Origin of the sequence: Enterobacter sp. BIDMC 26, from assembly GCF_000534435.1 — a bacterium.
Taxonomy (GTDB): Bacteria; Pseudomonadota; Gammaproteobacteria; order Enterobacterales; family Enterobacteriaceae; genus Enterobacter; species Enterobacter ludwigii.
The window spans coordinates 1,020,410-1,076,426 of record NZ_KI973182.1; the positions used below are offsets into that span (position 1 = coordinate 1,020,410).

The 56,017-nt window shown below is 55.1% G+C and carries 60 protein-coding genes and 1 other annotated feature (1 of these 61 only partly in view); of the genes, 36 read left to right on the plus strand and 24 right to left on the minus strand.

What is annotated here, in order from left to right; all coding sequences use genetic code 11:
* Nucleotides 1-113 precede the first annotated feature (113 nt).
* Both msrB and L462_RS18435 read left to right on the plus strand, forming a co-directional pair.
* The gene (gene msrB, locus L462_RS18440) at nt 114-527 is read left to right on the plus strand and encodes a peptide-methionine (R)-S-oxide reductase MsrB (RefSeq protein ID WP_020884441.1); all 414 of its coding nucleotides are present in this window, start codon (nt 114-116) and stop codon (nt 525-527) included.
* A gap of 56 nt (nt 528-583) precedes the next feature.
* Nucleotides 584-847, plus strand: coding sequence for a YeaC family protein (locus tag L462_RS18435; protein WP_153852331.1), 264 nt, complete (start codon nt 584-586; stop codon nt 845-847).
* A 55-nt stretch (nt 848-902) separates the two neighbouring features.
* On the opposite strand, the gene L462_RS18430 is transcribed toward L462_RS18435, so the two are convergent.
* From L462_RS18430 to sppA, 4 genes are all read right to left on the minus strand, one after another.
* The gene (locus L462_RS18430) at nt 903-2,162 is read right to left on the minus strand and encodes a chitinase ChiD (RefSeq protein ID WP_032677952.1); all 1,260 of its coding nucleotides are present in this window, start codon (nt 2,160-2,162) and stop codon (nt 903-905) included.
* 170 nt (nt 2,163-2,332) lie between these two features.
* Nucleotides 2,333-2,974 carry a bifunctional nicotinamidase/pyrazinamidase gene (pncA, locus tag L462_RS18425; protein ID WP_032677954.1) on the minus strand — a complete coding sequence of 214 codons (642 nt, stop codon included), beginning with the start codon at nt 2,972-2,974 and terminating at the stop codon, nt 2,333-2,335.
* Between the two features lie 9 nt (nt 2,975-2,983).
* A complete protein-coding gene (gene ansA, locus L462_RS18420) occupies nt 2,984-4,000 on the minus strand; it encodes an asparaginase (protein WP_020884438.1) in 1,017 nt (338 codons plus the stop codon).
* Nucleotides 4,001-4,063: 63 nt separating this feature from the next.
* A complete protein-coding gene (gene sppA, locus L462_RS18415; RefSeq protein WP_014169647.1) occupies nt 4,064-5,920 on the minus strand; it encodes a signal peptide peptidase SppA in 1,857 nt (618 codons plus the stop codon).
* A 167-nt stretch (nt 5,921-6,087) separates the two neighbouring features.
* Between sppA and L462_RS18410 the strand changes: the two genes are divergently transcribed.
* From L462_RS18410 to L462_RS18400, 3 genes are all read left to right on the plus strand, one after another.
* A complete protein-coding gene (locus L462_RS18410; RefSeq protein ID WP_014169648.1) occupies nt 6,088-6,639 on the plus strand; it encodes an NAD(P)H nitroreductase in 552 nt (183 codons plus the stop codon).
* 116 nt (nt 6,640-6,755) lie between these two features.
* Nucleotides 6,756-7,799: a selenide, water dikinase SelD gene (gene selD / locus L462_RS18405; protein ID WP_020884436.1), complete on the plus strand. Its 1,044-nt coding sequence runs from the start codon at nt 6,756-6,758 to the stop codon at nt 7,797-7,799.
* Between the two features lie 4 nt (nt 7,800-7,803).
* On the plus strand, nt 7,804-9,711 hold the full coding sequence (locus L462_RS18400; protein ID WP_020884435.1) for a DNA topoisomerase III: 1,908 nt from the start codon (nt 7,804-7,806) through the stop codon (nt 9,709-9,711).
* A 49-nt stretch (nt 9,712-9,760) separates the two neighbouring features.
* Here L462_RS18400 and gdhA read toward each other — a convergent pair whose 3' ends face one another.
* Nucleotides 9,761-11,104 (minus strand): NADP-specific glutamate dehydrogenase, encoded by a 1,344-nt coding sequence (gene gdhA, locus L462_RS18395; protein WP_032677955.1) that lies wholly within the window; start codon nt 11,102-11,104, stop codon nt 9,761-9,763.
* A 228-nt stretch (nt 11,105-11,332) separates the two neighbouring features.
* On the opposite strand from gdhA, the gene L462_RS18390 reads away from it, so the two are divergent.
* Nucleotides 11,333-11,605: a YnjH family protein gene (locus L462_RS18390; protein ID WP_032677956.1), complete on the plus strand. Its 273-nt coding sequence runs from the start codon at nt 11,333-11,335 to the stop codon at nt 11,603-11,605.
* Here L462_RS18390 and L462_RS18385 read toward each other — a convergent pair.
* Nucleotides 11,565-11,981, minus strand: coding sequence for a pyrimidine (deoxy)nucleoside triphosphate diphosphatase (locus L462_RS18385; RefSeq protein ID WP_025204417.1), 417 nt, complete (start codon nt 11,979-11,981; stop codon nt 11,565-11,567). The two genes, L462_RS18390 and L462_RS18385, sit on opposite strands and share 41 nt — an antisense overlap.
* 75 nt (nt 11,982-12,056) lie before the next feature.
* On the opposite strand from L462_RS18385, the gene L462_RS18380 reads away from it, so the two are divergent.
* Both L462_RS18380 and L462_RS18375 read left to right on the plus strand, forming a co-directional pair.
* Complete coding sequence (locus L462_RS18380) at nt 12,057-12,626, plus strand: carboxymuconolactone decarboxylase family protein (RefSeq protein WP_032677957.1); 570 nt, start codon at nt 12,057-12,059, stop codon at nt 12,624-12,626.
* Complete coding sequence (locus L462_RS18375) at nt 12,619-13,236, plus strand: CDP-alcohol phosphatidyltransferase family protein (RefSeq protein ID WP_032677958.1); 618 nt, start codon at nt 12,619-12,621, stop codon at nt 13,234-13,236. The genes L462_RS18380 and L462_RS18375 overlap by 8 nt, the downstream gene beginning before the upstream one ends.
* Here the strand turns inward: L462_RS18375 and L462_RS18370 are convergent.
* From L462_RS18370 to xthA, 6 genes are all read right to left on the minus strand, one after another.
* Nucleotides 13,233-14,540 carry a sulfurtransferase gene (locus tag L462_RS18370; protein ID WP_032677959.1) on the minus strand — a complete coding sequence of 436 codons (1,308 nt, stop codon included), beginning with the start codon at nt 14,538-14,540 and terminating at the stop codon, nt 13,233-13,235. The two genes, L462_RS18375 and L462_RS18370, sit on opposite strands and share 4 nt — an antisense overlap.
* A gap of 73 nt (nt 14,541-14,613) precedes the next feature.
* The gene (locus L462_RS18365; protein ID WP_032677960.1) at nt 14,614-15,234 is read right to left on the minus strand and encodes an ATP-binding cassette domain-containing protein; all 621 of its coding nucleotides are present in this window, start codon (nt 15,232-15,234) and stop codon (nt 14,614-14,616) included.
* Nucleotides 15,234-16,763, minus strand: coding sequence for an ABC transporter permease family protein (locus tag L462_RS18360; RefSeq protein WP_032677961.1), 1,530 nt, complete (start codon nt 16,761-16,763; stop codon nt 15,234-15,236). Before L462_RS18360 ends, L462_RS18365 begins: the two co-directional genes overlap by 1 nt.
* Complete coding sequence (locus L462_RS18355) at nt 16,736-17,896, minus strand: ABC transporter substrate-binding protein (RefSeq protein WP_032679673.1); 1,161 nt, start codon at nt 17,894-17,896, stop codon at nt 16,736-16,738. The genes L462_RS18360 and L462_RS18355 overlap by 28 nt, the downstream gene beginning before the upstream one ends.
* Nucleotides 17,897-17,911: 15 nt before the next feature.
* Entirely contained in the window at nt 17,912-18,595 is a 684-nt protein-coding gene (locus L462_RS18350; RefSeq protein WP_032677962.1) for a TVP38/TMEM64 family protein, read from the minus strand.
* Between the two features lie 6 nt (nt 18,596-18,601).
* A complete protein-coding gene (xthA, locus tag L462_RS18345) occupies nt 18,602-19,408 on the minus strand; it encodes an exodeoxyribonuclease III (RefSeq protein WP_020884424.1) in 807 nt (268 codons plus the stop codon).
* A 433-nt stretch (nt 19,409-19,841) separates the two neighbouring features.
* Between xthA and L462_RS18340 the strand changes: the two genes are divergently transcribed.
* The 7 genes from L462_RS18340 to ves all read left to right on the plus strand — a co-directional run bounded on the left by L462_RS18340 (nt 19,842) and on the right by ves (nt 27,556).
* A complete protein-coding gene (locus L462_RS18340) occupies nt 19,842-21,062 on the plus strand; it encodes a succinylornithine/acetylornithine transaminase (protein WP_014169663.1) in 1,221 nt (406 codons plus the stop codon).
* Nucleotides 21,059-22,093: an arginine N-succinyltransferase gene (gene astA / locus L462_RS18335; protein ID WP_014169664.1), complete on the plus strand. Its 1,035-nt coding sequence runs from the start codon at nt 21,059-21,061 to the stop codon at nt 22,091-22,093. Before L462_RS18340 ends, astA begins: the two co-directional genes overlap by 4 nt.
* Complete coding sequence (gene astD, locus L462_RS18330; protein WP_020884423.1) at nt 22,090-23,577, plus strand: succinylglutamate-semialdehyde dehydrogenase; 1,488 nt, start codon at nt 22,090-22,092, stop codon at nt 23,575-23,577. Before astA ends, astD begins: the two co-directional genes overlap by 4 nt.
* Nucleotides 23,564-24,889, plus strand: a complete 1,326-nt coding sequence (gene astB / locus L462_RS18325; protein ID WP_032677963.1) for an N-succinylarginine dihydrolase — start codon at nt 23,564-23,566, stop codon at nt 24,887-24,889. Before astD ends, astB begins: the two co-directional genes overlap by 14 nt.
* Before the next feature lie 10 nt (nt 24,890-24,899).
* Nucleotides 24,900-25,865 carry a succinylglutamate desuccinylase gene (gene astE / locus L462_RS18320; protein ID WP_032677964.1) on the plus strand — a complete coding sequence of 322 codons (966 nt, stop codon included), beginning with the start codon at nt 24,900-24,902 and terminating at the stop codon, nt 25,863-25,865.
* Between the two features lie 338 nt (nt 25,866-26,203).
* Nucleotides 26,204-26,701, plus strand: a complete 498-nt coding sequence (gene spy / locus L462_RS18315; protein WP_020884420.1) for an ATP-independent periplasmic protein-refolding chaperone Spy — start codon at nt 26,204-26,206, stop codon at nt 26,699-26,701.
* 297 nt (nt 26,702-26,998) lie between these two features.
* On the plus strand, nt 26,999-27,556 hold the full coding sequence (gene ves, locus L462_RS18310; protein ID WP_020884419.1) for an environmental stress-induced protein Ves: 558 nt from the start codon (nt 26,999-27,001) through the stop codon (nt 27,554-27,556).
* Here the strand turns inward: ves and cho are convergent.
* Together cho and nadE are read right to left on the minus strand one after the other, a co-directional pair.
* Nucleotides 27,534-28,412, minus strand: a complete 879-nt coding sequence (cho, locus tag L462_RS18305; protein ID WP_014169671.1) for an excinuclease Cho — start codon at nt 28,410-28,412, stop codon at nt 27,534-27,536. The genes ves and cho overlap by 23 nt on opposite strands.
* Nucleotides 28,413-28,535: 123 nt before the next feature.
* Nucleotides 28,536-29,363 carry an ammonia-dependent NAD(+) synthetase gene (nadE, locus tag L462_RS18300; RefSeq protein ID WP_025204407.1) on the minus strand — a complete coding sequence of 276 codons (828 nt, stop codon included), beginning with the start codon at nt 29,361-29,363 and terminating at the stop codon, nt 28,536-28,538.
* Nucleotides 29,364-29,595: 232 nt separating this feature from the next.
* On the opposite strand from nadE, the gene osmE reads away from it, so the two are divergent.
* From osmE to chbG, 7 genes are all read left to right on the plus strand, one after another.
* On the plus strand, nt 29,596-29,940 hold the full coding sequence (osmE, locus tag L462_RS18295) for an osmotically-inducible lipoprotein OsmE (protein WP_014169673.1): 345 nt from the start codon (nt 29,596-29,598) through the stop codon (nt 29,938-29,940).
* 281 nt (nt 29,941-30,221) lie between these two features.
* Nucleotides 30,222-30,539 carry a PTS N,N'-diacetylchitobiose transporter subunit IIB gene (chbB, locus tag L462_RS18290; protein WP_032677965.1) on the plus strand — a complete coding sequence of 106 codons (318 nt, stop codon included), beginning with the start codon at nt 30,222-30,224 and terminating at the stop codon, nt 30,537-30,539.
* Nucleotides 30,540-30,618: 79 nt separating this feature from the next.
* Nucleotides 30,619-31,977, plus strand: a complete 1,359-nt coding sequence (gene chbC / locus L462_RS18285; protein ID WP_014169674.1) for a PTS N,N'-diacetylchitobiose transporter subunit IIC — start codon at nt 30,619-30,621, stop codon at nt 31,975-31,977.
* A 47-nt stretch (nt 31,978-32,024) separates the two neighbouring features.
* On the plus strand, nt 32,025-32,372 hold the full coding sequence (chbA, locus tag L462_RS18280) for a PTS N,N'-diacetylchitobiose transporter subunit IIA (protein WP_020884417.1): 348 nt from the start codon (nt 32,025-32,027) through the stop codon (nt 32,370-32,372).
* Between the two features lie 8 nt (nt 32,373-32,380).
* A complete protein-coding gene (chbR, locus tag L462_RS18275) occupies nt 32,381-33,220 on the plus strand; it encodes a transcriptional regulator ChbR (RefSeq protein ID WP_014169676.1) in 840 nt (279 codons plus the stop codon).
* A gap of 110 nt (nt 33,221-33,330) precedes the next feature.
* Nucleotides 33,331-34,686, plus strand: coding sequence for a 6-phospho-beta-glucosidase (locus L462_RS18270; protein ID WP_025204406.1), 1,356 nt, complete (start codon nt 33,331-33,333; stop codon nt 34,684-34,686).
* A gap of 11 nt (nt 34,687-34,697) precedes the next feature.
* Nucleotides 34,698-35,456 carry a chitin disaccharide deacetylase gene (gene chbG, locus L462_RS18265; RefSeq protein ID WP_032677967.1) on the plus strand — a complete coding sequence of 253 codons (759 nt, stop codon included), beginning with the start codon at nt 34,698-34,700 and terminating at the stop codon, nt 35,454-35,456.
* Between the two features lie 85 nt (nt 35,457-35,541).
* Here chbG and katE read toward each other — a convergent pair whose 3' ends face one another.
* The gene (gene katE / locus L462_RS18260; protein ID WP_032677968.1) at nt 35,542-37,791 is read right to left on the minus strand and encodes a catalase HPII; all 2,250 of its coding nucleotides are present in this window, start codon (nt 37,789-37,791) and stop codon (nt 35,542-35,544) included.
* Between the two features lie 187 nt (nt 37,792-37,978).
* On the opposite strand from katE, the gene cedA reads away from it, so the two are divergent.
* Complete coding sequence (cedA, locus tag L462_RS0123385; protein ID WP_071605472.1) at nt 37,979-38,233, plus strand: cell division activator CedA; 255 nt, start codon at nt 37,979-37,981, stop codon at nt 38,231-38,233.
* Between the two features lie 47 nt (nt 38,234-38,280).
* Here cedA and L462_RS18255 read toward each other — a convergent pair whose 3' ends face one another.
* From L462_RS18255 to hxpB, 4 genes are all read right to left on the minus strand, one after another.
* A complete protein-coding gene (locus tag L462_RS18255; protein WP_014169681.1) occupies nt 38,281-39,672 on the minus strand; it encodes an L-cystine transporter in 1,392 nt (463 codons plus the stop codon).
* Between the two features lie 127 nt (nt 39,673-39,799).
* Nucleotides 39,800-40,390: a metal-dependent hydrolase gene (locus L462_RS18250; protein WP_020884412.1), complete on the minus strand. Its 591-nt coding sequence runs from the start codon at nt 40,388-40,390 to the stop codon at nt 39,800-39,802.
* A 93-nt stretch (nt 40,391-40,483) separates the two neighbouring features.
* Nucleotides 40,484-41,245, minus strand: a complete 762-nt coding sequence (kduD, locus tag L462_RS18245; protein ID WP_032677969.1) for a 2-dehydro-3-deoxy-D-gluconate 5-dehydrogenase KduD — start codon at nt 41,243-41,245, stop codon at nt 40,484-40,486.
* 130 nt (nt 41,246-41,375) lie between these two features.
* Nucleotides 41,376-42,047 (minus strand): hexitol phosphatase HxpB, encoded by a 672-nt coding sequence (gene hxpB / locus L462_RS18240; protein WP_032677970.1) that lies wholly within the window; start codon nt 42,045-42,047, stop codon nt 41,376-41,378.
* A 148-nt stretch (nt 42,048-42,195) separates the two neighbouring features.
* Here hxpB and L462_RS18235 point away from each other — a divergent pair, with 148 nt between their 5' ends.
* A complete protein-coding gene (locus tag L462_RS18235) occupies nt 42,196-42,732 on the plus strand; it encodes a YniB family protein (RefSeq protein ID WP_014169686.1) in 537 nt (178 codons plus the stop codon).
* Between the two features lie 36 nt (nt 42,733-42,768).
* Here L462_RS18235 and L462_RS18230 read toward each other — a convergent pair whose 3' ends face one another.
* The 3 genes from L462_RS18230 to pfkB form a co-directional block, all read right to left on the minus strand.
* Nucleotides 42,769-43,629, minus strand: a complete 861-nt coding sequence (locus L462_RS18230; RefSeq protein ID WP_014169687.1) for a fructosamine kinase family protein — start codon at nt 43,627-43,629, stop codon at nt 42,769-42,771.
* 105 nt (nt 43,630-43,734) lie between these two features.
* A complete protein-coding gene (gene ghoS / locus L462_RS18225; protein ID WP_014169688.1) occupies nt 43,735-44,025 on the minus strand; it encodes a type V toxin-antitoxin system endoribonuclease antitoxin GhoS in 291 nt (96 codons plus the stop codon).
* 105 nt (nt 44,026-44,130) lie between these two features.
* Nucleotides 44,131-45,063, minus strand: coding sequence for a 6-phosphofructokinase II (gene pfkB / locus L462_RS18220; protein WP_032677972.1), 933 nt, complete (start codon nt 45,061-45,063; stop codon nt 44,131-44,133).
* A 295-nt stretch (nt 45,064-45,358) separates the two neighbouring features.
* Here pfkB and L462_RS18215 point away from each other — a divergent pair, with 295 nt between their 5' ends.
* Nucleotides 45,359-46,117: a DUF481 domain-containing protein gene (locus tag L462_RS18215; protein WP_025204400.1), complete on the plus strand. Its 759-nt coding sequence runs from the start codon at nt 45,359-45,361 to the stop codon at nt 46,115-46,117.
* Between the two features lie 272 nt (nt 46,118-46,389).
* The gene (locus tag L462_RS18210; RefSeq protein ID WP_032677973.1) at nt 46,390-46,623 is read left to right on the plus strand and encodes a YdgH/BhsA/McbA family protein; all 234 of its coding nucleotides are present in this window, start codon (nt 46,390-46,392) and stop codon (nt 46,621-46,623) included.
* A 198-nt stretch (nt 46,624-46,821) separates the two neighbouring features.
* Here the strand turns inward: L462_RS18210 and yniD are convergent, their stop codons facing one another.
* Nucleotides 46,822-46,929: a small membrane protein YniD gene (yniD, locus tag L462_RS25025; protein ID WP_008500658.1), complete on the minus strand. Its 108-nt coding sequence runs from the start codon at nt 46,927-46,929 to the stop codon at nt 46,822-46,824.
* A gap of 99 nt (nt 46,930-47,028) precedes the next feature.
* Nucleotides 47,029-47,301 carry a stress response membrane protein YncL gene (yncL, locus tag L462_RS25735; RefSeq protein ID WP_071605471.1) on the minus strand — a complete coding sequence of 91 codons (273 nt, stop codon included), beginning with the start codon at nt 47,299-47,301 and terminating at the stop codon, nt 47,029-47,031.
* A gap of 143 nt (nt 47,302-47,444) precedes the next feature.
* Between yncL and thrS the strand changes: the two genes are divergently transcribed.
* From thrS to L462_RS18165, 10 genes are all read left to right on the plus strand, one after another.
* Nucleotides 47,445-49,373 carry a threonine--tRNA ligase gene (gene thrS, locus L462_RS18205; RefSeq protein WP_014169692.1) on the plus strand — a complete coding sequence of 643 codons (1,929 nt, stop codon included), beginning with the start codon at nt 47,445-47,447 and terminating at the stop codon, nt 49,371-49,373.
* Nucleotides 49,374-49,376: 3 nt separating this feature from the next.
* Nucleotides 49,377-49,919 carry a translation initiation factor IF-3 gene (infC, locus tag L462_RS18200; protein WP_023616141.1) on the plus strand — a complete coding sequence of 181 codons (543 nt, stop codon included), beginning with the start codon at nt 49,377-49,379 and terminating at the stop codon, nt 49,917-49,919.
* 97 nt (nt 49,920-50,016) lie between these two features.
* Complete coding sequence (gene rpmI, locus L462_RS18195) at nt 50,017-50,214, plus strand: 50S ribosomal protein L35 (protein WP_003030583.1); 198 nt, start codon at nt 50,017-50,019, stop codon at nt 50,212-50,214.
* 50 nt (nt 50,215-50,264) lie between these two features.
* Nucleotides 50,265-50,621, plus strand: coding sequence for a 50S ribosomal protein L20 (gene rplT, locus L462_RS18190; protein ID WP_000124850.1), 357 nt, complete (start codon nt 50,265-50,267; stop codon nt 50,619-50,621).
* A gap of 118 nt (nt 50,622-50,739) precedes the next feature.
* Nucleotides 50,740-50,864 (plus strand) — a sequence feature (Phe leader region).
* Entirely contained in the window at nt 50,745-50,789 is a 45-nt protein-coding gene (gene pheM, locus L462_RS25035; protein WP_001386830.1) for a pheST operon leader peptide PheM, read from the plus strand. (Overlaps the previous feature by 45 nt.)
* Nucleotides 50,865-50,926: 62 nt before the next feature.
* Entirely contained in the window at nt 50,927-51,910 is a 984-nt protein-coding gene (gene pheS, locus L462_RS18185; RefSeq protein WP_020884406.1) for a phenylalanine--tRNA ligase subunit alpha, read from the plus strand.
* 15 nt (nt 51,911-51,925) lie between these two features.
* Nucleotides 51,926-54,313: a phenylalanine--tRNA ligase subunit beta gene (gene pheT / locus L462_RS18180; protein ID WP_032677974.1), complete on the plus strand. Its 2,388-nt coding sequence runs from the start codon at nt 51,926-51,928 to the stop codon at nt 54,311-54,313.
* 4 nt (nt 54,314-54,317) lie between these two features.
* Complete coding sequence (gene ihfA, locus L462_RS18175; RefSeq protein WP_003857805.1) at nt 54,318-54,617, plus strand: integration host factor subunit alpha; 300 nt, start codon at nt 54,318-54,320, stop codon at nt 54,615-54,617.
* 103 nt (nt 54,618-54,720) lie between these two features.
* Complete coding sequence (gene btuC, locus L462_RS18170) at nt 54,721-55,701, plus strand: vitamin B12 ABC transporter permease BtuC (RefSeq protein WP_032679674.1); 981 nt, start codon at nt 54,721-54,723, stop codon at nt 55,699-55,701.
* A 33-nt stretch (nt 55,702-55,734) separates the two neighbouring features.
* On the plus strand, nt 55,735-56,017 hold the 5' portion of the coding sequence (locus L462_RS18165) for a glutathione peroxidase (protein WP_014169696.1). It continues 269 nt past the right edge of the window; 283 of the gene's 552 nt are visible here — the first part of the coding sequence; it begins with the start codon at nt 55,735-55,737; its stop codon lies off the right edge, out of view.

Here is a 56,017-nt window from a genome sequence, read left to right on the forward strand (position 1 = left end):
CTGACCGCCTTTTCGCGACACATAAGTTTAGAACAAAAGTGCACGCAAGGGTGTTAATGTTTTGTTAGAATCCGGGTTAAAAGGTGTCTGTTTCTACAGCGAGATGTAAGCATATGTCGAACCAACGTAACCCTGACGATTTGAAAAAAAACCTCACCGAAATGCAGTTTTACGTGACGCAAAATCACGGAACCGAACCGCCTTTTACCGGCCGTTTACTGCACAACAAACGCGACGGTGTCTACCACTGTCTGGTATGTGACGCCCCGTTGTTCAATTCCCAAACGAAGTTCGATTCTGGCTGTGGCTGGCCAAGCTTTTATGAGCCGGTCAGCGACGATGCGATCCGCTACCTGAGCGACACGTCGCACGGCATGGTGCGAACTGAAATTCGTTGCGGAACCTGTGACGCCCACCTTGGACACGTCTTCCCGGATGGCCCTCAACCGACGGGTGAGCGTTTCTGTGTGAATTCAGCGTCGATGAGCTTCACCGATGATGAAAACGGTGACCAGATCAAAGGTTGAAAAAACGATTCAGCAAATTATTCCTTTGAAAGGGAGAGATCGTGAATATTGATGACATGATTAGCGGTATGACGCCGGAGGTGTATCAGCGCCTGGTGACTGCTGTTGAACTGGGAAAATGGCCGGACGGTGTCGCGCTCACGCCGGAGCAAAAAGAGAACAGTCTGCAACTGGTGATGCTCTGGCAGGCGCGTAACAATACCGACGCGCAACACATGACTATCGACACTCAAGGCCAGATGGTGATGAAGAGCAAGCGCGAGCTGAAAGAGGACTTTGGTATCACGCCAAAGCCGATCGCGACGATAAAAATGCAGTAACGGTGGGGCGGCAGTCCTGCCAGCGCCCTCTCTCTGGAGAGAGGGCGTGCTTGCCTTACTCTTTGGGTTTAATTCCCAGCGACTCCGCCAGCTGTTTCGCTAACTGGTTATTGTCATCCGCGCCGTACTCCCAGAACATCGCCCCGGCGAGACCTTTCTCCTTGATGTAATCCGCTTTGATGGCGACGGAACGCGGGTTCTCATAGGAAAGGGCAAACAGCGCCTTGCCGTCCGCCGCATTCACTGAAAGCCACGGCACTTGCGCCCGTTCGTCCCAGTGTTCGGTAAAACGCTTCTGCGGATCGTTTAAGAGCTTTTTCACAATATCGTTGTACTTCACATACGTATCTTTGGTCAGGTCGTAACCCAGTGACGCGAATAAGCCGGTTTCCTGAGGCCCAAAGTAGGGCTGGGTCACCGGATGGTTTTGCGCATCGGGTTTTGTCCAGTCAATACCGGGCTCCACGGCGCGTTTCGGCACGCGGCCGTAAAAACCAATCCCGAGGTTCATCTGCTGCGGCTTCAGCCCGGCCGCCAGATAATTGTTCACCACAAAATCCACGCTGTATTTGTCTGCGGCGGCCACCGTTGGCCAGTCGCTGGAGTCATACAGATTGGCGTTGAAATACTGCGTGCCATACGCCATGTCGTAGGTCATCAGGTTGATGTAGTCGAGCAGCGGGGCAATGGCCTTCACATCCACCCAGCTTTTCGGACTTTCTGCATTTGCTCCCACCGCGATGGTGACCAGCTTTTTATACCCGAAGGCGGCGCGCAATTCTTTCAGCAGTGCGGTGAAGTTATCGCGATCGGCTGGCGTGCTGGCCACCAGTCCCCATGCGCCATTTACCGGGTATTCCCAGTCAAGATCGATGCCGTCGAGTGCATATTTTTCGACAATCTCCTGAGCCGAGCGGATAAACACCGCACGGCTCTCTTGGGTCGCGGCTGCGCCGGAGAAGCCACGCGCACCCCATCCGCCCACGGACAGCAGCACTTTCAGGTTTGGATTTTGCTTACGCAGCGTCGGGATTAGCGCCAGATCGGCGGCGACTTTTGGCGACAGCCAGATCTGATGAAGTTTCGCCGGATCTTTCAGCGCAGTATGGGTTTCGTCTTTCTCATCGTTATAGACCAGACCAAATGAGTAGTTCAGGTGGGTAATCTGACGAACGTCGAGCGTATTGATATCACCACCGGGACCGGCGGTGACATCGCCACCGCCATTAAAATATCCCACAGACATCAGGGGCGTGGCGGAAGCAACTGACGCGCAAAGCAGGGGTAATGCTGCCAGCAAAGGCAAACGTTTCATACAAGTTCCTCTTTGACTTAACAAAAATAACCACGCCACGGAAAAGGCGTGGCGAAAAAACAGCCTGAAGAGAATAGCATTGCCGCTTCGCTGGTGATGCGAGGGAGTTCACTTTATGGGGAATGAGACGGGGCGTGCCGGGCAGCACTGGGGCTTGCCCGGCGAGAAGGTCAGGCGTGCGTTTCCAGCCAGTCTTCCAGGGTATACAGGGTGGCGCCTTCCGCGGCCATATCCATAAACGCCTGTGCGCTGTCATGCGCCTGAATGTTCACCCCACGACAGCCGTCGGTGATGACGCTGACGGTATAGCCTAGCTGGAGGGCGTCCAGCACGGTGAACTTCACGCAGTAATCCGTCGCCAGACCCAGCACAATCAGTTCGGTGATTTCGTGATGGCGTAACCACCCGTCCAGCGCCGTTTTCTGGCGATGTCCGTTATCAAAGAAGGCGCTGTAGCTGTCAATAGACGGGTTTTCCCCTTTATGAAACACCGCGTCGATGGCCTTCTGATTCAGCAGCGGATGCAGCTGCGCACCTTCCGTCTGTTGCACGCAGTGATCCGGCCAGAAGGTTTGTGCCAGGCCGTCAAGTTCACCCTGCGTGAAGGGCTCAACGCCGTGCTGGCTGGCAAAACTGCCGTGGTCAGCCGGGTGCCAGTCCTGGCTTGCGACAACCGCCTCACCCCGCGTTTTGCACCACTCAATCAGCGTATTCGCCACGTCTACGGTGCTGTCACCTTCAGCGACGGCCAGTGCGCCGCCCGCACAGAAATCATTTTGCAAATCGACCAGTAACAGGGCGCGTTGCGTCATGGTGTCTCCTTATTCGTCCGGCGTCAGTTCGCCGCGCAGGTTTTGCATCATCGCGCTGCGGATGGACTGAATGTCCAGATCCTGACTCAGTAAATAGTGAAGTTTAGTCAGCGTAGCTTCAACGGTCATATCGAATCCGCTGATAACGCCTGCATGCGCGAGGGCGTTACCGGTGGCGTAACCGCCCATGTTGACTTTACCGGACATGCATTGCGTCAGGTTAACCACCACGATCCCGCGCTCGCTCGCTTCCTGCAGCTCTTTCAGGAACTCGCCGTTCTGCGGGGCATTGCCCACGCCGTAAGAGCGCAGGATCAGCGCTTTCACCGGCTGGCGCAGGAAGTTACGCACCACATCTGCAGAGATACCCGGGTAAATCGTTACCACGCCAATCGGTTGCGGCGTGATCGGATGAACAATCAGTTCGCCCGCCGTGCTCGGCGCAGGCGGGGTGCCCAGACGACGAATATGGATGCCCGCCTCCAGCAGCGGCTGCAGGTTCGGTGAGGCGAAAGCGTCAAAGCCATCGGCGTGCGCCTTCGTGGTCCGGTTGCCGCGATACAGTCGGTTGTTGAAGAACAGCGACACTTCGTTAATCGGGTAATTCGCTGCCACATACAGGGAGTTGAGCAGGTTGATCTGCCCGTCAGAACGCAGCTCCGCCAGCGGAATTTGCGAGCCGGTGACGATGACGGGTTTGCCCAGATTCTCCAGCATGAAGGAGAGTGCCGAGGCGGTAAACGCCATCGTGTCGGTACCATGCAGGATCACAAAGCCGTCGTACTGGTCGTAATGGGCTTTAATGTCGTCCGCGATATGCTGCCAGTCTTCCGGCGTCATATCGGAGGAGTCCATCAGCGGCTCGTATTCGTGAATGGTGAAGTCAGGCATTTCAGGACGGTGGAATTCAGGCATCAGCGCGAGCTGGCGCTGAAGGTGGCCGGAGACCGGGATATAGCCGTTTTCAGAGCGCTGCATACCGATGGTACCGCCAGTGTAGGCTACATAAATCGATTTCTTCTGCATGGTAGTGAGTTCTTGTTCTTCAAAAGAAAAAAATCCCCTCTTCACGGGAAGAGGGGACGGTGTTTAACGGACGTTTGCACAGGTCAGACAAAACGCGTAACGGCTTTGTGGATCGTTAAAGGCCGCCAGTTTGTCGCTTTCCGCTTTCATCGCTTTAGCCGCCGTCGCGACTGGCGCAGGCAGATACGCCTGCAGCGCCTCAGGCAGCATGGCACGCACGGAGCCGGACATGCTGTTCATCACCAGGTCAAAGAACGACGGCTCGTCCTGGTAATACTCAACATGCCACTGCTTGAGCTTCGCCAGTTCGGCGGCTTTCTTCACCGCGTCATCAAAGTCGCCCAGGCTGTCTACCAGACCATTATTCTTCGCATCCTGGCCGGTCCAGACGTGGCCCTGCGCAATGTCGTCGATCTGTTGCGGTGTCTTTTTACGGGACTCTGCCACCAGCGTAATAAAGCGCTTGTAGCCGTTCTCGATACTGAGCTGCATCATCTCAGAGACTTCAGGCGGCAGCGATTTGGTGACCGACACATCCGCCAGCGGTGAAGTGGCAACGCCATCGGTATGGACGCCCAGATAATCCAGGCTGTTTTCCACGGTGTTAATCACCCCAAAGATGCCAATCGAGCCGGTCAGCGTGCTCGGGTTGGCGACGATGTAGTTAGCCGGGGTTGAAATCCAGTAACCGCCCGAGGCCGCCATTCCACCCATCGACACCACTACCGGCTTGCCGGCTGCACGTGCCGCGGCAAGTTCAGCGCGGATCACTTCAGAAGCGCTGACGCTGCCGCCAGGGCTGTTTACGCGCAGTACAATCGCCTTCACTTTCGGATCAAGGCGAGCATCGCGGATTTGCGATGCGGTGGTATCGCCGCCCACGTTACCCGGCGTTTCCTCGCCGTCCATGATGGCACCATTAGCAAAGACCACCGCGACGCTGTCACCGCTGTCATCCGGCTTTTTGGTCGCATAATCGTACATGCTGATGGCGCTGAAGTTTTTATCCTCTTTGCTCCAGCCAAACTGTTTGCTCAGTGATTTTTCGATATCCGCGCTGGTGCCCAGCGCATCGACCAGTTTGTTATCCAGCGCATATTTTGCGGTATCACCATCAACCTTGCGCAGGCCTTCCAGCACGCCCTGCGCGCCAGGGAACACCTGTTCAGCGGTTATCTGGCGGTTAGCGGCTACGGTGCTCAGATAGTTCTGCCACAGCTCACCAATCCAGCGGCTGTCCGCTTCACGGGCCGCAGGGGACATATCATCACGAATAAACGGCTCCACGGCGGATTTATAGGTTCCGACGCGGAAGACGTGGGTGGTGACTTTCAGTTTGTCGAGCAGCGATTTGTAATACAGACCGTTAGTGGCGAAGCCATGCAGATCGACCGTACCCTGCGGGGAGAGCCAGATTTTATTGGCGAAGCTGGCCAGATAATACTGCCCCTGGCTGTAGCTGTCCCCGACCGCAATCACCGGCTTGCCGCTGTCACGGAATTCGCGCAGCGCTTTACCAATGTATTGCATCGAAGGCTGGTCGCCGCCGGCAAAATCTTTCAGATCCAGCACGATGCCGGTAATGTTGCGGTCGTCTTTTGCCTGACGAATGGTGTCGACGATATCGAACAGGGAGTTTTCCTGAAGACGGTCTGATGTCGCGCCAAACAGCTGACGGCCAATAACGCCCAGACGATTGCTGGTGGACGGCTTATCGACGATGACGCCCGTGATATCAAGTAACAGCGCCCCGCGAGTCGAATGTTGCGCCTGATTTGCGTTGCTGATATGCATCCAGACGCCTGCGCAAACCAGAACCAGGAGGATGAAGAAGATATTCATCACCAGGTTGCGGACGAAGTTGAGCAGTCGCCACGTCCATTTAAAGAAACCGGCAATGATTCGCCAAAGGGTTCGCATGTATTCTCCCTAACCAGAAAATGACTGTTTCCGTCGCCACGGGACGGCAATGTGCGGTTATCGTAATGACCCAACCGTCACTTGTCAGCAGGAATCGCCTGCTACGCTGTAACAAAATCTGCCGCCGTGTTAATTTTGTGAGTAAATTTCAAGAAAGGAGTTAACCAATGGACGCACTTGAACTGCTTGTTAACCGCCGTAGCGCTTCACGTCTCACCGAGCCGGCGCCGGCAGGGGAGCAACTGGAGAATATTCTGCGTGCCGGCCTGCGTGCACCGGATCATGGTACGCTGCAGCCATGGCACTTCTTTGTGATTGAAGGTGAAGGCCGCGATCGTTTCAGTCAGATACTGGAGCAGGGGGCGGTTGCCGCAGGTCAGGATGAGAAGGGTATTGAGAAAGCCCGCAGTGCGCCATTCCGTGCGCCGATGATCATCGCTGTCGTGGCGAAATGTCAGGCCGACCACAAAGTGCCGGTCTGGGAGCAGGAAATGTCTGCCGGCTGTGCCGTCATGGCAATGCAAATGGCCGCCGTGGCGCAAGGGTTTAACGGTATCTGGCGCACAGGGCCGCTGACCAACAGCCAGCCGGTTCGCGACGGATTCGCTTGTGGTGAACATGATAAAATTGTCGGCTTCCTCTATCTCGGCACGCCTCAGCTTAAAGCCTCCGCCACCATTAATGTGCCGGACACCACGCCTTTCGTCAGCCGTTTCTGATAACGCGCGCTAAACTGTCTGGATTCTGAGCATCTGCCGCAGAATTCAGACAGTCATACTTACCTCTTTATGGAATGAGCGCTACCATAGCGCGATTGAGATGACAGGAGACGTCCATGAGCGAGCAAACCATTCGTTTAACGCAATACAGCCACGGAGCCGGTTGCGGTTGTAAAATTTCCCCGAAAGTGCTGGAGACCATTCTCCACAGTGAACAGGCGAAGTTTGTCGACCCGAACCTGCTTGTCGGTAACGAAACGCGTGACGATGCGGCAGTTTATGACCTGGGTAACGGCACCAGCATTATCAGTACCACCGACTTCTTTATGCCGATTGTCGACAACCCGTTCGATTTCGGGCGTATTGCGGCCACCAACGCCATCAGCGATATTTTCGCCATGGGGGGCAAACCGATTATGGCGATTGCCATTCTGGGCTGGCCGATTAACACCCTTGCCCCTGAAATTGCCCGTGAGGTGATTGAAGGGGGACGTTTTGCCTGCCAGCAGGCGGGGATCGCGCTGGCCGGGGGTCATTCTATCGATGCGCCGGAGCCAATCTTCGGTCTCGCGGTCACGGGCGTGGTGCCCACCGAGCGCGTGAAACGCAACAGCACCGCGCAGGCGGGCTGCAAGCTGTTCCTCACCAAACCGCTGGGCATTGGTGTCCTCACTACTGCGGAGAAAAAATCGCTGCTGAAGCCGGAACACCAGGGGCTGGCAACCGAGGTCATGTGCCAGATGAACCTCGCGGGTGCGGCCTTTGCGAATATCGACGGCGTGAAAGCCATGACCGACGTGACCGGTTTTGGCCTTCTCGGACACCTCTCCGAAGTGTGTCAGGGCGCGGGCGTACAGGCGCAGGTCTGGTATCAGGACGTGCCGAAGCTGCCGGGTGTGGAGGAGTACATTGCAGCGGGCGCCGTTCCGGGCGGTACCCAGCGTAACTTTGCCAGCTATGGTCATCTGATGGGCGAAATGCCTGAAGCGTGGCGCAATCTGCTGTGCGATCCACAAACGTCCGGTGGTTTGCTGCTGGCGGTCACGCCAGACGCTGAAGCCGACGTCCAGGCGACGGCCGCAGAGTTTGGTATTACCCTGACGGCGATCGGTGAACTGGTGACCGCGCGCGGTGGCCGACCGATGATTGAGATCCGTTAATTCAATGCGGTTGTTTATTGCCGAAAAGCCGAGCCTGGCCCGTGCCATTGCCGATGTGCTGCCGAAGCCGCATCGCAAGGGCGACGGCTTTATCGAATGCGGTAACGGGCAGGTGGTCACCTGGTGTATAGGTCACCTGCTTGAGCAGGCGCAGCCGGATGTCTACGACAGCCGCTATGCCCGCTGGAACCTCAATGACCTGCCCATCGTCCCTGAAAAATGGCGCCTGCAGCCACGGCCTTCCGTCACCAAACAGCTCAACGTGATTAAACGTTTTTTGCATGACGCGACGGAAGTCATCCACGCAGGTGACCCGGACAGGGAAGGGCAACTGCTGGTGGATGAGGTGCTGGACTATCTGGAGCTGGCGCCGGAAAAACGCCAGCAGGTCCAGCGCTGCCTGATTAACGACCTCAATCCGCAGGCCGTGGAGCGGGCCATTTCACGTCTGCGCGCGAACAGCGAGTTTATTCCGCTGTGCGTTTCCGCGCTGGCCCGCGCTCGAGCGGACTGGCTTTACGGGATCAACATGACCCGCGCCTACACCATCCTGGGGCGTAATGCCGGTTATCAGGGCGTCCTCTCCGTCGGGCGTGTGCAAACGCCGGTGCTGGGGCTGGTGGTGCGTCGTGACGAAGAGATTGAGAATTTCGTCGCCAAAGATTTCTTTGAGGTTAAAGCGCATATCGTCACGCCGAAAGACGAGCGCTTTACCGCCGTCTGGCAGCCAAGCGATGCCTGCGAATCGTATCAGGATGAAGAGGGGCGGTTGCTGCACCGTCCGCTGGCGGAGCACGTGGTCAACCGGATTACCGGTCAGCCTGCTATTGTCACCAGCTATAACGATAAACGGGAATCAGAACCCGCGCCGCTGCCGTTCTCGCTTTCCGCGCTGCAGATTGAAGCGGCGAAACGCTTCGGTCTGAGCGCGCAGAACGTCCTTGATATCTGCCAGAAGCTCTACGAAACCCACAAACTCATTACCTATCCGCGTTCTGACAGCCGGTATCTGCCGGAAGAGCACTTTGCCGGCCGTCACTCGGTGATGAACGCCATTGCCGTTCACGCGCCGGATCTGCTGCCGCAACCGGTTGTGAATCCGGACATTCATAACCGCTGCTGGGATGATAAAAAGGTGGATGCCCACCATGCGATTATCCCGACGGCGCGCGCCAGCAACGTTAACCTCACGGAAAACGAAGCGAAGGTGTATAACCTGGTGGCTCGTCAGTACCTGATGCAGTTCTGCCCGGACGCCGTGTTCCGCAAATGCGTGATTGAGCTGGAAATTGCCAAGGGGAAATTTATCGCCAAGGCGCGTTTCCTGGCGGAGGCTGGCTGGCGCACGCTGCTTGGCAACAAAGAGCGTGACGAAGAGAATGACGGCACGCCGCTGCCGGTGGTCGCCAAAGATGACGAACTGCTGTGTGAGAAAGGCGAAGTGGTTGAACGCCAGACCCAACCGCCGCGCCACTTCACCGATGCGACACTGCTCTCGGCAATGACCGGGATCGCCCGTTTTGTTCAGGATAAGGATCTGAAGAAGATCTTGCGTGCTACCGACGGACTGGGCACGGAAGCGACCCGTGCGGGCATTATCGAGCTGCTGTTTAAGCGCGGTTTTCTGGAGAAAAAAGGGCGCTATATCCACTCGACTGAACCGGGGCGCGCATTGATCCACTCGCTGCCTGAGCTGGCCGCAAGGCCGGACATGACGGCACACTGGGAATCTGTGCTGACGCAAATCAGTGAAAAGCAGTGTCGCTATCAGGATTTTATGCAGCCGCTGGTGGGGACCTTGTACGAGCTGATTAACCAGGCGCGTAATACGCCGGTGAAGCAGTTCCGGGGGATGGTTGCACCGGGTGGTGCGCCGAAGAAACCGTTCAAAAAGAAAAAAAGCGCAGCCTGATGTGCTTTCGGCTGTTGCCCTCTCCCGACGGGAAAGGGCGACAGCGTGCTTAGATAACCCCTTGCCCAATCATCGCATCCGCGACCTTCACGAACCCGGCGATATTTGCGCCACGCACGTAGTTGGTTTGCGATGCCTCACCGCCGTACTCGACGCAGGCGTGGTGAATATCCAGCATAATGTGGTGCAGACGCGCATCCACTTTCTCTGCCTTCCAGCCGAGGCGCGCGGCGTTTTGCGCCATCTCCAGGCCAGAGGTCGCCACGCCACCGGCGTTCGCGGCTTTGCCCGGCGCAAACAGCACGCCAGCCTCAAGGAACAGATCGGTCGCTTCGATGGTGGTTGGCATATTCGCCCCTTCGGCCACGGCCTTCACGCCGTTGGTAATCAGGGTGCGTGCGGCCTCGGTATCCAGTTCGTTCTGGGTCGCACATGGCAGGGCGATATCGACCGGCACGCCCCACGGCTGTTTGCCTTCGAGCCAGGTCAGACCAAATTCACGGGCATAATCCGCCAGACGGCCGTCGCGGCTGGCTTTAATGTCGCACAGGCGTGCCAGCTTCTCGGCCGTAAAACCGGCTTCATCCACCACGGTACCGCGTGAATCTGACGCGGTAACCACGCGGGCACCAAACTGCATTGCTTTCTCAATGGCGTACTGGGCCACGTTACCGGAGCCGGACACCGCCACGCGCATACCTTCAAACCCTAAGCCGTGGCGCTTCAGCATCGCCTCGGTAAAATAGACCAGCCCGTAGCCGGTGGCTTCCGGACGGATCAGGCTGCCGCCAAAGGAGAGCCCTTTGCCCGTAAAGACACAGGCGCTATTATTCGAAAGCTTTTTCATCATGCCGGCCATGAAGCCCACTTCACGCGCACCGACGCCGATATCGCCCGCCGGAACGTCAGTATCGGGACCAAGATGACGATAGAGTTCGGTCATCAGCGCCTGACAGAAACGCATCACTTCGCCTTCGCTTTTGCCTTTCGGATCGAAATCACTGCCGCCTTTCCCGCCGCCCATTGGCAGGGTCGTAAGGGCGTTTTTAAACGTCTGCTCAAAGCCGAGGAATTTTAAAATCGACAGATTCACGGAAGGATGGAAACGCATCCCGCCCTTAAACGGGCCGATGGCGGAATTAAACTGCACGCGCCACGCGCGGTTAACCTGGACCTGATTACGGTCATCTACCCAGGTCACGCGAAACTGGATCACGCGCTCCGGCTCCACGAGGCGCTCAAGCAGTGACATCTGGCGATAACGCGGGTTTTCTTCAAGGAACGGCCACAACGTGGTCATGACTTCACGTACGGCCTGCGCAAACTCACTTTGATGCGGGTCGCGCTGTTGAACATAAGAGAGGAAAGCTTCCAGAGAGCGTGTCTGATCCATAGATATAAGAACCCCTTATATTATTTTATGTATATTGCTTATACGAATTGTGTTGTTTTTTTGACTATACCATCCGTACCGCTTTGTGAAGCAAGCAGAAATGCATGCCGAAAGGGAAATTAATCAGCGGGGCTGCGTCATAACCAAAAGCGATGACGAGATAAATTAAAGGTTCTGCGCCGGATTACCGTTATAGTCTTTATCAGGGCACAACAGGAAGATAAGTCTATGAACCGTTACGTGATAACCGCGTTATGTTTGATGTTTACCGCAGGCGCGCAGGCAGACCGCATTCGCCCGGATGTGGACGTGAATGTGCCGCCGGAGGTGTTCAGCTCCAGCGGCCAGCGAGCGCAGCCGTGTAACCAGTGCTGCATCTATCAGGATCAGAACTATTCGGAAGGGGCAGTGGTAAAAGCGGACGGCATTCTGTTGCAGTGCCAGCGTGATGAACGCACCATTAGCACGAATCCGCTGGTCTGGCGTCGCGTAAAACAATAAACGCCTCCAGCAGCGGGATGTCCGCAGGCGCTAAGTTGAAACCAAATGCGTCTTCGGGCGTACACCACACCAGCGCACTGTGGTAATGCGCCGTCAGCGCGCCGCTGAACGCCGGAACGTGCCAGGCGTGAAGGTTGATTAACCGCTGTGACACCTCGCGCTGATGGCTTGCCACATACTCACCAGGCTGCGCGTGGATGCCGAGCTCTTCGTGCAACTCGCGGACAAGCGCCTCGGGCTGCGTCTCACCGGCTTCTACTTTTCCGCCTGCGAATTCCCACATGCCCGGCTGGTCGGCATGAGCCGGGCGCTGGGCCAGTAAAATTTTGTTGTCTTTTTCGATGATTGCCGCAACGACATCGACTGTTTTTAGCATGGTCGTCAATACTTGTTAGCGAAAAACACCATATTATCGTGCCCTTTCTAAGAGTCCAGCCATCAGGAGAATCAGGTGAAAGAGACGTCCACCTGGGTAGATCCCATCGCCACCCTTCCGGTCAGCATAAAACCGATTGCCGCCATGCAGAAAAAACACTTTGGTGCCGTGCTTAACCCCACGCGCTGGTGGGGAAGGATGCCACGTCTTTTCTGGCTGGTGGCATTGTTCGTCGGTTTTCTCGAACGTCGTCACGCGCGCCTGTCGCCGGTGCTTCGTTCGCTGTTAATGACCCGGGTATCGCAGCTTTGTCACTGCGCTTTTTGTATCGATGCCAACAGTTTGCGCCTGGCGGAGCGCTCGGGCGCATTGGATAAGGTTCAGGCCGTCAACGCGTGGCGTGATTCCGCTCTTTTTAGCGAAGAGGAGCGTGCGGCGCTGGCCTATGCCGAGGCTGTCACCGCGACGCCGCCCCGTGTGGATGACGAAATCAAAAGTGAGATCACACGCCATTTCAGCGAGGACGCGATCGCCGAAATGACGGCGCTGATTGCGTTTCAGAATCTCTCTGCACGCTTTAATGCCGCGCTGGACATCCCGGCGCAGGGGTTATGTGCCACGTTTAAAGAGGATCCCCATGCTTGATCGTCATCTGCACCCGCGGATTAAACCCACGCTCAACCGACTGGTGTCAGTACTGGATAAGCCGGGGATCACGCCTGACGGATTAACCCTGACCGGGTTTGCCATAGGCGTGCTGGCCTTACCGTTTCTGGCCCTCGGCTGGTATCCGGCGGCGCTCGTCGCCATCGTGCTGAATCGCCTGCTGGATGGTCTGGACGGTGCGCTGGCGCGCCGGCGCGGGCTGACGGATGCGGGAGGCTTTCTTGATATCGCCCTCGATTTTCTGTTTTACGCGCTGGTTCCCTTCGGATTCGCGCTGGCGGCCCCCGCAGAGAATGCGCTTGCCGCTGGCTGGCTGTTGTTTGCCTTTATCGGTACCGGGAGCAGTTTTCTGGCATTTGCCGCGCTGGCAGCGAAACACAACATCGACAACCCTGGCTACGCGCATAAGTCGTTTTACTATATTGGTGGGTTAACGGAGGGGACGGAGACGATCGCGCTGTTTGTGCTGTGCTGCCTCTTTCCGGCGCACTTCAGCGTGCTGGCGTGGATATTTGGCGCGTTGTGCTGGCTGACCACCACAACGCGCATCTGGAGCGGGTATGTGACGCTGAAGTCACTTACCCGTTAGCGTGAACTTTCTGGCCCACGTTTTCCGCTTGAGACGGGGTTCTGTGGATGACTGCTCCACTCGTACCAGCCGCCGTCATAGACGGCGACATTTTTCCAGCCCATCGCCCGTGCGTACATAAACGTCTCGGACGCACGCCAGCCGGTGCCGCAGTAAAACGCGACGTGCTGTTCCGGCAGGATGTTCCAGGTTTTCCACATGGCGGTGATGTCGTCAGCGCTGCGCATGGTGCCATCCGGATTATGGAAATCTTCCATATGGGTGGCGTCGCTACCGGCATGCCCCCAGCGGGCACCGGCAATCTCACCTTTTGGCTTGATGTAGCTGTAGCCGCTGGTTTCGCCGATGAACTCCGGCCAGGAACGAATGCTGACCAGCGACGCGTCCTGGCGATGCAGCATCCCGCGTGCTTGCGCCATATCCACCATCAACTGCGGCTGGCCGGGGATCGGTGCACCAAAATCGGGGGCGGGCTTCACGTCTTTGGGCATTCCCCGTTCAACCGGCAGACCCGCGTCAGACCAGGCTTTCCAGCCGCCATCAAGAATGCGGACGTCCTTCACGCCCGCATACAGCATGATCTGCGCCACGCGGGCGGCGGCATATACGTCACGGCCATACAAAATGACGGTCGTATCGTGACGGATCCCGTGCTTCGCCAGCATCGCTTTTAGCGTGTCGTCAGAAACTTTATTCCACAGCGGTTCGCTTTCCACTTCGTTGGTATCAATGTAGCCGGCACCGGGAATATGGTTCAGCAGATAAAACTTCGGCGCGCCCCATGCGGCTTCAATGACTTTCCAGTCGCCCGTCGGCGCGGCAGTGACGGGTTTACCCTGCTGAAGCTGGTGGATCCACTCCGGGTAGACGAGTTGTTCAAAGTGCGGCAAACGCTGCAGACGCTCAGGTACTTGCAGGGCATCGTTGAGCACGGAAATCTGGTGGTAACCGGCTTTTTCCAGCCGCGCTTTGACCGCCTGATTATCGGCGTCGCGACCGTAGAGCGCGATCGTCATGGCCGGCGTAAGCTGGTGCTGTCTGGCCCAGACGGCAATCTGGTCATCGCTCATCGCGCCAAGCCAGGTGGCGGAAAGGTTAAGTGCGGCGGGCTCATGCCCGGAGGGCGCGCTCAGCGTTTGCGGCCAGCCGTTGTAAAACGCGCTGGCGCGGGTGTCGATCACCGCGCCGTGTTGTGCCTGAAGTTGAGACAGCGTCATGGCGTGCGGCATATCAGCAGCCAGAGAGGAAAATGAAGCGAGGCCGCACAGCATGGCCAGCGCGGTCAGTTGAGAAACACGTTTCATCGAATAACCTGACGTCAGTAAAAGAGGGGGGCATTGTCGTCTCTCCTGAAAGGTAAAACATTGCGTTAGCACATTATTGCCAGCGAGAAATCCCAATCACTTCGCCGCCCGGGGGCACGTCTTCGTCGTCATGCGTGACCAGAACCACCGGAATATTGCGTGCGCGGGTAGTGTCAAATACCCATGCCCGAAACGAGGCGCGTAACGCATTATCGAGACGGCTGAACGGTTCATCCAGCAGTAACGCCTGCGGCTCTGCAAGCAGGGCACGCAGCAGACTGACCCGGGCACGTTCGCCGCCGGAAAGGGTCGCCGGATCGCTGGCGTAATGCCCGACAAGCCCGGCAGAACCGAGCGCCTGCTCGACCGCTTCCCGCCGTGCTCGTCCGACAATCCGTTCAGGTAATGCCAGCAGCAAATTTTGTCCGACGCTGAAATGGTCAAACAGCAGGGCATCCTGAAAGAGGATCCCCAACCCGCGGGCCTCCACGGGCAGTCCGTCGCAGCGACGTTCATCAAGCCACAGTTCGCCCTGAGCCTGAAAGTCGTCTGGCAGTGCGCCCACCATCCAGGCAAAAAGGGTTGATTTTCCGCTGCCGGAAGGCCCCATCAGCGTGACTATTTCGCCGCGTGGTACACAAAAATTGACCTCGCGGAAAAGCGGTTCAATGGTGAGATTGCTGACCTGTAGCATTAACGTAATCCTCGTCGGTAACGGCTTGCGAGCCGGGATAGCAGGGCGGCAAGGCCAAACACACTCCCCGTGACCAACAGCAACCCCAGCGCCCGGTTAGCCAGAAGCGGAATGCTGCCTCCACTGCTGAGCGCCACGGTTTCAGTGGTCAGCGTCGCAAAACGGCCTGCGCCCAGCCAGAGGGTTGGCATGTATTGCGCCATGCTGACGGAAAACCCGGTCGCGAAAGCCAGCAGCGCCGGGCGTACCAGCAAGGGGCATTTCAGCCAGCAGAAGATTTTTCCCCGCCGCCAGCCGAGCGTTCTGGCGGTAAGGATCAGCCGGGGATCGATCCTCTGCCAGGCTGGCTGGAGGACCAGCAACATCCACGGTAAAACCCACAGCAGATGGCTCCACAGCACGGCGGCATAGTGTCCGTCGATACCCAGTCGCAACGCGATAACGTATTGTCCGGTAACGAGGGGCAGCGCCGGCAGCGCCAGCGGCAACCACACCCACTGTGTGCCTCGCTGCGGTCCCCACTCAAGCCAGAGAACAATTACCCCCAGCGAAATCAGGCTGGCGAGCAGGCCAAAGGAGAGGCTGGCGCCAACCGCACCGATGTCGTCCCGCTGCGCCAGCATGAGCAGCACGACCGCGCAAAGCACCCCGCAGGCGGGCAGAAATCCGCTGAGCAGACGCGCTGGTGGCGCGATAAGCGACATTCGACGGCGTCCGCTCAGATCCGGCAGCGTGCGACGCCAGAGTCTCCATGCGCCGTAACCCAGTGCAGAAAGCGCGGCCAGCAGCAGAAGGAGAAGCAGGCACAGCAGCGTTCCCTTTGTCTGCTGCTGCGCATCGCCCTGACTGAGCCACTGCCACGCCAGTACGGCAAGCGTCGGGGGATTGCCAGGCCCGAGCATCATCGCCACGTCCACAACCGACAGGGACCAGGCCAGCACCGCCAGCATCACCGCGCCAAGAGCTGGCGCGATCGTTGGAAGGATGAGCCAGTTCAGCGCCTGAAAACGCCCGTAGCCGAAGGTATGCAGCACGACCTTTTGCTGCGCAAGGCGTTTTTCCGGCAGGACGGCGTAAAGGGCCCACAGCACAAACGCGCTCTCTTTTACCGCAAGCGTCAGCCCCAGCCCTGCACCGTATCGGTCAAGCGGTGGCGTACAGACGCTACACACCTGATACAGCAGGCCCCCTTCGGCAAACAATAGTAAAGCGCTGGTGGCAAAGGCCACATGAGGAACGGCGAGCAGCCACGGCAGTCGGCTGCTGAGCCGTCGCCAGCGCTCGCCCGGCCACAGGAGGGCCACGATCACCAGAGCGATAAACATCGACCCCAGCGACGCGATAAGCGTTGAGACCAGCGTGGCGACCGTAGCCTGTGGCAGTTGCGGGTCGTTAAGCATCAACTGCCAGTTGTTCAGCGAGAATGCCGGGGCAAACAGTATGGCGGCGGCGGGGAGCAGCGGCATATAGATGACCGCCATCGCCAGCCAGACGAGCCAGCTCAGCGGGTGCCGTAACGACGCAGCCATTCCTGCTCCAGCGCGTTAACCCAGGCAGCGTGCGGCTCGGGAAGTATTTTCGGCAGCCCTGCCGGCGTATGGGCAGCGAGCTGCTTCGCTTCTTTTTCGGGCAGTGTTTTCGCATCCAGTACGCTCGGGTCTCCCCAGATGGCCGGGTCGGCCTTGCGAATTTGCGCCTGCGGTGAAAGGAGGAAATTGGCGACCACCTTCGCGCCTGCGCTTGCGCTGGCATTCGACGGAATGGCCACAAAATGGACGTTGCCTATCATTCCGTTGTCAAAACCAACGCTGTAGCTGTCGGCAGGCAGTTCACCGCTGGCCACTTTTTGCTGCGCATGTGCCGGGTTAAAGGTCAGGGAGAGATTAAGACTACCGCTGGCAAGCAAGGTATCCATTCTGGCGGGCGAGGGAGGAAAGTCCTCTCCCTTTCGCCACAGCAGCGGGTGTAATTTGTCCAGGTAGTGCCACAGCGGAGCCGTCACCTGGGCAAAGGTGTTATCAGGGGCTTTTTGCAACGCCTCCGGGTGAGCGGTGAGGGTCAGGAGCAACTGTTCCAGAAATGCCGTACCGGTAAAATCGGGCGGGCGTGGGTAGCTGACTTTGCCCGGATGCTGCTGCGCATACGCCAGCAACGCCTGAGGATCGTTTGGGGGCGCAGGCAGGCTTGCGTGGCGGGCAATAAAGGTGAGTTGTGCACCGCCCCACGGGGATTCCGCGCCATCGGTGGGGACAGCAAAATCCTCCATAACCGGTTTACGGGTATCGACATAGCGCCAGTTGGGCAAGGTCTGCGCCCATCCGGTTTGCAGCAGGTTAGCGGCTTTAAGGGTACGGAAATTCTCACCGTTGACCCATAAGAGGTCGACTGACCCGTTCGTTTTCCGGCCTGCGGCGGCCTCTGTTTGAATACGTTTGACCGCATCGGCGGCATCCGCCAGTGGGACGATTTTAAGGGTTATGTCGTAATGCGTTTTCATCTCACCGCTTACCCACTCGAGGTAGCGGTTTACCGCCCGATCGCCGCCCCAGGCGTTAAACCAGACGGTCTGGCCTTTAGCTTGTTGTTGGATAGCCTGCCAGTTGTCCGCTGCAAACAGCGGGGCTGCCAGCAGCAGACCGCTCAGAAACGTGCAAAAACGCACACGGCGCATAATGCCTCACTTTTTTGATGATGGGGTAAAACGGGAAAACAGCCAGCGCGTCGCCAGCGGCAATAACCCCAGTAGTGTAAAGGCGAATATCAGTCCCGGCGATAAAATATCGCGAAGCGAATTCACTTTCCCCAGCGCGCGTCCGGCGTTCAGAAAGATAATGGTTGCAGGCAGCATGGCGACCTGGCTCACCCACCAGTAGCGACTGACCGCAATACGGGTCAGCCCCATGAGCAGATTCACCAGAAAAAACGGGAACAAGGGCATCAGACGCAGGGCAAAAAGATACCTTGCACCGTCTCGCGCCATACCGGCATTCACCGTATTCATCTGCGATGTGAATCGCCGCTGTACCCAGTCGCGCAGCAGATAACGGCTGGCAAGCATCGCCAGCGTGGCGCCGAGGGTAGAAGCAAACGAGACCAGCAGGGTACCTTCCCACAGCGTAAACAGCGCTCCCGCCAGCAGCGTCAGTATCGCCGCACCGGGTATCGACAGGGCGGAGACCAACACGTAGAGGGCGAAAAAGAAAAACGCGCTTTGCCACGGTGCCTGTTCCACATGCAAGAGAAGCGACTGCTGGTGCGTTTTGATGGTTTCCAGGGAGAGCGTCCCCGGCGGAAGAAAGACGAAGGTCAGAACAAATGCGCCCAGAAGGGCGCACATCAGGAGTATTTTTTGCGTGTTCACACGAGGTTACAGTTTGAATTTCGCCCAGACCGGCGCATGGTCAGACGGTTTTTCCATGCTGCGGATATCGTAATCGATGCCGGTTTCGATGCAGCGTTCCGCCAGCGGCGGGCTGGCCAGCAGCAGGTCTATACGCAGACCGCGGTTGTCATCAAAGCCTTTTGAGCGGTAGTCAAACCACGAGAAGCGATCCTGCGTTTCCGGGTTGGCGGTGCGGAAAGTATCAACCAGGCCCCAGCCGAGCAGGCGTTCCATCCACTCGCGTTCTTCCGGCAGGAAAGAACATTTACCGGTACGCAACCAGCGTTTGCGGTTCTCTTCTCCAATGCCGATATCGAGATCGGTCGGGCTGATATTCATGTCGCCCATGATCAGCACCGGATTCTCTTTTTTCAGTTCGGTGGTCAGGTAATCCTGCAGATCCTGATAAAACTTTGCTTTGGCCGGGAATTTTGTCTCATGGTCGCGGCTCTCACCCTGCGGGAAATACCCGTTAATCACCGTGATATTGCCAAGTGGTGAAGGAATTTCCGCCATGATGATGCGACGCTGCGCTTCGCCATCATCGCCCGGGAAGCCACGACGTACGGAAACCGGCGTCTCTTTGGTCAGCAGCGCCACGCCATAGTGACCTTTCTGTCCGTGATAGAAGACGTTGTAACCGAGCTTCGCCACCTCTTCGAGGGGGAACATATCGTCGTGAACTTTTGTCTCCTGCAGGCCGATCACATCTGGCTGATGTTGCTCAACAATTGCTTCAAGCTGGTGAGGGCGGGCACGCAGGCCGTTGATATTAAAAGAGACAAATTTCATAGTCGCTGCCAATGCAAGGTGAATAGTGCATGGATGGTAGCAGAATTTGCGTCAACTGTTACGGGGTTCGACCAATAACTGCGACAGATTATGCCAACGGTGCAATATTTGCACCATTCTGACGCGCATTGCCCCCCAACAGGGCGTAAAGAACCGATAAATTTCGCGAGCGATCACAATTCCAGAATTATATTTGGCTTCTGCATACTCTTTCTTATTTTCGTGCGGCAAAGCGCCGCTTGTCGTAAAAATATTCACTTTTTATGCAATAACAGTGAATAACTCCATATCGTAACTTATTGATATTCTGTAACCCTAACCCGTTTATGCATTTTTATCGCTGGCTGGCACGAAGGCTGCAATCTACATTCACAGTGCAAACACTCAATTATTTAACATCTAAATAACCTTTTATTTACCGGATGAGGTCGCTATGTCTCTGTCAATTACGCGTGAAAATTTCGATGAATGGATGATGCCGGTTTACGCTCCGGCGGCTTTTATTCCGGTACGGGGGGAAGGCTCACGCCTGTGGGATCAACAGGGCAAAGAGTATATCGACTTTGCAGGCGGGATTGCGGTAAACGCTCTGGGTCACGCGCACCCGGCACTGCGTCAGGCGTTAAACGACCAGGCGGCGAAGTTCTGGCATACCGGTAACGGTTTTACCAACGAGCCCGCTCTGCGACTGGCGAAAAAACTGATCGACGCAACGTTTGCCGAAAAAGTCTTTTTCTGTAACTCAGGTGCGGAAGCAAACGAAGCTGCCCTGAAGCTGGCGCGTAAATATGCACACGATAAATTCGGCGTTCATAAGAGCGGCATTGTGGCGTTTAAAAACGCGTTCCACGGCCGCACGCTCTTTACCGTCAGCGCCGGCGGTCAGCCGTCATACTCGCAGGATTTTGCGCCACTGCCGCCGGATATTCGTCACGGCGTGTATAACGATCTGCAGTCCGCCAGTGAGCTTATCAACGACACCACCTGTGCGGTGATCGTCGAACCTATGCAGGGTGAGGGCGGGGTCCTTCCGGCGCAAAAAGCGTTCCTGCAGGGGCTGCGTGAGCTGTGCGATCGTCATCACGCGGTGCTGATTTTCGATGAAGTCCAGACGGGTGTGGGGCGTACCGGTGAGCTGTATGCCTATATGCACTACGGCGTAACGCCGGACGTGCTCTCTACGGCGAAAGCGCTGGGCGGCGGCTTCCCGATTGGCGCCATGCTGACCACTGATAAATTCGCCAGCGTAATGACCGTGGGTACGCATGGTACAACGTACGGTGGTAACCCGCTGGCTACCGCCGTGGCCGGGCAGGTTCTCGACATCATTAACACGCCGGAAGTGCTCAAGGGCGTTAAACAACGTCATGACTGGTTTGTTGAGCGCCTGAACGCCATCAACAGCAAGACGGGACTGTTTAAAGAGATCCGCGGTCTGGGTCTGTTAATTGGCTGCGAACTCACACCTGAGTTTGCCGGAAAAGCTAAACTTATTTCACAGGAAGCGGCAAAAATGGGCGTGATGGTACTGATTGCCGGTGCCAACGTGGTGCGTTTTGCCCCTGCGCTGATTGTCAGCGAGGAAGAGGTGAGAACCGGTTTAGACCGTTTTGCACTGGCCTGTGAACATGTGAAGTCCGGGGTGTCATCATGATGGTCATCCGTCCCGTTGAGCGCGGCGATATCGCCGGGCTCATGCAGCTTGCCGGTAAGACGGGAGGCGGGCTGACCTCGCTTCCTGCCGATGAAAAAACGCTGTCGGCGCGCATTGAGCGCGCCCTGCAAACCTGGCAGGGGACGTTGCCAAAAAGCGAACAGGGTTATGTGTTCGTTCTCGAAGATACCGACACCGGTACCGTGGCCGGTATTTGCGCAATCGAAGTGGCCGTCGGGCTTAACGACCCGTGGTACAACTACCGTGTCGGTACGATGGTTCACGCCTCAAAAGAGCTGAACGTCTATAACGCGCTGCCCACGCTTTTTCTCTGTAATGACCACACGGGAGCCAGCGAGCTTTGCACGCTGTTCCTCGATCCTGCGTGGCGAAAAGAGGGCAACGGTTATCTGCTCTCCAAGTCGCGCTTCATGTTTATGGCCGCGTTCCGCGATCGTTTTAACGAAAAGGTCGTCGCCGAGATGCGCGGCGTAATCGACGACACCGGCTATTCACCTTTCTGGGAGAGCCTCGGCGAGCGCTTCTTCTCGATGGAGTTCAGCCGCGCGGACTATCTGTGCGGCACCGGGCAGAAAGCGTTTATCGCCGAACTGATGCCGAAACACCCCATCTATACCCATTTCTTAAGCCCCCAGGCGCAGGCGGTGATTGGCGAAGTGCACCCGCAAACCGCGCCGGCCCGGGCGGTGCTGGAAAAAGAGGGTTTCCGCTACCGTAACTATGTGGACATCTTTGACGGCGGACCTACCCTGGAGTGCGATATCGACCGCGTGCGTGCGATCCGTAAAAGCCGGCTGGTTGAGGTTTCCGAAGGCCAGCCTGCACCGGGTGAGTGGCCGGCATGTCTGGTGGCTAACGAGCAGTACAACAATTTCCGCGCCATGCTGGTGCGAACCAACCCGAAAAGTGAACGTCTGGTGCTGACGGCCGCGCAACTGGATGCCCTGAAATGTAACGCCGGCGACACGGTTCGCCTGGTGCGTCTCTGCCCTGAGGAGAAAACAGCATGACTTTATGGATCAACGGTGACTGGGTCACGGGCGAAGGCGAGCCGCGCATAAAGACCAATCCGGTCGGACAAGAAGTGCTCTGGAAGGGAAATGATGCCAGCGCCGGGCAGGTCGAACAGGCCTGTCACGCCGCCCGTCGCGCCTTCCCGGGATGGGCGAAACAACCGTTCTCCGTGCGTCAGGGAATTGTCGAGAAATTTGCATCACTGCTGGAGGCCAATAAAGCCGAATTGACGCGCGTTATCGCTCAGGAAACCAGCAAGCCGCGCTGGGAGGCGGCCACCGAAGTGACGGCGATGATCAATAAAATCGCCATTTCGGTGAAGGCGTACCATACCCGTACCGGCGAGCAACATACCGATATGCCTGACGGTGCGGCCACGCTGCGCCACCGTCCGCACGGCGTGCTGGCGGTATTTGGCCCCTATAACTTCCCGGGGCATCTGCCGAACGGGCATATCGTGCCCGCGCTGCTGGCGGGCAATAGCGTGATTTTCAAGCCGAGTGAGTTAACGCCACTGACCGGTGAGGTGGTGGTGAAGCTCTGGGAACAGGCTGGTCTGCCGCACGGGGTGCTCAACCTGGTGCAGGGGGGACGTGAAACCGGCCAGGCGCTGAGTGCGTTGAGTGATATCGACGGCCTGCTGTTTACCGGCAGCGCCGGAACGGGCTACCAACTGCATCGCCAGCTGGCGGGGCAGCCGGAAAAAATTCTCGCGCTGGAGATGGGCGGTAACAACCCGCTGATCGTTGAAGATCCCGATGATATCGACGCGGCGGTGCATTTGACCCTCCAGTCAGCGTTTATTACCGCCGGACAGCGCTGCACCTGCGCGCGTCGTCTGCTGGTGAAACGGGGTGCCCAGGGCGATGCCTTCCTCGCGCGGCTGGTGGAAATCAGCGCGCGTCTGGTGCCTGCGCAGTGGGATGCCGACCCACAGCCGTTTATTGGGGGGCTGATTTCCGAGCAGGCCGCGCTGAACGTGCTGAAAGCCTGGCAGGATCACGTGGCGCGCGGGGCGAAAACCCTGCTTGAGCCAAAGCAAATCAAGCCCGGAACATCGCTGCTGACGCCGGGCATTGTTGAGATGAGTGGCGCACGCAACGTGCCGGATGAAGAGGTCTTTGGCCCGCTGCTCTGTGTCTGGCGTTATGACGATTTTGACAGCGCCATTGAGATGGCCAATCACACCCGCTATGGACTGTCGAGCGGTCTGATTTCCCCGCATCGTGAGAAATTTGATCAGCTGCTGCTCGAAGCACGCGCCGGGATTGTGAACTGGAATAAACCGCTTACCGGTGCGGCGAGTACGGCACCGTTTGGCGGGGTAGGCGCTTCGGGTAACCACCGCGCCAGCGCATGGTATGCCGCAGATTACTGCGCGTGGCCGATGGCGAGTCTGGAAACGCCTGCGCTAACGCTGCCGGAAACGCTGAGTCCGGGGCTGGATTTTACTCAGGGGGATCGTCATGAAAGCGCGTGAAGTTAACTTTGACGGGCTGGTGGGGCTGACGCACCACTATGCCGGCCTCTCGTTTGGTAATGAAGCCTCGACGAAGCACCGTTTTCAGGTCTCCAACCCGAAACTGGCAGCGAAGCAGGGGCTGCTGAAAATGAAAGCCCTGTCGGATGCCGGTTTCCCGCAGGCGGTGATCCCGCCGCAGGAGCGCCCGAACGTGGCGGTGTTACGTCAGCTCGGCTTTAGCGGCAGCGATGAGCAGGTTATCGAAAAAGCGGGTACGCAGACGCCGCACCTGCTTTCAGCGGCGAGCTCTGCCTCGTCGATGTGGGTGGCAAACGCTGCTACCGTTGCACCGTCGGCTGATACGCTGGATGGCAAAGTGCATTTAACGGTGGCGAACCTGAATAACAAATTCCACCGTGCCACTGAAGCGGAGACGACCGAGCGCGTTCTGCGTGCGATTTTCCGTCATGAGGCTCACTTTGAGGTCCATCAGGCGTTGCCACAGGTGGCCATGTTCGGGGATGAAGGAGCGGCAAACCATAACCGTCTTGGGGGGGATTATGGCGATCCCGGCGTGCAACTGTTCATTTACGGGCGAGAAGAGGGCGGCCATTCGGCACCTGTCCGTTATCCCGCCCGCCAGACGCTGGCGGCAAGCCAGGCCGTCGCGCGGCTGAATCAGGTGAATCCCTCACAGGTGATTTTTGCTCAGCAGAACCCGCAGGTGATTGACCAGGGGGTTTTCCACAATGACGTCATTGCCGTCTCTAACCGCCAGGTGCTGTTCTGCCATGAGCAGGCGTTTGCCCATCAGGAGAAGCTGCTCGCTACGCTGCATGAGCGGGTGCCGGGATTTATGCCGATTCAGGTGCCGACCCAGGCGGTCAGCGTACAGGACGCGGTTGAAACTTACCTCTTTAATAGCCAGCTGTTGAGCCGTGAGGACGGCAGCATGATGCTGGTGCTGCCGCAAGAGTCGCAGGACCATAAAGGAGTGTGGCGTTATCTGTCTGAACTGGTGAAAGCCGATAACCCGATCGATGAACTGCGCGTCTTTGACCTGCGCGAAAGCATGGCCAACGGCGGCGGTCCGGCCTGTTTACGCCTGCGCGTAGTGCTGACGCAGAACGAAATGCAGGCTGTTAATCCAGCCGTGATGATGAATGAGACGCTGTTTAACTCCCTGAATGACTGGGTGGATCGTTACTATCGCGACAGATTAACGCAGGCCGATCTGGTCGACCCTCAGCTACTGCGTGAAGGGCGTGAGGCACTGGACGCGTTAACAACAATCCTGCAGTTGGGATCGGTTTATCCGTTCCAGCGCTAAAGGAGTGGCTATGGAAAATTTACTGGCGTTGACACTGGCCGATGACCCCCCCGAACAGCATGAGGGGGAGGGCCCCTCATTTCACTGGCGGTGGCTGGGTCGCGGCGTCCTTGAACTGACACCGGCCGCGAAGAGTGAGTTATCGCTGCTGCTTTCAACCGGCATCCATGGCAATGAAACCGCGCCGGTTGAAATTGTCGACCTGCTGCTGCGCGCGTTGTATCGGGGAGATATCACCCTGCAGTGCCGTCTGCTGGTGGTGCTTGGCAACCCGCCTGCGCTGGCGCAAAACAAACGTTATCTTGAGAGCGACCTTAACCGCATGTTTGGCGGCCGCTGGTCACAGTTTGTGCCGGGCGATGAGACGTCGCGGGCGCAGTGGCTTGAGCACGTGGTTGCCACATTTTTCGCCGCGGCCGGTCCCGTGCGCTGGCATCTCGACCTGCATACGGCAATTCGCGCCTCTTATCATGTGCGCTTTGGTGTTCTGCCCCAGCGTAACCAGCCGTGGGATGAGGCGTTTCTGAGCTGGCTGGGCGACGCCGGGCTGGAGGCTCTGGTGTTTCATCAGTCGCCGGGGGGCACATTTACCCATTTCACCTGTGAGCATTTCGGCGCGCTGGCCTGCACGCTGGAGCTGGGAAAAGCGCTACCGTTTGGCCAGAACGATCTCGCGCGCTTCGCGCCAACGCATCTTGCGCTTCGCGCGCTGCTCGGGGGATTGGCACCCGAGCCAACGCAACAGACTGTCGTGCGCTATCGGGTCGTACAGCAGATCACTCGCCGCAGCGAGGCCTTCCGGCTGCATATGGCCGCCCACACGCTGAACTTCACCCCTTTTCGCAAAGGCGTTCTGCTGGCGGAAGATGGCGACGAGCGCTACGAGGTGCAGAAAACCACTGAATATGTTCTGTTCCCTAATCCATCGGTAGCGTTTGGCCTGCGCGCCGGACTGATGCTGGAAAAAGTGTCCTGAACATTTCCCCTCTCATTGCCTGAGAGGGGAGCGTCAAAATATTTTTCTTAGCGATTAAAGCGCAATGACAACTATTGCAGAATATTCCTGGTGAATTGCTTTATTATTGGTCTTCACTTCGCTATACTTTTTTAAATTGCTTTGAAAATCATCATTTTGAATATTTTCGTTGCAACTCTCCATCCTTTATCCTTAATTCCTCCACATTTGGCGATAATTTGTTTTTTACACTTTCATTGTTTTACTGTTGCTCTGATTAATTGACGATAAACCCCGTAAAGTTAATCTCGTCAACACGGCATAGCGCCGAAGAATAACTGAAAGTAAGGAAATAAATTATGCGTAAGTTTACTGCACTGTTTGTTGCTTCTACCCTGGCTCTGGGCGCTACCAGCATGGCGTTCGCTGCAGATACCGCGACCACCACCACTGCCGCGCCTGTCGAAGGCAAAATGATGATGCATCATAAAGGCAAGCCGGGTATGCACCACGAGATGATGATGTTTAAAGATCTGAACCTGACGGATGCACAGAAACAGCAGGTCCGCGACATCATGAAAAGCCAGCGCGACCAGATGAAACGTCCGTCACTGGACGAACGCCGCGCGATGCATGACATCATCGCCAGCGACAGCTTCGATAAAGCAAAAGCCGAAGCGCAGATCGACAAAATGGCTGAGCAGCATAAAGCCCGCATGCTGGCGCATATGGAAACCCAGAACAAGATCTACAACATTCTGACGCCGGAACAGAAAAAACAATTTAATGCCAATTTTGAGAAGCGTCTGACAGAACGTCCAGCAATGGAAGGTAAAATGCCAGCACCAACCGAATAATCGGTTCAACATCTTAAGACCGCCGGGATCCTGTCCACAAAAGCGCTAACGCTGTGGACAGGACCGGCGGTTTTTCTTTCCTGCCCTCTTGTCTGCCGCCGCCAGAGCGGTATTCTCCTGTAGTCGCTTCAGAGAATGTTTGCAGAGTCATGGCGTTATAATTTTTATTAACGTTCCGCTAAGGCCTGCCCGCTCTGCTGCCGATACTGTGTCTGTGAAAACCCAACGATAACAAACAAGACAGCAACGATAGCGATATCCTTGCCCTGGCACAGGTTGTGCCTTTCAGGAGTGGTGATGGAGTTCTTTGATATCCGTAAGATGCCGGTCAGCCTCTGGCGCAATGGCGCAGGCGAGACGCGGGAAATTTGTTGTTTTCCGCCTGCAACGCGTGATTTTTACTGGCGTGCCAGTATCGCGACCATCGCCAGCAATGGCGAATTCTCCTCTTTTCCCGGTGTCGATCGGGTGATTACCTTGCTTGAAGGGGGTGAGGTAACGCTGGATGCCGGTCAGGCGTTCTGCCATACCCTAAAACATCATCAGCCATACCATTTTTCCGGCGATCAGCCGGTGAAAGCACTGCTTTCCGAAGGACGGATGTCGATGGATTTCAACATCATGACCCGGCGTGACCGTTGTCAGGCGAAAGTGCGTGTCGCTGACCGCACCTTTACCACGTTCGGCTCCCGCGGGGGCGTCGCGTTCGTGTTAAGCGGGGCGTGGCAGCTTGGCGATAAGTTGCTGACGGCCGATCAGGGCGCCAGCTGGGAGGAGGGCGTCCATACTCTCCGCCTGCTGGAGGCTCAGGGCACCTTATTATTCAGCGAAATTAACTGGCTGCCGGGGCACTAAGCTCAATGACCTCATACTTGCCGGTTAACACGGGCTTGCAGAGAATTTTGTAGCCATCGTGGTCGAAACCGGCGGGTGTGCGCAGCAAGGTTGCCGCATCGTTTACATCGTCAACAGCACCCAGCCAGAGCCAATTATTGATGATGTGATACTGGGTCATCGCGTCACCAACTTCTTTTAGCGCAACGGCACCCTCCCACGGCCAGCAGTTAACGCTAAGCGCCGCCAGCCCTGCGAGGAGCCGGGCGTGGTGTTCCTCAATGCTTTCTTTCCCACAGCAGGCCCCTGCGCAGCGCTTTAACGCTGAGCGGAAACAGGCCCGCCCGCGGGTGGTTGCTTCGAGGCCTAGCAGGCTGTAGCACAGCTGTAACTCATCGGCCAGCGTTTGCAGAGCCTGCAGAGCCGCCCGTTTGTTAGCGAACAGCCCGTAGAGATTGGGGGCGTGAGAAAAATCGACTTCGCGTGCGTAGACAACCTGCGGCTTACCGGCGTTTATCTGCAGGGAGCAGAGTTGCCGGTTGCGGCGCAGGCGCTTATTGAACAGCGGCTGTTGCTCTTTGATCAGCCGCGCTTCCAGTAAGAGCGCGCCCATCTCTCCGGCGGTACGAAACCAGGTGATACGTCGCGACTGGCGCAGCATTGCCGCCTCGTCTGGCGTGCGCAGATGAGACATGACCCGGCTGCGAATATTTACGCTTTTGCCAATGTAGAGCGGAAGGGTGTCACTCTCACCGTGAAAGATATACACGCCCGGCTGTTTAGGCAGTTCCTCAAGCCAGGGGCGAAGATGTTCGGGATATTCGTAGATAGCCGCCGCTTCAAACTCAAGACGCGGGGCGGATTGACGCCTGCTCACATACTACTCCATATACTGTTCAGGCATACAGTGTAGCAGAGCCGGTTTGGTTAAAAAAGAGCCGGATGGCGCAACGGACGGTGCGGGCGAACACCCCCTCCCCAGAGAGAGGGTGCCAGAGTGTTACTTTTTCCAGAAATCATCGAACACGGTGATCGGTGGGCGACGCTTGTGCTCGGTTTTCAGATACCAGCTTTCAATGATCTTCGCGGTACCTTCATCCAGTTTTTTGCCTTCCAGATAATCATCAATATTGTCATAGGTGACACCCAGGGCCGCTTCATCCGGCAGGGAGGGGCGATCGTCTTCCAGATCTGCCGTTGGCGCTTTCTTGTAAAGGTGCTCCGGGCAACCCAGCGCGGCAAGCAGCTGCTTACCCTGACGTTTGTTCAGACGGAAGAGCGGGTTAATATCGGTACCGCCGTCGCCATACTTGGTGAAGAAACCCGTGATGGCTTCTGCCGCATGGTCGGTACCGACCACAACGCCTTTGGTCATCCCGGCAATGCTGTATTGCGCTTTCATACGTTCACGGGCTTTTTCATTGCCGCGGACAAAATCGCTCAACTCAATGCCTGCTTCGCGAAGCGCCTGCTCGCTGGCCAGCACCGATCCTTTGATATTGACGGTGAGCACGCGATCGGGCTGGATGAAGGCGATGGCATCCTGGCAATCCTGCTCATCAGCCTGCACGCCATAGGGAAGACGCACGGCAATAAACTGCAGTGCGTCATCACCCGTCTCTTCGCGGAGCTCTGAAATTGCCATCTGGCAGAGTTTACCGGCCAGGGTAGAGTCCTGACCGCCGCTGATGCCCAGCACCAGGGATTTCAGGAACGAGTGAGTTTTTAAATAAGACTTTAAAAAATCCACGCTGCGGCGGATCTCTTCTTGTGCGTCTACCGTGGGCTTTGCGCCCAGCGCCTGAATAATCTCTTGTTGCAGAGCCATCACGCCCTCCATATGCAGAACATAAACAGATTGTGTTAACTGTTAAAACTAACCCTTTGAACGAGAAACGACAAGGATCACAGTTTCGAGTGCGCTAAATTGCGGCGATTTAGCAGGTTATCGTTGTTTTATTAGAATTTTCCGAAATTCGTCTGGCGGAATTCACAAAGTTGAACAATAGTACTTTTTATTCCATGCTTAGATAACACGCTGATAAACAAGAGGACGGAATATGAACAAGAACGTAGCAGGAATTCTTAGCGCAGCGGCGGTACTGACTATGCTGGCAGGGTGTACGGCCTACGACCGCACCAAAGATCAGTTTACACAGCCCGTAGTGAAAGATGTCAAAAAAGGCATGACCCGTTCGCAGGTGGCTGCGATTGCCGGCAAGCCTTCTTCTGAAGTGACAATGATTCATGCACGCGGTACCTGCCAGACCTATATCCTGGGTCAACGTGATGGTAAGGCAGAGACCTACTTCGTTGCGTTGGATGAGACCGGTCATGTGATCAACTCCGGTTACCAGACCTGTACTGAATACGATACCGATCCGCAGGCACCTAAGGCGCAGTAACCCTTCTTGCCTGAGTATGTTAACAAACCGGCCGTTTGGCCGGTTTTTTTATACATACGTAAATCTTATTTCTTCTCGCGAATTATTTGCCTGAAATGTGAAGGTAGTCAACACGCCAGGTCAATGAGAGACAATTTGCCCCTGTGCAGAATTATCTCCTGTCTGTACCATTGCGTATACTCACTCCAACGACAAACAACAGTAAGCAAACTACCTGTCTGCCAGGATAGCGAGTCGAGTGATAGCGCGATGGCAGGTAGTCATACGAGAGGGAAGTTACTATGGAAAAGAAACATATCTATCTGTTCTGCTCAGCAGGCATGTCAACCTCGCTTCTGGTGTCAAAGATGCGTGCTCAGGCTGAGAAGTATGAAGTCCCGGTGGTGATCGAAGCGTTTCCGGAGACGCTGGCGGGCGAAAAGGGCCAGACAGCCGATGTCGTTTTACTGGGGCCGCAAATTGCCTATATGTTGCCCGAAATTCAACGTCTGTTACCCAATAAACCGGTCGAAGTGATCGATTCGGCATTGTACGGCAAGATTGATGGTTTAGGTGTATTGAAAGCTGCTGTTGCAGCAATTAAAAAAGCTGCTAATTAATTTTTATTTTTCCCGTCAAAGAGTTATTTCACACACAATACGCCGTAACCTGCGTTGCGGCATTTAAGGGTATTTTCCTATGAGTAAAGTCATCGCTTCACTTGAAAAGGTACTCCTTCCTTTTGCTGTTAAAATAGGAAAGCAGCCTCACGTTAATGCCATCAAAAACGGTTTTATTAGATTAATGCCGTTGACGCTGGCTGGGGCAATGTTCGTTTTAATTAACAACGTTTTTCTGAGCTTTGGTGAAGGTTCCTTTTTTTATTCATTAGGAATTCGATTAGACGCTTCCACAATTGAAACCCTTAATGGTTTAAAAGCCATCGGCGGCAACGTATATAACGGTACGTTAGGTATTATGTCGCTGATGGCACCTTTCTTTATTGGCATGGCACTGGCGGAAGAGCGGAAAGTGGATCCGCTGGCCGCAGGTTTATTATCCATTGCCGCCTTTATGACCGTGACGCCATACAGCGTCGGTGAGGCCTATGCCGTAGGGGCCAACTGGCTGGGGGGCGCTAATATCATCTCCGGTATCGTTATCGGTCTGGTGGTTGCGGAGATGTTCACCTTTATTATTCGTCGCAACTGGGTTATCCGTTTACCGGATAGCGTGCCGGCGTCCGTTTCTCGTTCATTTTCCGCGTTGATTCCAGGCTTCATTATTCTCTCCATCATGGGGATTATCGCCTGGGCGCTCTCTCATTGGGGCACTAACTTCCACCAGATCATTATGGACTCTATCTCAACGCCGCTGGCGTCAATGGGTAGCGTGGTCGGTTGGGCGTATGTGATTTTCACCTCCCTGCTGTGGTTCTTTGGCGTGCATGGTTCACTGGCACTGGCGGCGCTGGACAGCGGTATCATGACCCCATGGGCACTGGAAAACGTTGCACTTTATCAGCAATACGGCTCCGTTGACGCGGCGCTGGCAGCCGGTAAAACCTTCCATGTGTGGGCGAAGCCGATGCTTGACTCTTATATCTTCCTGGGGGGTACCGGGGCGACGCTGGGTCTGATCATCGCGGTCTTTATTGTTTCTCGTCGCGCTGACCATCGTCAGGTTGCGAAGCTGGCGCTGCCGTCAGGCATCTTCCAGATTAACGAGCCGATTCTGTTTGGTCTGCCAATCATCATGAACCCGGTGATGTTCATTCCGTTCATTCTGGTTCAGCCACTGCTGGCGGCCATTACCCTGACGGCCTATTACCTGGGCATTATTCCGCCCGTCACCAACATTGCGCCGTGGACCATGCCGGCGGGTCTGGGGGCGTTCTTCAACACCAACGGTAGCGTGGCTGCCTTCCTGCTGGCGATATTCAACCTCGGGATTGCAACACTGCTCTATATGCCATTCGTGGCGATAGCAAACAAAGCTGCAACCGTTATCGATGAAGAAGAGAGCGAAGAGGATATCGCCCTTGCACTGAAATTCTAAAATTGCACGGCGCGGGGCAACCCGCGCCAGCCAAAAGGAGCTTAAAAATGTTAGATTTGGACAGTATTGTCGCAGAAGAAACCGCAGAGAACGATCTGGAAGAGGTGGTGATGGGGCTTATCATCAATTCCGGGCAGGCGCGTAGCCTGGCGTATGCCGCGCTCAAACAGGCCAAGCAGGGTGATTTCGCAGCCGCGAAAACCATGATGGAACAGTCCCGTACGGCGCTGAACGAAGCACACCTGGTGCAGACAAAGCTTATCGAAAGCGACCAGGGTGAAGGCAAGATGAAGGTCAGTCTGGTGCTGGTGCATGCGCAGGATCATCTGATGACGTCGATGCTGGCACGTGAACTGGTGGCCGAGTTGATTGAGCTTCACGAGAAGATGCAGTAAGGCAGAGTTTGCAGCAGGAGGTCAGCGCGATGGAAATAAAAACCGCACTTGAACAGCAACTGTTTAATGGCAAAAATTTTCACGTGATTATTTACAACAAGACGGAGAGCGCGAGCGGTCTGCATCAGCATGACTACTATGAGTTCACGATTGTTCTGACCGGTCGCTACTACCAGGAAATCAACGGCAAGCGCGTCCTGCTTGAGCGGGGAGATTTCGTCTTCCTGCCGATGGGGTCCCATCACCAGAGCTTTTATGAATTTGGTGCAACCCGCATTCTTAACGTAGGTGTCAGCAGACGCTTCTTTGAGAAACACTATCTGCCGCTGGTGCCGTTCTGCTTTGTGGCCTCGCAGGTCTATCGCATCAAAAACGAGTTCATGACCTGGATTGAAACGGTTATCGCCTCGCTTAACTTTCGCGAGAATGAATTTGATGAGTTTATTGAAACGGTGACGTTTTATGTGATGAACCGTCTGCGCCATCATCGTGAAGAGCAGCAGGTAAGCGATGATATTCCGCAGTGGCTGCGCAGTACGGTTGAACTGATGCACGATAAAGGACAATTCAGCGAAAATGCGCTGGAAAATATGGTCGCTTTGTCCGGTAAATCACAGGAATATCTGACCCGAGCAACTCAGCGTTATTATCGTAAAACGCCAGTGCAAATTATTAATGAAATCCGCATTAATTTTGCTAAAAAACAGCTGGAAATAACCAACTACTCGGTTACCGATATTGCTTATGAGTCAGGCTACAGTAGCCCCAGCTTGTTTATTAAGACCTTTAAGAAATTGACTTCGTTCACACCGAACAGTTACCGGAAGAACCTGACGGTAATTAATTAAATTTCGGCGGATTTACCCGCCACAAATATTGCCTTGATTGCTTGCCCACAGAGCGGGAAGAGTACGCTACACCTTGCAGGCGATTAACCTGATATGCTAAGGGAGATATTATGCAGAAGAAATTAAAAGTCGTAACCATTGGCGGCGGCAGCAGTTATACCCCGGAATTACTCGAAGGTTTCCTGAAACGTTATCATGAATTACCGGTCAGCGAATTATGGCTGGTGGACGTTGAGGAAGGTCAGGAGAAACTGAATATCATTTTTGAGCTCTGCAAGCGGATGGTCGCGAAAGCCGGTGTGCCATTGACCGTGCATAAAACCCTCGACCGTCGCCTGGCGCTGCAGGATGCCGACTTCGTGACGACCCAGCTGCGCGTCGGCCAGCTCAAAGCGCGTGAAATGGATGAACGTATTCCACTGAGCCACGGCTATCTGGGGCAGGAGACCAACGGCGCGGGCGGCCTGTTCAAGGGGCTGCGTACCATTCCGGTCATTTTTGACATCATCAACGATGTGGAAGCGATCTGCCCCAACGCGTGGGTGATTAACTTCACCAACCCGGCCGGGATGGTGACCGAGGCGGTTTATCGCCACACCGGTTTCAAACGCTTTATCGGCGTCTGTAATATTCCGATTGGCATGAAGATGTTCATCAGCGATGTGCTGGAGTTGACCGATACTGACGATCTTTCTATTGATCTCTTTGGCCTGAACCACATGGTGTTTATCAAAGATGTCATCGTGAATGGTCAGTCTCGCTTTAGCGAACTGCTTGACGGCGTAGCCTCCGGACGCCTGACCGCTGCGTCAGTAAAAAACATCTTTGACCTGCCGTTCAGCGAAGGGCTGATCCGCTCGCTTAATCTGCTGCCTTGCTCATACCTGCTTTACTACTTCAAACAGAAAGAGATGCTGGCCATCGAGATGGGTGAGTACTATAAGGGTGGCGCACGCGCTCAGGTGGTGCAGAAAGTTGAAAAGCAGCTGTTTGATTTGTATAAAGATCCGAACCTGAACGTGAAACCGAAAGAGCTTGAGCTGCGCGGCGGAGCGTATTATTCCGATGCGGCGTGTGAAGTGATCAACGCCATTTACAACGACAAGCAGGCCGAGCACTACGTCAATGTGCCGCATCACGGTCATATCGACAACATCCCGGCTGACTGGGCCGTTGAGATGACCTGCATTCTGGGACGTGATGGCGCCAGGCCGCATCCACGGATTACCCACTTTGACGACAAAGTGATGGGGTTGATCCACACCATCAAAGGGTTTGAAGTGGCAGCCAGCAATGCGGCGCTGAGCGGTGAACTCAATGACGTTCTTCTGGCGCTCAATCTCAGCCCACTGGTCCATTCCGATCGCGATGCCGAGCAACTGGCCAGCGAAATGATTCTGGCGCATGAAAAATGGTTGCCTAATTTTGCCGCCACGATTGAGAAGCTGAAATTCAAACAGCACTGAGAGGATGTGTGATGGAAAACCTGCTGATCGTCAATGCTGATGATTTTGGTCTCTCAAAAGGTCAAAACTACGGCATTATTGAAGCCTGCCGCCGGGGTGTGGTGACCTCAACAACAGCACTGGTTAATGGTGACGCGGTTGAACACGCGGCGCAGCTCAGCCGCGAGGTGCCAGCGCTGGGCGTCGGCATGCACTTTGTATTGACGCTCGGGATGCCGCTTTCACCGATGCCAGGACTGACGCGGGACGGACAGCTGGGCAAATGGATTTGGGAGCAGGCAGAGCAGGGCACGCTGCCGCTCGAGGAGATTACCCGCGAGCTGGACTGTCAGTTCAACCGTTTCGTCGATCTCTTTGGCCGTGAACCCACGCATATTGACAGCCATCATCACGTGCATATGATCCCGGCACTTTTCCCGTCAGTGGCGGAATTTGCACAGCGCAAAGGCGTGGCAATGCGCGTGGATCGTGAGGTGCAGGCGCTGCACGGGCTGTCATTGTCTTCTGTGCCCACAACGGACGGGTTCAGTAGCGCGTTCTACGGCGACGAGATTAGCGAAGCGCTGTTTCTGCAGGTGTTGGATGAGTCCGCCGCGCGCGGGGAACGGTCGCTGGAAGTGATGGCACACCCTGCATTTGTCGATAACATTGTGCGTAAAAGTGCCTACTGCTGGCCGCGACTGGCGGAACTGGATGTGCTGACGTCGGCATCGCTGAAATACGCCATTGCCGAGCGTGGGTACCGTCTGGGCACCTTTGAGGATGTATGAAAATAGCCCGGAGGCGCGGTGCCTGCCGGGCTGAGTAAACGATGTCAATCAACGCCGGGTCGGGCAAAGCCAGACCCGGCTTTTCTTATGCCGGTATACGATCAATCTTACTGCTGCGTGACCACACACGGTGCGCTGCGAGCAGATCGAACAGCTTCGTCATAAACGCATCATCGACGTTATCGCCTTCGACAATGCCATCTTCACCTTGCTCAGCCACCTTCAGGTGCGCTTTAAACTGTCGCGCATCGCCGGACAGGGCGATCGGCTTCAGGTGTTTATAGGCTTCCAGCAGATAATAAATCGCATCGCCATTGTTCAGCAGACTGTCGATGTCGCCGCACGGCACAATCACCGCATCAACGGTGAGCGATGGTGCTCCGGCAAAGGTGGCCGCAACCGGCAGCACTGAACCGTCGTCGGCGGTCACTTCCCCCATGCGGGAATAGAGCAGTTTGGCGTGAACGCCTTTGGTTTTCAGCGCCTGCATAATCCCCAGCACGTCGCTGGCACGGGTGTTGTCATTCAGCAGAATGGCCACTACCCGGCCTTTTATCGAGCCACCCGGCACCGCATACAGACTCAGGGACGGATCTTTCTTCAGTCCGTTAACGTCTTTCGGTGGGGCCGCATTGCGTTGCTCATCCGTCAGCGTAATGCCAAGGTTATCCGCCACGCTCTGGGCAAGCTGAATATCGATTTGGGCGAGCTGATCGACCACGCGCTCGCGGATGTAAGTCCGCACCACTTTGCTCAGTTCAAAGCTAAAGCCACCGATAATGTGCTGTTGCTCGATCGGCGTCTGGCTGTTCCAGAACAGGCGAGGTTGGGCATAATACTCGCCGAATGACGGGCTACGCTCGCGGATTTTATTGCCATCGATGCGCTCCTGGTACGACTCAAAACCACCGCGTTTCGGTCCAGGCGGCGTTTCGCGCGGCCAGTTATCGTTGATGGAGTTCGGCTCATAGTTAGCCGGATTGGTATCGATATCCTGGCGATGCATCCCGTCGCGCTGGAAATTGTGGTACGGGCAGGTTGGACGGTTAATCGGAATTTCGTGGAAGTTGGGCCCGCCAAGGCGACTGATCTGCGTATCGGTATAGGAGAACAACCGCCCCTGCAGGAGGGGATCGTTCGTGAAATCCAGCCCCGGAACGATATGCCCCGGGTGGAACGCGACCTGCTCATTTTCGGCAAAGAAATTGTCCGGGTTACGGTTGAGCACCATTTTACCCACCAGCTGAACCGGCACCAGCTCCTCTGGGATCAGCTTTGTCGGGTCGAGAAGATCGAAATCGAAGTTAAACTCATCCTCTTCCGGGATCAGCTGTAACCCCAGTTCATATTCCGGGAAGTCACCGGCTTCAATCGACTCCCACAGCTCACGACGGTGGAAGTCCGGATCGCGCCCGGTCAGCTTCTGGGCTTCATCCCACACCAGCGAGGCTTTGCCCGCCACAGGCTTCCAGTGGAAGCGTACGAATGTGGCTTTCCCGTCCGCGTTGATCATCCTGAAGGTATGAATACCAAACCCTTCCATCGTGCGGTAGCTGCGCGGAATGCCACGGTCTGACATCGCCCACATCACGTTGTGTAACGTTTCTGGCTGCAGTGAGACATAATCCCAGAAGGTGTCATGCGCACTTTGTCCCTGCGGTATGGCCCAGTGGGGCTCCGGTTTTACCGCATGGACAAAGTCAGGAAATTTATGCGCATCCTGAATGAAGAACACCGGGGTGTTATTGCCGACGAGATCGAAAATACCCTCTTCGGTATAAAATTTGGTGGCGAAGCCGCGGATATCACGCACGGTATCTGCCGAACCCGCGCCGCCCTGTACGGTTGAAAAGCGGACAAAGACCGGTGTGATTTTGTCCGGATCGGAAAGGAAATCCGCTTTGGTTATCTCTTTGAGGCTTTTGTAGGGCTGGAAGTAGCCGTGTGCCGCGGAGCCACGCGCGTGAACGATGCGCTCAGGTATACGTTCATGGTCAAAATGGGTGATTTTTTCCCGCAGAATAAAGTCTTCCAGCAGGGTCGGTCCGCGCGTTCCCGCACGCAGCGAGTTCTGATCGTCAGCAATGCGCACGCCCTGGTTGGTGGTAAGTGCAAAACCTTCGCCGCCTTTACGGTGGGACTCAAGGGATTTCAGCTTCTCGTTTCCGGTATCCGGGGATTTCATACTTCCCGGCGCGGTAGGCTGTTCGCCAGGTGCGGAAGGGCCGGGGGACGGGCGATGAGAGCCATCCGCTGGGGCCAGAGAGTCCATGCCTGGTTGAGATTCTTCAGTGCCATGAATGGGTGATTGATGTGTTTTATCTTTGTTCGACATTGCACGCTTCTCCTTTATCCATTGCTAAAAACCTTGTTAACTATAGAACAATGTGGCGAAAGGGCGGGCGAACTAAGAGTTTTCAGATGACCTGGTTAAGGAATGCGCTATCAGAGCGATGCAGGGCGCGACGCGTGGGGGGAGGATCGGCTATCATAGAATTTTCCTGCTTCCAGAATGTGCTTTAGTGAACCCGTCGCTTATGAAACCTTTTCGTCAACAAAACCGCCCTGTCATTAGCTACGTGCCCCGCGTCGAACCCGCGCCGCCCGAACACGCCCTGAAGGTGGATGGTTTTCGTGATGTCTGGCAACTGCGCGGTAAATACGTAGCGTTTGTTCTGATGGGAGAACACTTCCGCCGTTCGCCCGCGTTTTCGGGGCCGGAGTCGGCCCAGCGATGGGCGAACCAGGTCCGCCAGGATGAAGAGATTGAAGAATAACAGCCAAAAAAAAACCGCCATCAGGCGGTTTTTTTATTCATCCGTGATTAACGGTGCGCCAGTTCAGCGTCGTCTTCACTTTCCAGAATGGTTTTATCGGTCTGCTTCAGCCACTGGCTGGTCAACGTACCGGCGGTCATGGAACCGCTCACGTTCAGCGCAGTACGACCCATGTCGATCAGCGGCTCAACGGAGATCAGCAGGGCAACCAGCGTCACCGGCAGACCCAGGGCCGGCAGGACAATCAGCGCGGCGAAGGTTGCGCCACCGCCAACACCCGCAACGCCTGCGGAGCTGATGGTAACAATCCCGACAAGCGTGGCAATCCAAACGGGATCCAGTGGGTTAATACCCACGGTCGGAGCAACCATTACCGCCAGCATTGCAGGGTAGAGACCTGCGCAACCGTTCTGACCAATGGTGGCACCAAAGGAGGCAGAGAAGCTGGCAATAGATTCCGGTACGCCCAGACGACGGGTCTGCGCTTCAACGTTCAGCGGAATAGACGCGGCGCTGGAACGGCTGGTGAACGCAAAGGTCAGTACCGGCCACACTTTACGGAAGTATTTCAGCGGGCTAACGCCATTGACGCCCAGCAGGATACCGTGCACCACGAACATAATGCCCAGACCCAGATAAGAGGCGACGACGAAGCTACCCAGCTTAATGATGTCCTGCAGGTTAGAGCCGGCAACCACTTTGGTCATCAGCGCCAGAACACCGTAAGGGGTCAACTGCATCACCAGACGGACCAGCTTCATTACCCAGCTTTGCAGGGTATCGATAGCCACCAGCACGCGCTCGCCTTTCGGCGCGTCGTCTTTCAGCAGCTTCAGCGCCGCCACACCGAGGAAGGCCGCAAAGATCACCACGCTGATAATGGAGGTTGGGCTGGCACCGGTCAGGTCAGCAAACGGGTTCTTCGGCACGAAAGAGAGCACCATCTGTGGCACCGTCAGGTCAGCGACTTTACCCACGTAGTTGGTCTGAATCGCGGTAAGACGCGCCGTTTCAGCCGTACCCTGGACCAGACCTTCAGCGGTCAGCCCGAACAGGTTGGTGACCAGCACACCGACCAGAGCTGCAATCAGCGTGGTAAACAGCAGCGTACCGATGGTCAGGAAGCTGATTTTACCCAACTGGGTGGCGTTATGCAGACGGGCAACGGCGCTCAGAATAGAGGCAAACACCAGCGGCATAACGATCATCTGCAGCAGCTGGACATAGCCGTTACCGACGATGTTGAACCACTGAATAGAATCTTTCAGAACTGGATTATCGGAGCCGTAAATAGCCTGCAACGCCAGACCAAACACGACACCCATGGCCAGACCAACCAGCACTTTCTTCGCGAGGCTCCACTGTTTGTGGCGCGCCTGCGCGAGAAGCAATAGCAATACAACGAACACCACAATGTTCGCGATGAGTGGAAAATTCATCCCCGTTCTCCTGATTTATTATACGGTCGGTTTTTACCGATCCTGTTGGCGCAAGGTTATCAGAAGTGTGATGTGGCGCTTATATCCAAATGGAATGGGTTATGACAAATGGAAATAATTTGTGTGCTTAGTGTTCAATCTGGTGATTAATGAAACGATTGAACTGAAATTGCAGCGAATTGATCATCTGGGATGACCAGCGCACTGCACTGTTTTCGGGCAAGGTTTGCGGCATCCAGACGGCGTAGGCAAAGAGCGCCATACACAACACACGCTCAAGCTGATTACCTTTCTGCGGCGCAAGAATGGGCAAACGGAACCGCCAGCGGCATGGCCAGAGCAGCGGCACGCCCGCAGGTGTCAGCATATCGGCAAGGATATGGCTTAAATAACCCAGCACCATTCCCTGGATGGCATCGGCGGGCACTATCCAGCTCTCAGGGACTTTTAAATAGAAAAGGGTGAGCAGGCCGAATACAGCCAGCAGGCTGTGGGTAAACCCACGGTGACCAAACGCGCGGGCGATGGGTTTTGATATCCACTTTAGCCGCTGTCCCAGGAACGATTTTGGATGGTCGATATCGGGCAGCAGACAGGTCAACACGGCGGACGGGACAATATGCCACCAGTCCCCCTGTGCGAGCACAGGGGTAAGTTCAGCGTTTTTGGCAAAAACTGCGCACGCAATGGAAAAAAGCAGATGGCCTTCCGCCGTCATGATAAAACCCACAAAACTGTCAATTCATACAGTATAGGGTTTTTATACAGTAGACGAAAGAGGTGACGGTGTAACTGTATGTCACAAACGCGCCTAGCGCGCCAGCCAGCCCCCGTCGACGGCTAACGTATAACCGTTCACGTAATCCGAGGCGGCGGAGGCTAAAAAGACCACCGGTCCCTGCAGGTCTTCTGGTACTCCCCAGCGCCCGGCAGGTATCCGGTCGAGGATCTCCTGGCTGCGCTGCTGATCATCCCGCAGTTGCTGAGTGTTGTTGGTCGCCATGTAGCCTGGCGCGATGGCGTTAACATTGATGCCGTGTGTCGCCCATTCATTCGCCAGCAGACGCGTGATCCCTAACACGCCGCTTTTGGACGCGGTGTAAGAGGGCACGCGGATGCCACCCTGGAATGAGAGCATCGAGGCGATATTAATGATTTTCCCGCCCTGTCCCTGCGCAATAAACTGTTTAGCCACGGCCTGGGAGAGGAAAAAAAGCGATTTCAGATTCAGGTTGATGACGTCGTCCCAGTCCTTTTCGCTGAACGCGAGAGCATCTTCACGGCGTATGGTCCCGGCATTGTTCACCAGAATATCGACTCGCCCCATCTCAGCCACCGCGCTGTCAACAACGTTCTGAAGACTCTCCTGCTGACTGAGGTCGGCCCGAATCGCCCTGAACCGCCTTCCGAGTGCGCTAATGCAGGCAGCCGTTTCCTCCGGCGCTTTGCGGTTAACACCCACGATGTCGCATCCCGCCTGCGCCAGCGCAATGGCCATGGCTTGTCCCAGACCGGTATCGCATCCGGTGACGATGGCCACTTTTCCTGACAGAGTGAAGTTATCCAGTATCATACGCGCCTCAGAAGTAAGGTTATTGTCATTCTGACGCTAAGGATAGAAGCGGGGGATAAGAAAAGCAAACAAAATGAAACGATGTTTTGTTTTTAAAGCAGGCAGCCTGACGCTGCCTGAAAGGGGCGGGTTACTCGCCGCGCAGCTGCTGCGCCGTCAGCTCAACCAGTGAGTTCAGCTTTACGTCGGCAAGGGCAAAACGGGGATCGTGTCGGCCTTCCTCCGCGGGAACAACAATCGAGCGCATGCGCGCGGCCTTCGAGGCCACCATTCCGTTAACGGAATCTTCCAGCGCGACACAGCAGAGGGGATCAAGAACGAGCTTAGCGGCACAGTCGAGATAGACCTGCGGGTGCGGCTTGCTGTATGGCAACGTTTCCGCTGAGGCCAGCGCGTCGAAGCTGTCGCGCAGCTCAAACATGGTCAGCACTTTTTCCAGCATATGCAGCGGTGAAGCTGACGCCAGGCCAACTTTCAACCCCTGCGCTTTGCACAGCGCGACGGCTTCACGCACGCCGGGCAGCAGGGGCTTGCTCTCTTCCACCAGTGAGATGGCGCGGCTGATAATGCGCGCGGTCACTTCGTCGCGATCGGGTCCCACCCACGGCTGCTGGGCATACCACAGGTCCACCACCATATCGATGCGCAGACCAAGCGTATCCGGAAGTTCATTACGGCGGCTGATATCAACGCCCAGGCTGGCGATAACGTCCAGTTCGGCGCGATCCCACAACGGTTCGGAATCGATCAGTAATCCATCCATGTCAAAAATTGCGGCAAGAATCTGGCGCGGTGTCGACATCACAACGTCTCCTTATCCAGGGTGTACGACAGACGATAAATGCTAAGTGCACTCTGCAATTTAGCATATTGCCTTTAAAGAGCGGGCGAAAATGATGGTCAGCAGGTAGACTTAGGCAGAAATAACGCGTCTTTATGAAGGGGAACTGATGACGTATCAACAAGCTGGACGCATTGCTGTATTAAAACGTATTGCTGGCTGGGTAATTTTTATTCCAGCCGTCATTTCGACGCTGATCTCTGTGCTCAAATTTATGTACGATCACAGTGAAAAACAGCCAGGTATTAATGCGGTAATGCTTGATTTTGCTCATGTCATGATTGAAATGATGCGTTTTAACACGCCGTTTCTGAATGTCTTTTGGTTCAATTCGCCGACGCCGAATTTTCATCAGCAGTTGAATCTCGGGTTTTGGGTGATCTACGCGCTGATCTTTATTGGTATGGCGTTGCAGGCCTCTGGCGCACGCATGAGCCGTCAGACGCGCTTTTTACGCGAAGGTGTGGAAGACCAGATGATTCTGGAACAGGCGAAAGGCCCGGAAGGAATGAGCCGCGAGCAGATTGAGTCCCGCATTGTTGTGCCGCGTCACACCATTTTCCTGCAAATTTTCCCGCTGTATATCCTGCCAGTCATTATCATCGTGGCGGGTTACTTCTTCTTTTCGCTGTTGGGATTTCTGTAACCGATGAGGGTGGCGACATAGCCACCCGTCCCGCCATTACGCGGCAAGCACACGTTCAAGTGCCCTCTGGGCATTGACCAGATGCTCTCCGCCAAACAGAATGGCGCGGTTCATCAGTGTGTAGAGCTGATACACCGGCTGGCGCTCAAGAAAACCCTGCGGCAGAGGCAGAACGGACTGATACCCGTCGTAAATTTGCGGCGGTTGCTCAGGGTGCAGTGGCAGCATCGCCAGGTCACACTCCCTGTCGCCCCAGTAACAGGCCGGGTCGAAGATATAGGGGCCGTCAGGACCCAGCGCGCAGTTATCTGACCACAAATCACCGTGCAGCAGAGACGGCTGAGGCTGGTGGGATGCCAGACGCTGCTGAATATGTTCGACGATGGCATCGATATTGCCAAACTCCAGACCTTTCTCCGCAGCCAGTTCCAGCTGCCAGCCAATGCGTTGCTCAGCAAAGAATGTCGACCAGCGTCGTTGCCAGGCATTGGGTTGTGGGGTGGTGGAGAGGTCGTTGTCAAAATCGAGACCAAACTGCGGCTGGTCGCTCCATTGATGCAGTCGCGCTAACTGTTGGCCGAGAATGAAGGCGTTATGGGCGTCTAACGGGCGGGCAGGAAGAAATTCCATGACCAGAAAACTGTAGTCGCGGTCGCTGCCCACGGCCCAGACCTGCGGGACCGTCACCGTTTTACTGCGCGACAACAGTTCCAGCTGGTCGGCTTCGGCGGTGAAAATCGGAAGCAGCTCTCGCTCATCGCATTTAACAAAGAGATCGCGCCCGGCGTAGCGTAAGTGCCATGCGGCGTGGATTTCTCCGCCTGGCAGTTCGTTCCGCAGTTCAATTTCACCTTCACCCAGTTGCTCACTTAAAAGATGACTGATAGCCTGCCACATGTTGTCTCTCCCATGTTGTCTGCCAGATCATAAAGTTAGCGCATAATTGCGGTAAAAAAATACGAACTAACGCACACCTGAGCGGTTTAAATTCATGCAGGGCACTTATTGTTCTTTTTTCTGCCAGCTTTCCCAGGTATCAAGATCAATTTCTGCCGCTTTGTCGGTCACGCTTTCGACCAGACTGGCCGCCAGAGCGTGAACCTCTTCTTTACTCAGGGCGCTGATCAGGCCAAACGTCAGGGTGCCTAAATCATGGATATTGCCCTCGTCATCCGTGAGTGTGAGCAGGAAATTGGCCCGGGTAAAGGCGTTGTTGAGCTCATTAAGCTCGGTCAGCGACGCTTGATGAATGTTGATGGTAACGACGTAGCGGGTGATGTCACCACTGCTCATAATTCACCTCATTGTTATCTTGGAAGTTTTCTTAGCATAGTCGATAGGCTGCGTTTGGCGACTATGGCGCGTATTTCCCCTTCACAGAGAAGGGGAAAAGGGGGATTAATTTCGGGACAGGTAATCGACGATTTTTTGCGTGTCGCTAAGCGAACAGAGACGTGTGCCCTGGTTGATGGTGGCAGCGCTACCCGCTGCGACGCCGTAGCGTGTCATCTCCAGTAGCGAAGCACCCTGAGCCAGTTTCAGGGTCATCGCTCCAACCATGCTATCACCTGCGCCCACGGTACTCTGGCTTTTCATCGGCGGCGGGACAACCTGAACGGACCCCGTTTCGTCCACGGCCAGGGCACCCTGCGGGCCAAGGGAGACCACGACCCGTCGCGCTTTGCCGCTGTGAACCAATTCCTGCGCGGCGGTGAGGACATCGTCCGGCTGGTTCAGTTCGCGGTTCACCAGCGCGCTTAACTCTTTCTGATTGGGTTTAACCAGCTCAAGATTGCCCGGCGTCAGGGCTGCCTGCAGCGCCTCGCCGCTGCTGTCGACAATGCAGCGGATACCGCGTTGCTGCGCGGCCCGAATCAGCGCCGTCAGTTTTTCCGTGCTGACACCGGGCGGCAGGCTGCCGCTTATCACCAGCAGAGCACCGCTCTCAATGGCCAGCACCTTCTCTTCAAGCTGACGAAACTCATCTTCACTGAGTTTTGCACCCGGCATGACGAAACGGTATTGCTCGCCGCTGGACTCCACGTGCACATGCAGGTTTTGCCGCGTCCAGTCTTTGGACTCGACGGTCTGCGAGGCCACCTGTTCATCGGCCAGCAGAGAGACCAGGTGCTCACCGGTCGCGCCGCCTGCAGGGAAAATTGCTGTCGCCTTTCCACCGAGGTGCGTTATGGCTCGCGCCACATTGATACCGCCGCCGCCGGGCTCAAACACCGGGGCGCTGCAGCGCAATTTACCTTCCGGGTAAATCTGGGGCGTCAGGGTGGCGGAATCGAGGGAAGGGGAGAGCGTCAGGGTGTAGATAGAAACCATCATTACCTCCTTTTAGCGTGGGTTCCTTTTAGTCTGGCACCATTTGTCAGGAAGGCAATGTAAATAACAGTATGATTTTAAATATGAATACTGACATAAAGTCTGCGGCGGCTTATATAAAATAAAACGCTTTTTGAGATCGTTCTTATTCAAAAAATGAAATAAGAAATCATTGCTATGTTATTTGCGTCTTTTTATAATTTGTTACCTTTCTCTGGACGCCTTGTCATTGATCCTCAAGAAAGTTTCCGGGACCGTGTGGTCTCTTTTTTTGTTGTACGGACTCCTTAATAAAATGAAGCTTTTGAAGACAGTACCCGCTGCACTGATGCTGGCGGGTGGCGTGTTTGCTGCAATGAACGCGACCGCAGATGATTCCGTTTTTACTGTCATGGACGATCCAGCCACCGCGCAAAAACCGTTTGAAGGTAACCTGAACGCTGGCTATCTTGCACAATCCGGTAACACGAAAAGCTCCTCTCTCACGGCGGACAGTACGCTGACCTGGTACGGTAATACCACCGCCTGGTCTCTGTGGGGAAATGCCAGTAACACCTCCGCGAATGACGAACGCTCTTCCGAGAAATATGCGGTTGGCGGACGTAGCCGTTACAACATGACCGACTTTGACTACCTGTTTGGTCAGGCCAGCTGGTTAACTGACCGTTACAACGGCTATCGCCAGCGTGATGTGTTCACTGCCGGTTACGGTCGTCAGTTCCTGAACGGTCCGGTACACAGTTTACGTTTTGAATTCGGTCCAGGCGTGCGCTACGACGAGTACACCGACGGCGAAACCAAAACTCAACCGCTCGGTTACGCTTCCGGCACCTATGCCTGGCAGATGACTGACAACACCAAATTTACCCAGGGGGTGTCTGTGTTTGGTGCCGACGATACGACGCTGAACTCAGAAACAGCGCTGAACGTGGCCATCAACGAACACTTTGGCCTGAAAGTGGCCTACAACGTCACCTGGAACTCTTCTCCTCCTGATTCTGCTCCGGATCATACCGACCGCAGAACCACGGTTTCACTGGGTTATAAAATGTAATATTCTCGGGCCGATTACGCTATCGGCCCGTTTTTTATTTTTTGAAACTGTGCTGTTTTATATTAAACGCTGTTTTGAAATATCTGGTCTGCTGATATCTCCATCATTTCTTCATAATGCATTTTCATTAATTTGCGGCTTATTTGACACGAATTGATAACGTAATAGGCTAGGCAAAAGTGTGATCTGGATCTACACTCTTAGCACGGGCAGAATTCGGCCTTAAGGTATTTAGCATTATTAGTATTAAATGTAGAAAGAGAAAAAACATTATGAAAAAAATCAAAACTGCCGCAGCAGCGATGGTGCTTTCCGCACTGTCTTTTGGCGTATTTGCTGCTGATGAAACCACCCCGACAGCCAGTGAGACCCACAGCCAAATCGGCATTGCGAAAGCCGTTGACGTTGAAGCCGGGTCTAACATCGCGCCAGCCTCTCAGTCCACCGGTCAGTCTATGAATGATGCTTTTGACGTCCATAAACTGGTTGCAGGTGAATGGTCCTGATGGGTTTTGCCGTGTTGTTATTGACGTTTAAACGCTAATTCATCGCGCCAAAAAAACCGGATTTTGTGGTACCGGTTTTTTCGCGGCAAACCTATTTGACGTAAACCTATCGTCCGTATTTCGTCCTGGCGGTGAATACCCGCAAAAGGGTATTACGGATAACGATGTTATTCCCTGCGCAGTTATTTATATTCACGTTCAGCCCCAAATCATTGCCGCCCAACGCAGAAGCAGCATCGCGCCGCAGATGGCAATCAGCACCAGTACCATTTTCCAGTGTTTTACGGCAAATCGTTTTGTTGGCATAACCTGATCCTTGTAAGTTGATGCGAACAGTCTACCAAACAGGGCGGGGAAATGCCCCTTCTCCAGTGGTGAATCAGGTTATGCCTGCTTCCGGTTCGGTTAGAACCAGTGGAATCGTTCTGCAAGAATCAACAATAAACCGGTGGCTGAAAGGATGTTCAATATCACAACCGTTCTACTTGATACGTTCATGGTATGCACCTTTGGGTTTAAAGACTTGTTCAAGAGTAGCCCAGCATCTCTGGAATGCGAGCACCGGAGATATGCGCCCTGCAAATTCATGCGAAAGTGCCAGCGCAGCAATCTGCCAGCAAAGGGTGCAATCTCTCTTTTGTTAGTGTTACCATTGCAGGGCTTGCCGTAAATCCGCATTTATCTGATTTTCGGCGGGTGAATGATCGCGAGCCAATTTGACGATTGTTGGTCAGATGGTGTCGTAATCTATTGTCAAATCACGATTATTTTCTTTGTATATGCTCTTATGTGTGGGGCATCACTGCAAATAAGGATATAAAATGCCTGTAATTACTCTTCCTGATGGCAGCCAACGCCATTACGACCACGCTGTAAGCCCAATGGATGTTGCCCTGGACATTGGTCCTGGACTCGCGAAAGCAACCATCGCTGGCCGTGTTAATGGTGAGCTGGTTGATGCATCTGACCTGATTGAAAGCGATGCGCAGCTGTCTATCATCACAGCGAAAGACGAAGAAGGTCTGGAGATCATTCGTCACTCCTGCGCGCACCTGTTAGGTCATGCGATCAAACAGCTGTGGCCGAACACCAAAATGGCGATCGGTCCGGTTATCGACAACGGTTTCTACTATGACGTTGACCTTGACCATACCCTGACTCAGGAAGATATCGACGCGCTCGAAAAACGTATGCACGAGCTCGCCGAAACTAACTATGACGTCATTAAGAAGAAAGTCAGCTGGCACGAAGCGCGTGAAACCTTCGTGAAGCGTGGCGAGAGCTATAAAGTCTCTATTCTTGATGAAAACATCTCTCATGATGACAAGCCTGGCTTGTACCATCACGAAGAATACGTCGACATGTGCCGTGGTCCGCACGTGCCGAACATGCGCTTCTGTCATCACTTTAAGCTGATGAAAATCGCGGGCGCCTACTGGCGTGGCGATAGCAACAACAAGATGTTGCAGCGTATCTATGGTACCGCGTGGGCCGATAAAAAAGCCCTTAACGCCTACCTGCAGCGCCTGGAAGAGGCGGCTAAACGTGACCACCGTAAAATCGGTAAGCAGCTTGACCTGTACCACATGCAGGAAGAAGCGCCGGGTATGGTGTTCTGGCACAATGACGGCTGGACTATCTTCCGTGAACTGGAAACGTTCGTACGCTCCAAGCTGAAAGAGTACCAGTATCAGGAAGTGAAAGGCCCGTTCATGATGGACCGTGTGCTGTGGGAAAAAACCGGCCACTGGGACAACTACAAAGATGCGATGTTCACCACCTCTTCTGAGAACCGTGAATACTGCATTAAGCCAATGAACTGCCCGGGCCACGTTCAGATCTTCAACCAGGGTCTGAAATCCTACCGCGATCTGCCGCTGCGTATGGCAGAGTTCGGTAGCTGCCACCGTAACGAGCCATCAGGTGCATTGCACGGTCTGATGCGTGTTCGTGGCTTTACTCAGGATGATGCGCATATCTTCTGTACTGAAGATCAGGTTCGTGATGAAGTTAACGCCTGTATTCGTATGGTCTACGATATGTACAGCACCTTTGGCTTCGAGAAGATCGTTGTCAAACTCTCAACGCGTCCGGAAAAACGTATCGGTAGCGATGAGACCTGGGATCGCGCAGAAGCGGATCTCGCCGTGGCGCTGGAAGAGAACGGCATTCCGTTCGAATACCAGCTGGGCGAGGGCGCATTCTACGGTCCAAAAATTGAATTTACCCTGTATGACTGCCTCGATCGCGCATGGCAGTGCGGTACTGTACAGCTGGACTTCTCCCTGCCGCAGCGTTTAAGCGCCTCTTATGTTGGCGAAGACAACGAACGTCAGGTACCGGTTATGATTCACCGTGCAATCCTCGGTTCTCTGGAGCGCTTCATCGGCATCCTGACTGAAGAGTTTGCCGGCTTCTTCCCAACCTGGCTTGCGCCAGTGCAGGTCGTGGTGATGAACATTACCGATTCTCAGGCTGAATACGTTAAAGAATTGACGCAGAAACTACAAAATGCGGGCATTCGCGTAAAAGCAGACTTGAGAAATGAGAAGATTGGCTTTAAAATCCGCGAGCACACTTTACGTCGTGTCCCGTATATGTTGGTCTGTGGTGATAAAGAGGTGGAAGCAGGCAAAGTTGCCGTTCGCACCCGCCGTGGTAAAGACCTGGGGAGCCTGGACGTAAGTGAAGTGATTGAGAAGCTGCAACAAGAGATTCGCAGCCGCAGTCTTCAACAACTGGAGGAATAAGGTATTAAAGGCGGAAAACGAGTTCAAACGGCACGTCCGAATCGTATCAATGGCGAGATTCGCGCCCAGGAAGTTCGCTTAACAGGTCTGGAAGGCGAGCAGCTGGGGATTGTGAGTCTGAGAGAAGCGATCGAAAAGGCTGAAGAAGCTGGAGTAGATTTAGTTGAAATCAGCCCTAACGCCGAACCGCCAGTTTGTCGTATCATGGACTACGGCAAGTTCCTTTATGAAAAGAGTAAGTCTTCTAAGGAACAGAAGAAAAAGCAAAAAGTTATCCAGGTTAAGGAAATTAAATTCCGTCCTGGTACCGACGATGGCGATTATCAGGTAAAACTCCGCAGCCTGATTCGCTTTCTGGAAGATGGCGATAAGGCCAAGATCACACTGCGTTTCCGCGGTCGTGAGATGGCCCACCAACAGATTGGTATGGAAGTGCTTAACCGCGTCCGTGACGATCTGAGTGAACTGGCAGTAGTCGAATCCTTCCCTACGAAGATCGAAGGCCGCCAGATGATCATGGTGCTCGCTCCTAAGAAGAAACAGTAAGGCCTTCAAGCAGCAAAACCTGTGGAGCCTTCGGGTCTCATAGGTTTTGTTCGCCTATGTTTCGTTTATTTAACAATGCGAAGTGGAAGTAATTAAGATGCCAAAAATTAAGACCGTACGCGGTGCTGCTAAGCGCTTCAAAAAAACCGGTGGTGGTGGATTTAAGCGTAAGCACGCAAACCTGCGTCATATTCTGACCAAAAAATCTACTAAGCGTAAACGTCACCTGCGTCCAAAAGGCCTTGTTTCTAAAGGCGATCTGGGTCTGGTTATCGCGTGCCTGCCGTACGCATAAGCCGTTAACGTTTAATTTTTTACTAAGAATATAGATACAGGAGAGCACATATGGCTCGCGTAAAACGTGGTGTAATTGCACGTGCACGTCACAAGAAAATTTTGAAACAAGCTAAAGGCTACTACGGTGCGCGTTCACGCGTATACCGCGTTGCCTTCCAGGCTGTTATCAAAGCAGGTCAGTACGCTTACCGTGACCGTCGTCAACGTAAGCGTCAGTTCCGTCAACTGTGGATTGCGCGTATCAACGCAGCAGCACGTCAGAACGGTATTTCTTACAGCAAATTCATCAACGGCCTGAAAAAAGCCTCTGTTGAAATCGACCGTAAGATCCTGGCTGACATCGCAGTATTCGACAAAGTAGCGTTCACCGCTCTGGTCGAAAAAGCGAAAGCAGCACTGGCATAAGCCAGTTGAAAGAGGGGGCTTCGCTCCCTCTTTTCATTTAACACCATCAGAACATTGACTTTTACCCGTGCAACCTTTTCAATATGGTCTTAACGGTTTTTTACCACACAAGGTAACGCAAGCATGAATGCTGCTATTTTCCGCTTCTTCTTTTACTTTAGCACCTGAATTCAGGAGGCTAGCGCGTGAAAGATGAAACGAAAAACAGCGCCAGATAAGCCTCCTGATGGAGGCTTTTTTTGTGTCTAAATTCGAGAGAATAACTCCACCAAATCGGTGTCTGCACCGACATAATGAGGAAAATCATGTCACATCTCGCAGAGCTGGTTGCCAGTGCAACAGCCGCCATTAATCAGGCCTCAGATGTTGCCGCGTTAGACAATGTCCGCGTCGAATATCTCGGTAAGAAAGGGCATTTGACCCTTCAAATGACAACCCTGCGTGAACTGCCGCCAGAGGAACGCCCGGCAGCGGGTGCGGTCATTAACGAAGCCAAAGAGCAGGTGCAACAGGCACTGAACGCACGCAAAGCTGAGCTGGAAAGCGCGGTGCTGAATGCGCGTCTGGCGGCAGAGACTATCGATGTCTCCCTGCCGGGTCGCCGTATTGAAAATGGTGGCCTGCATCCGGTTACCCGCACCATTGATCGCATTGAAAGTTTCTTCGGTGAGCTCGGCTTTACCGTGGCGACTGGCCCGGAAATCGAAGATGATTACCACAACTTCGACGCCCTCAATATTCCAGGCCATCATCCGGCACGTGCTGACCACGACACTTTCTGGTTCGACGCCACCCGTCTGCTGCGTACTCAGACCTCGGGCGTTCAGATCCGTACCATGAAGGAACAGGAGCCCCCGATCCGCATCATCGCACCGGGCCGCGTGTACCGTAACGACTACGATCAGACCCATACCCCGATGTTCCATCAGATGGAAGGCCTGATTGTTGATAAGAACATCAGCTTTACCAACCTGAAAGGTACGCTGCACGATTTCCTGAACAACTTCTTTGAGGAAGACCTGCAGGTTCGTTTCCGTCCGTCCTACTTCCCGTTCACTGAACCGTCTGCGGAAGTTGACGTGATGGGTAAAAACGGCAAATGGCTGGAAGTGTTGGGCTGCGGCATGGTGCATCCAAACGTTCTGCGCAACGTGGGTATCGATCCAGAAGTCTACTCCGGCTTTGCGTTCGGTATGGGCATGGAGCGTCTGACAATGCTGCGCTATGGCGTGACCGATTTGCGTGCATTCTTCGAAAACGATCTGCGTTTCCTCAAACAGTTTAAATAAGGGCAGGACAGAACAATGAAATTCAGTGAACTGTGGTTACGCGAATGGGTGAACACCACGCTTGATAGCGAAGCGCTTTCCAACCAGATCACCATGGCGGGTCTGGAAGTTGACGGTGTTGAGCCGGTTTCTGGCGCTTTCAATGGCGTCGTTGTGGGCGAAGTGGTTGAGTGCGGTCAGCACCCTAACGCTGACAAGCTGCGTGTGACAAAAGTTAACGTAGGCGGCGATCGCCTGCTGGATATCGTCTGCGGCGCGCCAAACTGCCGTCAGGGCCTGAAAGTGGCCGTGGCGACCGTGGGGGCTGTACTGCCGGGTGATTTTAAAATTAAAGCAGCGAAACTGCGCGGGGAGCCGTCTGAAGGCATGCTGTGTTCGTTCTCTGAGCTGGGTATTTCCGACGATCACAATGGCATCATTGAGCTGCCGCTTGATGCGCCTATTGGTACCGACATCCGCGAATACCTGAAACTCGATGACAACACCATTGAAATCAGCGTGACGCCAAACCGTGCGGACTGCTTAGGCATTATCGGCGTGGCCCGCGATGTGGCCGTGCTGAACCAGACTGAACTGAACGCACCGGAAATCGTACCGGTTGACGCTACCATCAGTGACACACTGCCGATTCAGGTTGAAGCCGCTGAGGCGTGCCCACGCTACCTTGGTCGCGTGGTGAAAGGCATTAACGTAAAAGCGCCAACCCCGCTGTGGATGAAAGAGAAGCTGCGTCGCTGTGGTATTCGTTCTATCGACGCCGTCGTTGACGTGACCAACTATGTTCTGCTGGAGCTGGGTCAGCCGATGCACGCGTTCGATAAAGATCGTATCGAAGGCGGTATTGTGGTGCGTATGGCGAAAGAGGGCGAAACCCTGGTTCTGCTCGACGGCACCGAAGCAAAACTGAATGCTGATACGCTGGTGATCGCGGACCACGTTAAAGCGCTGGCGATGGGCGGTATCTTCGGTGGTGAACACTCCGGTGTAAACGATGAAACGCAAAACGTTCTGCTGGAGTGTGCGTTTTTCAGCCCGCTCTCTATCACCGGCCGCGCACGTCGTCACGGCCTGCATACCGATGCCTCTCACCGTTATGAGCGTGGCGTCGATCCGGCACTGCAGCACAAAGCGATGGAGCGTGCGACGCGTCTGCTGATCGACATCTGCGGCGGTGAAGCGGGCCCGGTTATCGACGTCACCCACGAAGCGACGTTGCCGAAGCGTGCGACCATTACCCTGCGTCGTAGCAAGCTGGATCGTCTGATTGGTCACCATGTTGCTGACGCACAGGTCAGCGATATCCTTCGCCGCCTGGGTTGTGACGTGACCGAAGGGCAGGACGAGTGGAAAACCGTTGCGCCATCCTGGCGTTTCGACATGGAGATCGAAGAAGATCTGGTGGAAGAAGTGGCTCGCGTATACGGCTACAACAACATCCCGGATGAGCCTGTTCAGGCGGGTCTGGTGATGGGAAGCCACCGTGAAGCAGATTTGTCTCTTAAGCGTGTGAAAACCATGCTGAACGACAAAGGCTATCAGGAAGTGATCACCTACAGCTTTGTTGATCCAAAACTGCAGCAGATGATCCATCCGGGCCAGGAAGCGCTGATCCTGCCAAGCCCAATCTCCAGCGAAATGTCCGCGATGCGCCTGTCCCTGTGGACCGGTCTGCTGGGGACTATCGTTTACAACCAGAATCGTCAGCAAAACCGCGTGCGAATTTTCGAAAGTGGTTTACGCTTTGTACCGGATAATCAGGCAAATTTAGGCATCCGTCAGGATCTCATGCTGGCTGGTGCCATCAGCGGTAACCGTTACGAAGAGCACTGGGACCTGGCAAAAGGCACGGTTGATTTCTACGATATGAAGGGAGATCTGGAAGCAATTCTCGATCTGACCGGTAAATTATCTGAAATTGAATTCCGTGCAGAAGCGATCCCTGCGCTGCATCCAGGCCAGAGTGCAGCTATCTATTTAGACGGCAAACGCATTGGTTTCATTGGCGTTGTTCATCCTGAGCTGGAGCGCAAGCTGGACCTGAACGGCCGTACCATCGTGTTCGAGCTGGAATGGAGCCCGGTTGCAGACCGCGTTATTCCTCAGGCCCGCGACGTCTCACGCTTCCCGGCAAACCGCCGTGATATCGCGGTTGTGGTCGCGGAAAATGTGCCCGCAGCAGATATTTTGGCCGAATGTAAGAAAGTTGGCGTAAATCAGGTAGTTGGCGTAAACTTATTTGACGTGTACCGCGGCAAGGGCGTAGCAGAAGGTTTCAAGAGCCTCGCTATTAGCCTTATCCTTCAGGATACCAGCCGTACACTCGAAGAAGAGGAGATTGCCGCTACCGTCGCCAAATGTGTAGAGGCATTAAAAGAGCGATTCCAGGCATCATTGAGGGATTGAACCTATGGCGCTTACAAAAGCTGAAATGTCAGAATATCTGTTTGATAAGCTTGGGCTTAGCAAACGAGATGCCAAAGAGCTGGTAGAGCTGTTTTTCGAAGAGATCCGTCGTGCTCTGGAAAATGGTGAGCAGGTAAAACTCTCCGGTTTTGGCAATTTTGATTTGCGTGACAAAAACCAACGTCCGGGCCGTAACCCAAAGACGGGGGAAGATATTCCGATTACAGCCCGCCGCGTGGTGACCTTCAGACCCGGCCAGAAGTTAAAAAGCCGTGTCGAAAACGCAACGCCCAAAGCAGAGTAATATGAACTAACTAAAAAGGCCGCTCACGCGGCCTTTTTTCTTTGCGCTCTCTGGCAAACCCGCCGTAAAATCAATTACATCACACGCTACTAAAACCATGTCCATGTTTGATTATGCCCATCGCCAGCACCGTTTAGATCAACGACACCTGCTTTTGCTCGTGCTGCTGCTCATTGTTACCGCAGGCGTTAGCCTGTGCGCCGGGGAACAGTGGATAGGGCCTGAACACTGGTTTGAGCCTGAGGGGCAGCTTTTCGTCTGGCAAATCCGTCTGCCGCGCACGCTGGCGGTGATCCTGGTGGGCGCCGCGCTGGCACTGTGCGGCACCATTATGCAGGCATTATTTGATAACCCGCTGGCGGAGCCCGGGCTGCTCGGCGTGTCGAATGGCGCGGGCGTAGGGCTGGTGGCGGCGGTGATGTTGGGCGGGGGGGAACTCTCCTCATGGGGAATCAGCCTCAGCGCCATTATCGGCGCGTTGCTGATAACGGTAATCCTTTTGCGCTTTGCCAGACGGCACTTATCAACCAGTCGGCTGCTGCTTGCCGGGGTGGCTCTGGGGATCATCTGTAGCGCGCTGATGACCTGGGCGGTGTATTTCTCCACGTCCTTTGACTTGCGTCAGTTGATGTACTGGATGATGGGCGGCTTCGGGGGCGTAGACTGGCGCCAGGGCTGGCTGATGGCACTGCTGATACCGGTCTTGCTATGGGCAGGCCTGCAGGCACAGCCACTGAATATTCTCGCGCTGGGGGAAACCTCGGCCCGCCAGCTTGGCATGCCGATAGGCTTCTGGCGCAACGTGCTGGTCATTGCCATTGGCTGGCTGGTTGGGGTGAGCGTGGCACTGGCCGGGGCGATTGGCTTTATTGGGCTGGTTATCCCGCACATGCTGCGTCTGTGCGGTATCACCGACCATCGAACCTTACTGCCGGCCTCGGCGGTTGCCGGGGCGGTAACGCTGCTGGTGGCGGATATCATCGCCCGGCTCGCCCTGACAGCCGCTGAGCTGCCAATAGGCGTGGTGACCGCCACGCTGGGCGCGCCGGTATTTATCTGGCTACTATTAAAATCCGGACGTTAAATCACTACCCGTAAGATAACCAGAGGGAATGCTATGCAGTCTGATATTTTGAATACCGAAGTGACCACCATTGAGGGTGAGAAAACCACGCTGGAAAGCTATAAAGGCAACGTGCTGCTCATCGTGAATGTGGCCTCCAAATGTGGCCTGACGCCGCAGTACGAACAGCTGGAAAACATTCAAAAAGCCTGGGAGAAAGACGGTTTCACCGTGCTGGGCTTCCCGTGCAACCAGTTCCTGGGCCAGGAGCCGGGCAGCGAAGACGAAATCAAAACGTTTTGCAGCACCACCTACGGTGTGACGTTCCCGATGTTCA

Bases quoted from the DNA above. Each gene is read 5' to 3' on its own strand.
- spy (WP_020884420.1), top strand. From the start codon at position 26,204: ATGCGTAAGTTTACTGCACTGTTTGTTGCTTCTACCCTGGCTCTGGGC.
- ihfA (WP_003857805.1), top strand. From the start codon at position 54,318: ATGGCGCTTACAAAAGCTGAAATGTCAGAATATCTGTTTGATAAGCTT.
- katE (WP_032677968.1), bottom strand. From the start codon at position 37,791: ATGTCGAACAAAGATAAAACACATCAATCACCCATTCATGGCACTGAA.
- astB (WP_032677963.1), top strand. From the start codon at position 23,564: ATGAAAGCGCGTGAAGTTAACTTTGACGGGCTGGTGGGGCTGACGCAC.
- ghoS (WP_014169688.1), bottom strand. From the start codon at position 44,025: ATGAGCAGTGGTGACATCACCCGCTACGTCGTTACCATCAACATTCAT.
- pfkB (WP_032677972.1), bottom strand. From the start codon at position 45,063: ATGGTTTCTATCTACACCCTGACGCTCTCCCCTTCCCTCGATTCCGCC.
- astD (WP_020884423.1), top strand. From the start codon at position 22,090: ATGACTTTATGGATCAACGGTGACTGGGTCACGGGCGAAGGCGAGCCG.
- ansA (WP_020884438.1), bottom strand. From the start codon at position 4,000: ATGCAGAAGAAATCGATTTATGTAGCCTACACTGGCGGTACCATCGGT.
- chbG (WP_032677967.1), top strand. From the start codon at position 34,698: ATGGAAAACCTGCTGATCGTCAATGCTGATGATTTTGGTCTCTCAAAA.
- L462_RS18360 (WP_032677961.1), bottom strand. From the start codon at position 16,763: ATGGCTGCGTCGTTACGGCACCCGCTGAGCTGGCTCGTCTGGCTGGCG.
- L462_RS18340 (WP_014169663.1), top strand. From the start codon at position 19,842: ATGTCTCTGTCAATTACGCGTGAAAATTTCGATGAATGGATGATGCCG.
- astE (WP_032677964.1), top strand. From the start codon at position 24,900: ATGGAAAATTTACTGGCGTTGACACTGGCCGATGACCCCCCCGAACAG.
- L462_RS18435 (WP_153852331.1), top strand. From the start codon at position 584: ATGATTAGCGGTATGACGCCGGAGGTGTATCAGCGCCTGGTGACTGCT.
- msrB (WP_020884441.1), top strand. From the start codon at position 114: ATGTCGAACCAACGTAACCCTGACGATTTGAAAAAAAACCTCACCGAA.
- rplT (WP_000124850.1), top strand. From the start codon at position 50,265: ATGGCTCGCGTAAAACGTGGTGTAATTGCACGTGCACGTCACAAGAAA.
- chbB (WP_032677965.1), top strand. From the start codon at position 30,222: ATGGAAAAGAAACATATCTATCTGTTCTGCTCAGCAGGCATGTCAACC.
- L462_RS18410 (WP_014169648.1), top strand. From the start codon at position 6,088: ATGGACGCACTTGAACTGCTTGTTAACCGCCGTAGCGCTTCACGTCTC.
- osmE (WP_014169673.1), top strand. From the start codon at position 29,596: ATGAACAAGAACGTAGCAGGAATTCTTAGCGCAGCGGCGGTACTGACT.
- pheS (WP_020884406.1), top strand. From the start codon at position 50,927: ATGTCACATCTCGCAGAGCTGGTTGCCAGTGCAACAGCCGCCATTAAT.
- L462_RS18390 (WP_032677956.1), top strand. From the start codon at position 11,333: ATGAACCGTTACGTGATAACCGCGTTATGTTTGATGTTTACCGCAGGC.
- astA (WP_014169664.1), top strand. From the start codon at position 21,059: ATGATGGTCATCCGTCCCGTTGAGCGCGGCGATATCGCCGGGCTCATG.
- L462_RS18215 (WP_025204400.1), top strand. From the start codon at position 45,359: ATGAAGCTTTTGAAGACAGTACCCGCTGCACTGATGCTGGCGGGTGGC.
- chbA (WP_020884417.1), top strand. From the start codon at position 32,025: ATGTTAGATTTGGACAGTATTGTCGCAGAAGAAACCGCAGAGAACGAT.
- ves (WP_020884419.1), top strand. From the start codon at position 26,999: ATGGAGTTCTTTGATATCCGTAAGATGCCGGTCAGCCTCTGGCGCAAT.
- xthA (WP_020884424.1), bottom strand. From the start codon at position 19,408: ATGAAATTTGTCTCTTTTAATATCAACGGCCTGCGTGCCCGCCCTCAC.
- pheT (WP_032677974.1), top strand. From the start codon at position 51,926: ATGAAATTCAGTGAACTGTGGTTACGCGAATGGGTGAACACCACGCTT.
- L462_RS18370 (WP_032677959.1), bottom strand. From the start codon at position 14,540: ATGAAACGTGTTTCTCAACTGACCGCGCTGGCCATGCTGTGCGGCCTC.
- yniD (WP_008500658.1), bottom strand. From the start codon at position 46,929: ATGCCAACAAAACGATTTGCCGTAAAACACTGGAAAATGGTACTGGTG.
- rpmI (WP_003030583.1), top strand. From the start codon at position 50,017: ATGCCAAAAATTAAGACCGTACGCGGTGCTGCTAAGCGCTTCAAAAAA.
- L462_RS18270 (WP_025204406.1), top strand. From the start codon at position 33,331: ATGCAGAAGAAATTAAAAGTCGTAACCATTGGCGGCGGCAGCAGTTAT.
- L462_RS18375 (WP_032677958.1), top strand. From the start codon at position 12,619: ATGCTTGATCGTCATCTGCACCCGCGGATTAAACCCACGCTCAACCGA.
- L462_RS18430 (WP_032677952.1), bottom strand. From the start codon at position 2,162: ATGAAACGTTTGCCTTTGCTGGCAGCATTACCCCTGCTTTGCGCGTCA.
- yncL (WP_071605471.1), bottom strand. From the start codon at position 47,301: ATGCGGATTTACGGCAAGCCCTGCAATGGTAACACTAACAAAAGAGAG.
- L462_RS18385 (WP_025204417.1), bottom strand. From the start codon at position 11,981: ATGCTAAAAACAGTCGATGTCGTTGCGGCAATCATCGAAAAAGACAAC.
- pncA (WP_032677954.1), bottom strand. From the start codon at position 2,974: ATGACGCAACGCGCCCTGTTACTGGTCGATTTGCAAAATGATTTCTGT.
- sppA (WP_014169647.1), bottom strand. From the start codon at position 5,920: ATGCGAACCCTTTGGCGAATCATTGCCGGTTTCTTTAAATGGACGTGG.
- L462_RS18250 (WP_020884412.1), bottom strand. From the start codon at position 40,390: ATGACGGCGGAAGGCCATCTGCTTTTTTCCATTGCGTGCGCAGTTTTT.
- selD (WP_020884436.1), top strand. From the start codon at position 6,756: ATGAGCGAGCAAACCATTCGTTTAACGCAATACAGCCACGGAGCCGGT.
- L462_RS18230 (WP_014169687.1), bottom strand. From the start codon at position 43,629: ATGTGGCAGGCTATCAGTCATCTTTTAAGTGAGCAACTGGGTGAAGGT.
- kduD (WP_032677969.1), bottom strand. From the start codon at position 41,245: ATGATACTGGATAACTTCACTCTGTCAGGAAAAGTGGCCATCGTCACC.
- hxpB (WP_032677970.1), bottom strand. From the start codon at position 42,047: ATGTCGACACCGCGCCAGATTCTTGCCGCAATTTTTGACATGGATGGA.
- thrS (WP_014169692.1), top strand. From the start codon at position 47,445: ATGCCTGTAATTACTCTTCCTGATGGCAGCCAACGCCATTACGACCAC.
- L462_RS18235 (WP_014169686.1), top strand. From the start codon at position 42,196: ATGACGTATCAACAAGCTGGACGCATTGCTGTATTAAAACGTATTGCT.
- L462_RS18255 (WP_014169681.1), bottom strand. From the start codon at position 39,672: ATGAATTTTCCACTCATCGCGAACATTGTGGTGTTCGTTGTATTGCTA.
- L462_RS18400 (WP_020884435.1), top strand. From the start codon at position 7,804: ATGCGGTTGTTTATTGCCGAAAAGCCGAGCCTGGCCCGTGCCATTGCC.
- nadE (WP_025204407.1), bottom strand. From the start codon at position 29,363: ATGGCTCTGCAACAAGAGATTATTCAGGCGCTGGGCGCAAAGCCCACG.
- L462_RS18365 (WP_032677960.1), bottom strand. From the start codon at position 15,234: ATGCTACAGGTCAGCAATCTCACCATTGAACCGCTTTTCCGCGAGGTC.
- gdhA (WP_032677955.1), bottom strand. From the start codon at position 11,104: ATGGATCAGACACGCTCTCTGGAAGCTTTCCTCTCTTATGTTCAACAG.
- btuC (WP_032679674.1), top strand. From the start codon at position 54,721: ATGTTTGATTATGCCCATCGCCAGCACCGTTTAGATCAACGACACCTG.
- L462_RS18210 (WP_032677973.1), top strand. From the start codon at position 46,390: ATGAAAAAAATCAAAACTGCCGCAGCAGCGATGGTGCTTTCCGCACTG.
- chbC (WP_014169674.1), top strand. From the start codon at position 30,619: ATGAGTAAAGTCATCGCTTCACTTGAAAAGGTACTCCTTCCTTTTGCT.